The following is a 57091-nucleotide window of genomic DNA, read 5'->3' as shown; positions in this document are numbered from 1 at the left end:
ATCAGCCTTTGACCAGGGGACAGGCCCTTCCAAATGCGCAGCAAGGCATCGGCATCATGTGTCTGGGCCAACAATTCCAAAATGAGGCGAGTCACCAGACTTTCGGCTGCCTCCGGAGAAAAAGCACGGTGCTTGGCCAGCAAACTGGCGGTTTCCAGGGCCTGCGCTGGCTGACCGGCCAATCGGGCCGCCTTGAGCTGCAGCCGCATGGCCGCCATGCGCCGACCCGCAGCGGGGGGCAATGCTCTGAGTTGCTCCAGACTGGCCTTGGCATCACGGTCGTCGAGCGACCACCTGGCAGCGCGCAACTGCACGCCCTCCAGCAAGGTTTGGCGCTCAGCCCCATAGCTCGCTTGCACCTGAGCCAAGGCCTGGTCAAGGTGTTGTTGCCTTTGGGCCTTGTCCTGCAAAGCGTGGCTGGCCTCAGCGGCCATGATATGGGCCAGCGTACGCAAAGACACCGCATGGTCAAGCACGACACCCGAGGCCAGCAACAGGGTTTCTTTGGAAAGTGTCTGCTCGGCGGCCTTGCGTGCCCGCAAGTACCGCCCCGCCATCAAGTGACCCATCGAATCGAGCAAAGCCGCGTGGCTGGCGCGCTCTTTTTGCTGTAGCCGCCAGCGTTGCGCGCGTTTAGGCAAAGCTAAAAAGGCTTCAAGTGCACGCTGTGCCAAGACCACCAAAAGCACCACCGACAAGACGACCAGGAAAGCAAGGTTCAGTGAAAGGTCTATCCGATGCGGAAACAAAAACAAGGTCACCGTACCCTGATTGTTGCCCGCCAACCAGGCCCCTGCAGCCGCCAAGGCGAACAAGGTAATCAGCCACAAGGCAGCTCGCATGGGGTTTACCTTCCTGCCGCAGCGGTGTTCAGCGCCGTCAGCGAAGCTTCGATGCGCGGCAACTCGGCCGTGCGCAGCTGCTCGCTGGTCTGTTCCAGCAACTGAAGCAATTGGCTGGTTCGCCGCGATTGGGGCTCAGCGTAGCGACGCACCAGCACGGCAGCGGCCCCCAAGTCATTGCGCACGCCCTCTTTTTGCCGCGCCAGCAAGCCCAGGCGGGCATTGAGCAATTTGAGTTTGAGGTTCTCACGCAAGAAAAAAGCCTGCTCGGGCGAGAGCAAAGCCGCTTCGGGCGATTCAATACTGCTGACCCGCACCAAACCCTTGATCTGGTCGCCCATGCGGTTCAGGATGGACATCCACCAGGAGGGCGGCGTTTGCGCTCCCGAGACTTCGTCCTGCTGGCGGATCTGGCTTAGCGAGGCACGTGCGGTGTTGGCCAATGTCAAACCCTCCACCAAGGCGACCCCATCGTCGAGTTTGGTCATCAAACCGGGTATGTCAAAGGCGGGCAGGTTTTTCAGGCGCTCCAGGTCATTTTCCAGGGCCCGCGACACTGGCGTCAGGCGCGGCTGGGCAGCACGCTGCACCCGTTTTTGGGCTGACTGCAAGGCCGCCAACAAAGGCTCGGTACTGCCCGTCATCTGGGCTTGCTGTTGCGCGAAGCCCAGGGCAGACTCGATGTCCACCACCAAGGTTTCATCGCGCGAGCGCGACAACCTTTGCATCAAATCTTCCAGTTGGGTGCGCTGCAAGGCCACCTCGGACAGGCGAGCCTCCATAAGCGAAACGCGGGCGGTGCTTTCTTGCACGGTTTCCTGTGCCTGCTTTGCCCAGGTCTTGGCCTCCAGTGCCTGCAAACCCGTATCGGCGCTTTGTCGGGCCAGTTGTTCCTGGATGCGCGAGAGCTTTTCCCACAGCAGCACCGACATGGCCAAGGCGACCACCGCCACTGCCCCCACCACCGCCAAAAGCCAGCGGGAGATATGCGCAGTGGGCACGGCCTGGGTCAACTCAGGCAAAGGCTTGGCCTTGGGTTCGCCGTCGATCACAGCTTCAGTTGGGGTGTTCATGTGAGCGATTTTATCGACTGAGCTTGTGCGTCAACGCCCGCAGGCACCAGATCCACCCGCCCCCAGCCCAACTGCTGCAGCCGATGGGCAACGCGTGGGTGCGTGGCCAAGACCCAGGCCTGTGACAAATGCAGGTCTGGGCAGGCCTGCAAAAGGTGCTGCGCCGCCTCAGAACTGCTGAAGAGCCAAGCACTGCCATCGCCCACGGCCTGCCGCGCCAAGCTTTGCTGCGCAGACGTCAACACGGGGGCCTGACGCACATAGGCCACCGCTTGCAAAACATGCAGACCCGCGCCCTCAAGCTGCAATGCCAGCCAATCGCGCCCGGCCAAGTGGCCCCGAGCATCGGCGCCGCGCACAATCAGCACCGAGGGCCTGGACGGAGCCAATGCACAGGCCACCGCCGCCTGCACCGGCTGCGCCACCAAAGCCCACAGGGCTTCCGAATCGAACTGGGGCGCGTCTTCATCGGGCGAATCGATCAAGACCTCAGGCCAACCCGCTGCCAGTAAAGCGGCACGGGTGCCCGGGCCGGTCGACCATGCGCGGCAGCTGGGCATCGGCAAGCCCACAGGCCGGGCCGCCATGAAAAAACGCACCGCATTGGCGCTGACAAACATCAGCGCCAAATGACTGGGCACCGCCTGCCAGGCTTGCGCCAGCGCCAAGGGCTCGGGCAAGGCGGCAATTTCGATCAAGGGCAAGGTCTCGCAAGGCACACCTCGGGCCTGCAAAGCGTCGGCCCAGGCCTGGGCTTCACGCCCGGGTCGGGTCACGATCACCCGCCAAGGGGGAGCGGTAATAGAAGTGGCTGAAGCCAGCGCCATGTCAGCGCCCTGCCTCAATGCGCTCCGCCGCTGCGCAAAGCTTGCGCCACGCTCAGGCCCAGCGCCTCGGCGGCCTCCAGGCCATCGGTGCTGGCTTGCGCATCGGCCGTGACCAAGGTGGTGCTGCCCTCCGGGTCGCCCCAAGCCGCTTGCAGCTTGAGCAACCCGCCCTCGATGGTGGCGTGCGCGGCCAAAGGCATGGAGCAGCTGCCGCCCATGGCGCGGCTCACCGCCCGCTCGGCCGCCACACGCCGCCACGATGGCGCATCGGCCAGCGGCGCCAGCAGGGCGCGCAAATCGGCCCGGTCACTGCGGATTTCAATGCCCAAAGCGCCCTGCCCTGCGGCTGGCAGCATTTGATCGGTTTCAAAAATGTGGCGGATCCGCTCGCTCATCTCGAGACGCTTAAGGCCTGCAGCCGCCAGCACAATGCCCTCGTACTGGCCTTCGTCGAGTTTGCGCAGGCGCGTGTCCAGGTTGCCGCGCAGAGGCTCGATTTTCAGGTCGGGGCGCAGCGCGCGCAGCAAGACCGTGCGGCGTAGACTGGAGGTACCGACCACCGCACCCTGGGGCAAATCTTCCAGCCGCGCATATTGCGGCGAAACCCAAGCATCACGCGGATCTTCACGCTCCATCACGCAGGCCAGCTCAAACCCCTCGGGCATGTCCATGGGCACATCCTTGAGCGAATGCACCGCGATGTCCGCATGGCCCTCTTGCAGGGCCACTTCGAGTTCTTTGACAAACAGTCCTTTGCCACCGACCTTGGACAGGCTGCGGTCCAGAATTTGGTCGCCCTGTGTGGTCATGCCCAGCAACTTGACTGTGCAGCCAAGCCCCTCCAGCAAAGATTTGACATGTTCGGCTTGCCACAAAGCCAAACGGCTCTCACGGGTGGCGATAACAATGGCGGGCTTATTGGTCTCGGTCACGGCAGGGTTCCTGAAAAAATTTTGACCCCATCAAAATGAAATCAAATGGTCGTCTTGTCTCTCCCGTCGATGCTAGCATGGCGTCAAGAGACATTGACGCCCCCGATTGACCCTAACGTGCACCCGGTGCACCCGCACTTTCACATCCTCCACCCATAGCTCACGATGAAACAGGCCACGCCAGACAACGCCTTGCCTCCCGTCAAATCCGTCAGCAGCATCCGCGAAAAACGCGACAGTGAGAGGCCCCTGGTTGAAGACATCCGCTTGCTGGGCCGCATTTTGGGCGATGTGATTCGAGTGCAAGAAGGCCCCGAGGCCTATGAGTTGGTCGAACAAATCCGCAAGCTCTCGGTGGCCTTCAGACGTGACGCCGATCACGAGGCCGACAAGGCCCTGAAAAAACTGCTCAAAAGCCTGCCGGGCGACCGCGCCGTGAGTGTGATCCGCGCCTTCACCTATTTCAGCCACTTGGCCAACCTGGCCGAAGACCGGCACCACATCCGCCGCCGCGCCATCCACGAGCGGGCGGGCCACACCCAAGAAGGCAGCATCGACGTGGCGCTGCAGCGCCTGCGTTGGGCGGGCATCACGCCCAAAAGCATCTCGGACATGCTGGCCACCAGCTATGTCTCGCCCGTCCTCACGGCCCACCCGACAGAAGTGCAGCGCCAGAGCATTCTGGACGCCGAGCGCGACATCGCCCACCTGCTGACCGAACGCGACGCCATCAAGGCCCGCGCCGCCGTAGTCAATGCCGCCAAGGACGCCCTGACGCCCAAAGAGCTGGCCGCCAACGAGCTGCAAATGCGCGCCCGCGTCATGCAGCTGTGGCAAACCCGTTTGCTGCGCTTTACCAAACTCACCGTGGCCGACGAGATTGAAAACGCGCTGAGTTATTACGAAGCCACTTTCTTGCGCGAGATCCCCAAGCTCTATGCCGAACTGGAACAAGCCCTGCCTGGCCAGCCGATTGCCAGCTTTTTGCGCATGGGCCAGTGGATCGGCGGCGACCGCGACGGCAACCCCAACGTGACCGCGCAAACGCTCGAACACGCCCTGACGCGCCAAAGCGATGTGGCCCTGCGCCACTACCTGACCGAAGTGCATTTTTTGGGCAGCGAACTGTCGCTGTCGGCCATGCTGGTGCCCTTTGGCCCCGAAATGCAGGCCCTGGCCGCGAAGTCCCCCGACACCAACGAACACCGCCAGGACGAGCCCTACCGCCGGGCGCTCACGGGCATGTATGCCCGTCTGGCCGCCACCCTGAAAAAACTGACCGGTGGCGACGCCGCCCGCCACGCCGTGGCCCCGCAAAACCCCTATGCCAGCGCCGAAGCCTTTTTGGCGGACCTGCGCGTGATTGAGGCTTCGCTGTGCAGCCACCATGCCCAAGCGCTGGCCGCCCAGCGCCTGCACCCACTGATCCGCGCAGTCGAGGTGTTTGGCTTCCATCTGGCCACGGTGGACCTGCGCCAAAGCTCGGACAAACACGAAGACGTGGTGGCCGAACTGCTGACCGCAGCTCGCGTGGAAAAGAACTACAGCCAGCTCGACGAACACGCCAAGCAAGCGCTGCTGCTGGGCCTGCTCAACGACGCCCGCCCACTGCGCGTGCCCGGCGCCGACTACAGCGCACACGCTGTGTCGGAGCTGGCCATTTTCGAGATGGCCCGCCGCATGTTGGCCAGTTTCGGCCCACAAGCCATCCGCCACTACATCATCAGCCACACCGAAACCGTGAGCGACTTGCTCGAAGTCCTGCTGCTGCAAAAAGAAACTGGCCTGATGCACGGCACGCTGGACGGCCAAGCGCTCAACGACCTGATCGTGGTGCCCCTGTTCGAGACCATCGAAGACCTGCGCAACGCCGCGCCCATCATGCGCGACTTCTATGCCCTGCCCGGGGTGGCTGCGCTGATCGCACGTTCGGGTGGCGAGCAAGACATCATGCTGGGCTATTCAGACAGCAACAAGGACGGTGGCATCTTCACCAGCAACTGGGAGCTGTACCGCGCCGAAATCGCCCTGGTGGAATTGTTCGACAAACTCAAGGGCAGCCACGGCATCACCTTGCGCATGTTCCACGGACGGGGCGGCACCGTGGGCCGGGGCGGCGGTCCCAGCTACCAGGCCATCCTTGCGCAGCCTCCGGGCACTGTGCGCGGCCAAATCCGCCTGACCGAGCAAGGCGAAGTCATTGGCTCCAAATACGCCAATCCCGAGATCGGCCGCCGCAACCTGGAAACCTTGGTGGCCGCCACACTCGAAGCCACGCTGCTGCAACCCACCAAACCCGCCACACGCGCATTTCTGGATGCGGCGGCAGAGCTGTCTGAAGCCAGCATGGACGCCTACCGCGCCTTGGTGTACGAGACACCAGGTTTCAGCGATTACTTTTTTGGTGCCACACCGCTGAAAGAATTGGCCCAATTGAACATCGGCTCACGCCCTGCCTCGCGCAAAGCGCTTGAAAAAATCGAAGACCTGCGTGCCATCCCCTGGGGCTTCAGCTGGGGCCAGTGCCGCCTGACGCTTCCCGGTTGGCTGGGTTTTGGCTCTGCGGTGGCAGCCTTTTTGGACAAGCCCGACGCGGCCGAGCGCAAAGCCGCCTTGGCTTTGTTGCAAAAAATGTACCGCCAGTGGCCGTTCTTTCGCACCCTGCTGTCCAACATGGACATGGTGTTGGCCAAAAGCGACCTGGCCCTGGCCTCGCGCTACGCCGAGTTGGTGAGCGACGCCCGCCTGCGTAAAAAGATCTTCACCGCCATCGAGGCCGAATGGCACCGCACGGCCGATGCGCTCACGCAAATCACCGGCGAGAAAAACCGCTTGGCCAACAACCCGGCGCTGGACCGCTCCATTCGCCACCGCTTTCCCTACATCGACCCACTGCACCACCTGCAAGTCGAACTCATCCGCCGCTACCGGGCTGGCCTGGCCGACGAGCGGTTGCAGCGCGGCATTCATATCAGCATCAACGGTATCGCGGCGGGGCTGCGCAACACGGGCTGACGCTCTTTCAGATCGCTGCCGAGAGCCTGCGATTCCCGAACAAGTGTGAAGCACTTTAAAAATACGCCTCCAATTGTCCGAGCGGCACCGGTTGCTCAACAACATCAGAGATTGATTCAATTATTGGACGGGGTATCTCGGGCAAGCCCGATTCAAGCGATTGGTTACTGGAGAGCGTTAAATCATTCAAACGTTACACACTCATTCATTGCCAGCGTCTGCGCAAAAACGATTCCGAATTCAAGCTCAAAGAAAAAAGCCTCAATGATTCAACTGCCCCCAAGCCTTCTCCAGCCGTTTGATGCTAACCGGCTGCGGGGTGCGCAGCTCTTGCGCGAAGAAGCTCACGCGCAGCTCTTCCAGTAGCCAGCGGAACTCCAGCATGCGGGCGTCTTGCGCGCCTTTGCGCTCGGCCACCAGGCGCCAGTAGCGTTGTTCTTGCGGTTTCAACTCGGTCTGGCGCTGTGCGTCACGGGCGGGGTCGGCTCGGTATTTATCGAGGCGCAGGGTGATGGCCTTCAAGTAGCGGGCGCAGTGCTGCAGCTGCGGCCATGGGGTGGCGGCCATGAAGTTTTTGGGCATCAGGCGCTGCAGTTGCTGGGTGCAGTCTGCGGTGGCGTCATGGGTATTTTTGGTGTCCTTGATCTTGCGGGTGGCCGCGCCAAACTCCAGCAAGATGCTGCCCGCCAGCCGGGCCACTTCGTTGGCAATCAGCGTCAAGCGACCCCGGCCTTCTTCGGTGCGGCGCTTGAAGGTGAGCTCGTCGTTGGGCAGCGGGTCGAGCAAGAAGGCGCGGTCCAGCGCCACGTCGATGATCTGGCTTTTCAGCTCGTCGGCGGTGCCCAGCGGCATGTAGGCCACGGCCATCTTTTGCAGGTCGGGGATGTTTTTCTCAAGGTACTTGAGCGCGTCTTTGATTTGCAGGGCAAACAGGCGGCGCAGGCCCGCGCGGTTTTTGCTGGCGGCCACGTCGGGCTCGTCAAACACCTCGATGGTCACAGCGTCTTGCACGTCTACCAGCGCGGGGAAGCCGATCAGGGTCTGGCCACCTTTGCTGATTTCCATCAGTTCGGGCAGCTCGCCAAAGGTCCAGGTGGTGTAGCGCTGCGGTGCAATGGGAGTTTGTTTGACGGGGGTAGTTTTGGCGGGTGCTGAGCCTGTGCGCTCATGGATACCCGCATTCGCGGGCATGACAGATGAAGCCACCTTCAACTGCGCCAGCGCCTGGAACGCGCCACGCGCTTTGGCGCCCAGCTCGCCTTTGAGCGCGCCCAGGTTACGGCCCATGCCCAACTGGCGACCGTGTTCGTCGACCACGCACAGGTTCATGAACAGGTGCGGGCTGAGCATCTCGTGTTTGAAATCGGTGCGTTTGATGTCCAGGCTGGTTTCGTCGCGGGCTTTTTTGAGCAAAACGTCGGTCAACGACCCGGCGCCAAACAGCTCAGGGGCCGACAGCTCTGCGGCCAGGCGCGTGGCCGATTCGGGCAGCGGCACAAAGCGGCTGCGCGGGCGCTGCGGCAGGCTTTTGAGCAGGGCTTGAATTTTGTCTTTGAGCAGGCCGGGCACCAGCCATTCGCAGCGGTCTTCGCTCACCTGGTTGAGTACAAACAGTGGAACGCTCACGGTGACGCCGTCGCGGGCGTCGCCGGGCTCGTGCAAATACGTGGCCTGGCAGTCGGTGCCGCCCAAGCGGATGTGTTTGGGAAAGGCCTGGGTGGTGATGCCTGCGGCTTCGTGGCGCATCAGCTCTTCGCGGTTCAGCATCAACAGGCGCGGCTGCTTGGCGCTCTCATGGCGGTACCAGTCTTCCAGCAGGCGACCGCTGCACACGTCGGCGGGCAGTTGCTGGTCATAAAAAGCGTAGATCAGCTCGTCGTCCACCAACACGTCCTGGCGGCGCGATTTGTGTTCCAGCTCTTCGACCTTGGCGATCATCTTGTGGTTAGCGGCTAAAAACGGCAGCTGGGTTTCCCACTGGTCGCCCACCAGCGCTTCGCGGATGAAAATCTCGCGTGCGCCGTGCAGGTCCACCCGGCTGTAGGGCATGCGGCGACCGCTGTAGACCACCAGGCCATACAGCGTGGCCCGCTCCAGCGCCACCACTTCGGCAGATTTCTTTTCCCAATGCGGGTCGAGCTGTTGCTTCTTGAGCAAGTGCGAGCCAACCTGCTCCAGCCACTGCGGCTCAATGGCCGCAATGCCCCGGCCAAACAGGCGCGTAGTTTCCACAAGCTCGGCCACCACAATCCAACGGCCAGGCTTTTTGCTCAGGTGCGCACCGGGGTGTTTGTGGAACTTGATACCGCGTGCACCCAGATAGGCTTCTTCGTCTTCGAGCTTGTAGCCCACGTTGCCCAGCAGGCCTGCCAGCATGGACAGGTGCAGCTGCTCATAGCTCGCGGGCTGCGTGTTGATGCGCCACTTGTGTTCGGCCACCACGGTGAGCAACTGGGTGTGCGTGTCGCGCCATTCGCGCACACGGCGAATGTTGATGAAGTTCTGGCGCAGCAGTTGCTCGTATTGGCGGTTGCTCAGCTTGTGCTGCGGCGCTTCTTGCGCCGCCATCTGACGCCCTTTTATTGGGGTCAGATCCCGATTGTTTTGACCCGGCTGGTCAGCTGGATTTAATTGGGATCTGACCCCGATTGATTTGGTGGGACCGCCTCGGACGTCGTGAATCCATTTCCACAGTTTCAGGTAACCGGTGAACTCGCTTTTGTCGTCGTCAAACTTGGCGTGTTGTTGGTCGGCCTGGGCTTGCGCGTCCATGGGTCGGTCGCGCACGTCTTGCACGCTCATAGCGCTGGCGATCACCAGCACTTCTTCCAACGCTTCGCGGCCACGGGCTTCCAAAATCATGCGGCCCACTCGTGGGTCAAGCGGCAAGCGAGCCAGCTCTTTGCCAATGGGGGTCAGCTCGTTGTCGTCGTCCACCGCGCCCAGCTCGGCCAGCAGTTGGTAGCCATCGGTGATGGCGCGTTTGGACGGTGCTTCGATGAACGGGAAGTCTTCCACCACACCCAGGTGCAGGCTCTTCATGCGCAAGATCACGCCCGCCAAGGATGACCGCAAAATTTCCGGGTCGGTGAAGCGCGGGCGGCCCGCAAAGTCTTTGTCGTCGTACAGGCGAATGCAGATGCCGTTGGCCACGCGACCACAGCGGCCTGCCCGCTGGTTGGCAGCGGCTTGGCTGATGGGCTCGACCAGCAACTGTTCGACCTTGCTGCGCAGGCTGTAGCGCTTGACTCGGGCGGTGCCTGCGTCGATCACATAGCGGATGCCGGGAACGGTGAGCGAGGTTTCGGCCACGTTAGTGGCCAGCACGATGCGACGGCCATTCGACGCCTCAAAAATCTGGTCTTGCTCGGCCTGCGACAGCCGGGCGAACAGCGGCAGCACTTCGGCCCCGCGTGTGAGCGGCTGGTGCGACAGATGTTTGCGCAGGTGGTCGGCGGCTTCGCGAATCTCGCGCTCACCGGGCAAAAATATCAGGATGTCGCCCCCTGCCCCACCCTGCCAGAGTTCGTCCACACCGTCGGCCATGGCTTCGTTCAGGCCATAGTCACGCGTCTCCTCAAAGGGGCGGTAGCGTTGCTCCACCGGGAAGGTGCGGCCAGATACCATGATGACCGGGGCCGGGCCGTTGCGCGAGGCAAAGTGTTTGGCAAAGCGGTCGGCGTCGATGGTGGCCGAAGTGACGACGATTTTCAGGTCCGGCCTGCGCGGCAAGATCTGGCGCAGGTAGCCCAGCAAGAAGTCGATGTTCAGGCTGCGTTCGTGCGCCTCGTCGATGATGATGGTGTCGTAGGCTTGCAGCAGCGGGTCAGTCTGGGTTTCGGCCAGCAAAATGCCGTCGGTCATCAGTTTGACGGACGCGTTTTTGCTCAAACGGTCTTGAAACCGCACCTTGAAACCCACCACCTCGCCCAGCGGCGTCTTCAATTCTTCGGCAATGCGCTTGGCCACTGAGCTGGCCGCAATGCGCCGAGGCTGGGTGTGGCCAATCATGCGGGCGCGCTCGCCCGGCTTGGCATTGAGCTTGCCGCGCCCCAGCGCCAGCGCGATCTTGGGCAACTGCGTGGTCTTGCCCGAGCCGGTTTCACCGCAGACGATGATGACCTGGTGCTGGTCCATGGCGGCCATGATTTCAACGCGGCGGGCAGAGACCGGTAGGCCTTCGGGAAAGTCGATTTGGAGGGGGGTGTCGGACAAGGCGAGAACTTCTGTGAAAATCAATGCAAGAACAGCCTGGGATTATCCCAGCCCCCAGCATTGACCGCACAAAACGCCCAACAGCCCATGTCCACAGTTTTCAATTTCACCTTCGTGCCCTGGTTCCGGTCGGTGGCGCCCTACATCCACTTGCACCGGGGCAAGACGTTTGTGGTGGGCATCGCAGGGGAGGCCATTGCGGCGGGCAAGTTGCAAAACCTGGCGCAAGACCTGGCGCTGATCCAAAGCATGGGCGTCAAGATCGTGCTGGTGCACGGCTTTCGCCCACAGGTGAACGAACAATTGGCCGCCAAAGGCCACACTCCCAAATATTCCCACGGTATCCGCATCACCGACAGCGTCGCTCTGGACTGCGCCCAAGAGGCGGCGGGCCAACTGCGCTACGAGATCGAAGCGGCTTTCAGCCAGGGCTTGCCCAACACCCCCATGGCGGGCTCCACGGTGCGAGTGATTTCGGGCAACTTCATCACGGCGCGGCCCGTGGGCATTGTGGATGGCGTGGACTTCATTCACTCGGGCCTGGTGCGCAAGGTAGACGTGGACGGCATTATGCGCACGCTGGACATGGGCGCGATGGTGCTGCTCTCGCCCTTTGGCTTTTCGCCGACGGGCGAAGCGTTCAACCTCTCCATGGAAGAAGTGGCGACCAGCGTGGCGGCTGAGCTGCAGGCCGACAAGCTGATTTTTGTGACCGAGGTGCCGGGCATCCGCATCGAACCCCATGCCCCGGCCAGTGAGGACAACCCCATTGACACCGAACTGCCGTTGGCCGCGGCCAAACAATTGCTGGCCTCGCTGCCCCCCCCAACCGAGCCCACCGACATTGGCTTTTATTTGCAGCACTGCGTGAAGGCATGCGAAGAGGGTGTGGAGCGCTCGCACATCCTGCCCTTTGCGGTGGACGGCGCATTATTGCTGGAGGTGTATGTGCACGACGGCATTGGCACCATGGTCATCGATGAAAAGCTCGAAGAACTGCGCGAGGCCACGGCCGACGACGTGGGCGGCATCTTGCAATTGATCGAGCCGTTTGAGAAAGACGGCACCTTGGTCAAGCGTGACCGCACCGAGATCGAGCGCGACATCGATCACTACACCATCATCGACCACGACGGCGTGATCTTCGCCTGCGCCGCACTCTACCCCTACCCCGAAAGCAAAACAGCCGAAATGGCAGCGCTCACCGTGTCGCCCCAGTCACAAGGCCAGGGCGATGGCGAAAAGGTGCTCAAGCGCATCGAGCAACGCGCCCGCGCCATGGGCCTGAAGAGCATCTTTGTGCTGACCACCCGCACCATGCACTGGTTCATCAAGCGCGGCTTTGTTCAGCAAGATCCCGACTGGCTTCCCGAAGCGCGAAAGCGCAAATACAACTGGGACCGCAAGAGCCAAGTGCTGGTCAAGAAGCTCTGATCACAGGTCCAGCACGAGCCTTGCCGTCTGGCTGCGCGAACAGCAAATCAGCATCTGCGTGTTCGCCTCTTGCTCCTCTGGGGTGAGGAACATGTCCCAATGGTCGGGTGTGCCCGCGACCACCTGAGTAAGGCAGGTGCCGCACACACCTTGAGAGCAGGAAAAAGGCACCTCGTGGCCCGCATCCTGCAGCGCACTCAGAATGCTTTGCTCTTTGCCCACCCTCAAGGTCTGGCCACTTTTTTGCAAGTGAACTTCGAAGTTGCCATCGGCATCGATGGGGGTCTGTGTCAAGTCTGGGGTGCTCATGCGGTGATCTCTGAGGTGTTTTCCTGGGCCAGTAAACGATCAATGATACGGCGCGACTGCACGCCGCCCGAATCGATGTTGAGCATCAGCAGTTTGCGCTCAGGCCACTTGCTGATGTTGACTTGCTGCAATTGCAGCATCTCCATGTCTTCATTGAAGATGCCACCCTGCCCTGCGCGGATCTTGTCGGTCAACTCGGTGTCATGGGGCTTGAACTGGCGCGCCATGCCCCAGTGGTACCAGTGCGAAGTTTCAGTCTCAGGCGTGATGAAATCGACCACCACGCTGTAGGCCTTGTGCTCGGGTGCCGCGTCAAAACCGCCTTTGCCGGTCAGGGCCACACCCACGTCGATCATCACGTGGCTCGGCGGGCTAAAGCGGCAAATCTGCCAGCGGTCCACCTTGGCCTGCGGGTCTAAGCCGTTGGCGCTCATGGCCATTTGCCAAAAAGGGGGGGCCTGAATGCCTTGCATGTGACGCTGCAAAACGACTTGGTCGCCGTCGACTTTGGTTTCGCTGGGTGTCTCATCGATCTCGGGTTGGCCGATGCTGTTGGCGTGCACATAGGTCTCGTGCGTCAGGTCCATCAGGTTGTCGATCATCAGGCGGTAATCGGCCTTGACGTGGTAAAGCCCGCCACCATAGGCCCAGGCAGGGTTCTCAAAGAACTCAAACACCGGCATCTGCGATTCGTCCACCTTGGACTGGTCGCCGGGCCAGACCCAGACAAAACCATAACGCTCTACCACCGCATAACTCTTGATGGCCGGAAAGCCGCGCACGCGCTGACCGGGCATGTGCACGGTTTTGCCCTCCACGCCCATTTCAAGGCCGTGGTAACCACACTGCAAATGGCCTTTGCAGACCTTGCCCAAGGACAAAGGCGCACCCCGATGGGGGCAAAAGTCTTCAACCGCCGCCACTTTCCCGTCGGGGCCTTTGAAAAAAACCATTTTTTCATTGCAAATGGTGCGTCCCAGGGGCTTGCTGCCCAGCGCTTCGAGTTCGGCCTCGGTGCAGGCCACATACCAAGTGTTTTGGATGAACATGTTTCAACCTTTATGGCAAAAGAGTGAGGTGCCCGGCTGGCCGAGCTTTGAGGATTTTGCTTGTGATTTCAAATGTCTGGGAGCTTGCTGCCAAAACCGATCCGCATGACTGGCGCTCACAAGGACTTGACTTCTTTGTCCACCAAGATCACCAGATCTGCGCCGGTGATCAAAGTGATGCGGTGCTCTGCAGCGTAATCCTCGGCTTTCGTGCTGACTTGCCCCAAGCTGATGCAAACGCTGTTGCTGGCCTCGAGCGCATCGCGGTGGGCCACCAATTCACGCAGCGGCTCAAGGCCCATAGCGGCAGCTTTCCAGCGTTTGGCACTGACCACGGTGCGCACGCCCTTTTTTTCGAGCAGCATGTCGGCCGCACCTGTGAGCGGCGTGACGGTGTAGCCCTGGCGGGTGAAGGCCGTGTCCAGCACCACCGAGAAATCTCGCCAGTTCATGCCGGCGAGGTTTTGCAAACCTTTTTCAACCAGTGCTGGACTGGGCAAGTTGCGCTGTCGCCAAAAGGCCATGCACCCGATCACAAAGAACGGGAAGCCCCCCAACATGCCCACGCCTGCGTACTTCTCAGGCAACAAAGCCCCAGCCGCTAGGGCAACCACAGCCACCAACACAAAACTGATCCACCACGGCGAACGCAACAGCACCGCAAACAATGATTTCTCAGACATCTTGAATTTCACACACGCTCCCTGTCGATCAAAAAAGCGGCCTGCAGGGCCGCAGGGCTCATTATCAAACGGGTGTGTCGCCAGCCAAGGTGATGCGGTGCATCACCCGGCGAAAACCGTGGTAATCGTTGACCGGGTTGTGCTGGGTGCAGCGGTTGTCCCACACCGCTAGCGAGTGGGCCTGCCAGACAAAGCGGCAGGTGAACTCGGGCTTGACCTGGTGCTGGAACAGGAAGTTGAGGATGGGTGCGCTTTCGGCTTCAGTCATGCCCACAATGCCCGAGGTGTGGGCAATGTTCACGTAGAGCGCTTTGCGCCCGGTTTCGGGGTGGGTGCGCACCAGTGGGTGGTGAGCCAAATACGCTTTGGGGGCGCTGTCTTTGCCATCGCTTTTGATGCGGTCTTCGCGGGTTTTGGATACATCGGCTTTGGCCGAACTGCTGATACCGACCAAGCCACCCAGCAGTGACTTCATGGTGTCGGACAAGGTGTCCCAGGCCATGTACTGGTTGGCAAACAGGGTGTCGCCACCATAGGGCGGCACCTCTTTGGCCAAGAGCATCGAGCCCATGGGGGGCTGCTCTAAGTACGTGGTGTCGGAGTGCCAAATGCCACCAAAGTTAACTTTTTCGTGTTCGAGCTTTTTGACTTCGATGACACAGGGAAAGCCGTCAAGGCCTTTGACAAAAGGGTATTCGACAGGCTGACCCAAGGTTTGCGCAAAGCGCATGAATTGATCAGGCACCAGGTTCTGATCACGGAAGAAAATAACCTGGTGCTGCAGCAGGGCGGCGCGAATGGCCTTTTGCAGATCGGCCGTGAGGGGTTGGGTCAGATCGACCCCGTGCAGCTCAGCGCCCAATGCGCCTGCGATTTGTCGAATGATCATGTTTTTCATTGTTGCACAGGCACTTGGGTAAACCCCCATCTGAAATGTCCGCCGCGAGACAAGTGCCGCCGCGGCTTCGTGTCATTCTGTCCCTCTTGTTTTCTGGAGCTGTCATGTTCAATCGTGGTTGGAATTTTTTGGTCCTGTCCTTGGGCTTGTGCATGGTTCAGGGCGCGGCCTTGGCGCAAGATTTTTTGTCAAAACCCGTTCGCATTGTGGTGCCACAGACACCGGGCGGTGCATCCGACGCACTGGCCCGTATCGTGGGTCAAAAGTTAAGCGAAAAATGGGGGCAGGCGGTGGTGATCGAAAACCGCGCTGGCGCGGGTGGCAACGTGGGCATGGAGCATGTTGCACAGGCCACGGCCGATGGCCACACGCTGCTGATGAGCTACGCCGGTTCGCACGCCATCAACGCGGCCTTGTACAAAAAACTGCCTTTCGATCCCGAAAAAGATTTTGAGCCAGTGGCCACATTGGCCACCCTGCCCTTTGTGCTGGTGGTGCGCCCCGACTCGCCCGTCAAAAGCATCAAGGATCTGGTGGACCAAGGCCAGCGTTCGCCTTTGACGTTTGGCTCGGCAGGCAACGGTTCGGTCAACCATTTGCTGGGCGTCATGTTCAATGCCGCAGCCAACACCAAGCTCGAACACATTCCCTACCGGGGCGCAGCGCCCGCTATGCAGGACCTGATGGGCGGCCAAATCAACATGGTGTTCACCAGCTTGCCTTCGGTGTCGGGGGCCATCAAGAGCGGCACCTTGCGTCCGGTGGCGGTGACCAGTGCAGCGCGCTCGGGTAACTTCCCCAACATTCCCACGATTGCCGAAGGGGGCTTCAAAGAGTTTGATGTGTCGCCCTGGTTTGGTTTGTTTGCCCCGGCCAAGACCCCGGCGGCGGTGATTCGCCGCATCAACCAGGATGTGCAAGATGTGCTGAAAAATAAGGACGTGATCGAACGGTTCAATGCACAAGGCGCCGATGTGCTGATCACCCAACCTGCTGAATTTGCGGGCATGCTGAAAAAAGACCTGGCCAAGTGGAGCGTGGTGGTTAAGGCCTCTGGCGCACAGATTGACTGACCCCGACAACAAAGAAACACCCCATGAACTTGAACAAGATTTCTCGCCGCAGCGCTGTGGCTTTGTCCCTGTGCCTAAGCACGGGCGCTTTTGCCCAGAACTGGCCTGACAAGCCGATCCGCATCGTGGTGGGCTTTGCGCCCGGTGGTTTTACTGATGTGTTGGCGCGCACCATTGGCCAAAAGCTGCAAGAACGCTTGGGGCAATCGGTGGTGGTGGACAACAAGGCGGGTGCAGCGGGCACCGTGGGCGCCGACATCGTGGCCAAGGCCAGGCCCGACGGTTACACACTGCTGCTCGGCCACAGCAATTCCAATTCGGTGGCACCGGCTATTTACCCCAAATTGCCTTACGACGTGGTGAAGGATTTCACGCCCATCATCCGCGTCGCGTCCACCCCTTTGCTGTTGACGGTGAACCCGAGCGTGCCCGCCACCGATGTGCGCTCGTTTGTGGCGCTGGCCAAGCAAAAGCCCATGGGCCTGAGCTTTGCATCGTCGGGCAGTGGCAGTGCGCAACACCTGGCGGCGGCCCGCTTCATGCTGGCCACGCAGACGCAGATGAACCACATTCCCTACAAGGGCAGCGGCCAGGCGATTGTGGATTTGCTGTCGGGCCAGGTGAACCTGAACTTTGAAAGCCCACCCAATGTGATGCCGCATTACCAGGCGGGCAAGCTGCGGGTGCTGGCGATTACCAGCGAAAAGCGCTCGCCCCTGATGCCCAATGTGCCCACCTTGGCCGAAGCCGGTGTGCCCAACGCCGAGATGCTGCAGTGGTTTGCCGTGTTGGGCCCGGCCAAGTTGCCAGCCGACATCACCCGGCGCCTGAACACCGAGATCGCGGCCATCTTGAAGCTGCCCGATGTGGCCGAAAAGATCGCCTCACAAGGCGGTGAAATCATTGGCGGCACCCCCGAGTCGTTTGCGGCCTTCATTCCCGAAGACAGCGCGTCGTGGGCCAAGCTGGTCAAAGACGCCAATGTGCGCATGGACTGACACGTGAAAGCCATTCCCAAAACCACTGACCTGTGCGATGCCTGCGAAGACGCGCAGGCCTGCGCTGTGCTGTTTCAAAGCTATGGCCTGCGACGGGCCTTCACCGGGCCGATCCGCACCCTGCGCATCCACGAAGACATTGCCCTGATGCGCGACACCGTGAGCCAGCCGGGTTTGGGCCAGGTGCTGGTAATCGATGGCGAGGGCTCGGTGGCCCGCGCCTTGTTTGGCGATGTGATGGCCGAACTGGCCTCGCGCAATGGCTGGGCGGGCCTGGTCATTCACGGCGTGGTGCGCGATGCCGTCGAGCTGAACACCATCGACATTGGTGTGAAGGCTTTGGGCACGGTGCCCAAGCGCGGCAGCCGCACCGGTGCGGGCGAGCGTGATGTGCCGGTGCACTTTGGCGGCGTGACCTTCACGCCCGGCGACCATGTGGTGGTCGATGCCGATGGTGTGATCGTGCTGCCCACAGGTTTGACAGCAGCCGACATTGCAGTTCAGGATGTGGTGGCGGCCACCGCCGCCTATGCAGCAGGCCCGGCGACAACACGCCAACCATGAGCCCACGCACCCTGTACCAGCGCATCGTGGATGCGCACACGGTGCGGCCGCTGGGCAACAGCGGGCAAATTTTGCTGCACGTGGACCGCCAAGTGCTGAACGAATACACCAGCCCACAGGCCTTTGCCGCCTTGCACGCGCAAGGGCGCAACGTGTGGCGACCCGCATCCACTCTGGCGGTGGTCGACCATGTGAACGCCACCACACCGCTGCGCAACGCACGCACCATGGTGCTGCACGATGCCGACCGCGCCAAACAGGTCAGCACTCTGGCAGAGAACTGTGCACGGCACGGCATTGAGCTTTTTAACATGCTGGACACGCGCCAGGGCATTGAACATGTGGTGGCCAGCGAGCAAGGCTGGGTGCTGCCCGGCATGGTGATGGCGGCGGGCGACAGCCACACCACCACGCACGGAGCCATGGGGGCTTTGGGTTTTGGCATTGGCAGCAGCGAGATCGAGCACCTGCTGGCCACCCAAACGCTGATTTACCGCCCGCAAAAAAACATGCGCGTCACGGTGCACGGCCAGATGCCGCCCGGGGTGACGGCCAAAGACCTGGTGATGGCCTTGATCGCGCAGATCGGGGCCGATGGGGCGTCGGGCCATGTGATCGAGTACGCGGGAGAGGCCATTCTCGCCATGGGCGTGGAAGGCCGCTTGACGCTGTGCAACATGAGCGTGGAAGCTGCCGCTCGGGGGGCCATTGTGGCCCCGGATGACGCTCTGTTTGACTATTTGCATGGTCGCCCGCGTGTGCCGCAAGGCGCACAGTGGGACGCGGCCGTGGCGCAGTGGCGTGCACTGCGCAGCGACGACGACGCGGTGTTTGACCAAGAAGTCATTCTGGACGCTCGAAGCTTGGCCCCGCGCGTGACCTGGGGCACAAGCCCGGACCAGGGCGTGCCCATCGACGGCGTGGTGCCTGACCCGGCCCACGAAAGCGACCCGCAACGCCGGTGCGGTATGCAACGCGCCTTGGCCTACATGGACCTGCAACCCGGCCAGGCCTTGCAAGGCTTGCCCATCAGCCACGCTTTCATTGGCTCGTGCACCAACAGCCGCATCGACGACCTGCGCGATGCAGCGCGTTTTTTGAAAGGCCGACGTGTCGCACCCGGCGTGCGCGCCTTGGTGGTGCCCGGTTCGTCGATGGTGCGTGCGCAGGCTGAGGCGGAAGGCCTGGGACGCATTTTTGAAGAAGCGGGTTTTGAGTGGCGACAGGCGGGTTGCTCGATGTGCGTGGCCATGAACGAAGACCACCTGAACACTGGGGACCGCTGCGCCTCCAGCACCAACCGCAACTTTGAAGGTCGCCAGGGCGTGGGCGCACGCACCCACCTGATGAGCCCCGCCATGGTAGCGGCGGCGGCGGTCACGGGCGCGTTGACCGACTTGCGCCTCCTGCCCTGTCATTGAAGGCGATGTGATGACTTCCGCATTCCAAGCCATCACCACCCTCTCAGGCACCGCCTGTGCCCTGCCCTTGCCGCATGTGGACACCGACCAGATCATGCCCAAGCAGTTTCTCAAGGGCATCGACCGGCAAGGCCTGGCGCAAGGGTTTTTGCACGACATGCGTTTTGACGCAGCGGGCCAAGCACGCAACGATTTTGTGTTGAACCAAGCGCCGTGGACTGAGGCGAAATTTCTGATCACGGGCGCCAACTTTGGCTGTGGCTCGAGCCGCGAACACGCGGTGTGGGGGATGCGCGAGTTGGGCATCCGCTGCGTGCTGGGCACCAGCTTTGGCGGCATTTTCAGCGACAACTGTATGCGCAATGGCGTGCCCGCGCTGGTGCTGCCCGTAGCCGAGGTAGACCGCCTGATGGCTTTGGCAATGGACCCACAGCGCTGCCAGATGGCGCTGGACTTGGCAGCCCAAACGCTGCACACCCCGGCCGATGATCAGACCTTGCGCTTTGACATCGACCCGCTGCACCAAGAAATGCTGCTGCTTGGGCTGGATGCGGTGGGCATGAGCCTGACGCACGCCCAAGACATTCGCGATTTTGAAGCCCGGCATCTGAAAGCCAACCCCTGGGTGGTGCCCCCTGCTGCAACCGAGACCCACCATGGTTCACTACTTTGACGAAGCCCGTGTTCAGCAGCTGCTGAGCGTGCCCGATTTGCTTCAAGGCGTGCGCGAAGCCTTGGTGGCGCTGACGCTGGGCCAGGTGGCGCAGCCGCTGCGCATGGTCATGCCCATTGGAGAGGCATCCAATGATGGCCTGCTGTTTTTGAAACCCGCCCTGCTGGGCGATGCCCTGAGCACCAAGCTCATCACGCTGGTGCCAGGCAACGCGCAAAAGGGTTTACCCACGCTGCTCAGCACCATCGTGTTGATGGACCCAGCCACGGGCCAGACCCTGGCCGTAATGGAGGGCAACACGATCACCGCCATGCGCACTGCAGCGGCGTCGGCAGTGGCGGCCGATGCACTGGTTCCGCGTACGCCCCAGGTGGTGGCCATGCTGGGCAGCGGTGTGCTGGCGCGCAGCCACGCGAAAATGCTGCGGGCCGTGCGCGCCGTGTCCGAGATCCGCGTGTGGAGCCCCACAGCCGCGAACGCGCAGCAGTGCGCACGTGACATTGGCGGCGTGGCCTGCGCCAGCGCCGAAGAAGCGGTGCGCGGCGCCGATATTGTGTGCACAGTGACCAACGCCAGCGAACCGGTGCTGCAAGGCGCCTGGCTCAAGCCGGGTGCCTTTGTGGCCGCTGTGGGAGCACCCCGCCCCAACTGGCGCGAGCTGGACAACGCAGCCATGGCGCATTGGGTGGTGGCAGATCAACGCGAAGCCGCGGAAAAAGAATCGGGCGACGTGCTGCTTTCTGGCGCACAGGTCGCGGCTGAGATAGGCGAAATTTTGTGCGGCCGAATTGCGCCGCCACCAACGGGCACGACCATCATTTTTAAATCGCTGGGCCAAGCGGTCGAGGACACGGTGGCGGCGCGCTTGGTCTACCGGGCTGCCTTGGCCGAACTGGGTGTTTGAAACCCAGACAGTCAGTGTGCAAATGACAGATTCTCACTGTGCCATAGGCTCAAGTTAAGGGGATTACTGACGATTCTTAATGAATCGTTTCATTGCACCCATGTTGACCATCACCAAATCGCCGGAAAAGTTCGACATTCCTGTACGCCACAGGTATGTATTTCATGGCATGGACATCGGAGACAGCTTGTTTTTTGATGACTTCAAGCTGGCCGAAAATGCCCGTGTTGCTGCCATTCAGTACGTCAAGAGGAACAGGCTGAGCTGGAAATTCGGGATTAGGAAGATGCACGATGGTTGGCGCATCTTTCGGATGGTTTAGCGGCCAGAGCAGCTGTTGATGTTGCAAGGACAGTCGTAAATGTCACCCACAATGGTGGTCAGGTACCGGGCACTGCCCATGTCTGTGGCTTCACGCAAAAAGATTTCATGGTTACCCACGTAGGCGTTTTCAACATTGTCCAACTCGGAGTGGTGCACTATCGTGACCCATTTACCCCCCATCATGTGGGCCCGGTTTTTGAACAAGTTCAAAGCCGATGTGAAATCAGTGTTGGTGCGGATGCGATAGCGTTGGATGAGCGAACAGCTGTTGACTGTGGCGTACAGCTGTGAGCCCACAATGATTGATTTTGATTGCGGCGTTTCTTGATACAGGATGTCAGGCTGAATCAGGGTCGCGTCCCGGTAAGAGGGCCCTGCGCCCGCCACACGCATGTCGACGGTTGCACAACCAGAAAGCAGCACAGCACAAACCATGCCGATGAGAGAATTTTTTGTCATGATGTCCAAGCAAGAGGATTGAACGAACCCGTTGCAAATCTGCCGAGTTAGTTATTTCATTATCACTTTCAGACTTTGCAGCTGTCCATGCACTCCCATGTAACATCCGTAACTTGTTTACTTTGGAATCCAGATGAGCCCCGGTGGGCTGGGCGGATGATCGCCCATTCGGCATTGCAAAAAGCAGTGCGATCACGACTGCTCTTTTGATCACCCTACCTTTCCTGAAAAATCAACGCATGAGCAGTCACCCAAAATTGGCCGATGTGGTCATCGTTGGCAGCGGTGTCATGGGCGCGGCCACTGCATGGTGGCTCACGCGCTTGCAGCCGGGCTTGAAAGTAACGCTGGTCGAGTCGGACACGCGTTACGAAAAAGCCTCGTCATCGCTTTCGGCCAGCTCGATTCGCCAGCAGTTCACCTGCCCCGTCAACATCCGCCTGAGCCAGTATGGCATCGCGTTTTTGCGCGAGGCCCAGCAGCACCTGGGCTTGCCCGGTCACCCGGTGGCGCTGGGTTTGCAAGAACCCGGCTATTTGTATCTGGCCCAAGCCGAACAAGCGGCGGTTCTGCAAACCGCACACCAGATCCAAAAGCAAGCCGGAGCGGATGTCAGCTTGCTGGGCCCCGAGGCCCTGCGCCAGCGCTATCCCTGGCTGAATGTCGACGATGTCACGCTCGGCAACCTGGGCCTGAGCGGCGAGGGTTGGTTTGACGGCCCGGCCCTGCACCAGGCGTTCTTGAAAAAAGCCATGGCGCAAGGCGTGCAACGCCTGCACGACCGGGTGGTGAGCCTGGACCACACGGCAAGCCAAGTGACCTCTGTGCGGCTGGCCAGTGGCGACAGCTTGCCTTGCGGCCAAGTCGTCAACGCGGCGGGGCCTTGGGCCGGCGAGGTGGCTGCCATGGCTGGGGTGCACTTGCCGGTCGAAGCAGCGCGGCGCACGGTGTTTGTGCTGTCGTGTCCGGAGCCGCTGCCGCAGTGCCCCTTGCTGATCGACCCGAGTGGCTGGTGGCTGCGGCCCGAAGGCCGGTTTTTGATCAGTGGCGCAGAGCCTTTGCACACCGAGCCTAACCTGCCACTGGAGCCCGACTGGGCCGAATGGAACGACGAACAATGGGCCTCGCTGGCGCACCGCATCCCTGCACTCGCGGCCTTGCGGGTGGAGCGGGCCTGGGCAGGTTACTACGAGATGAACACCTTCGATCACAACGCCGTGATCGGCCCGCACCCGAAGCTACGCAACTTGTATTTCATCAACGGTTTTTCAGGTCATGGCATGCAACATGCTGCGGGCGCCGGTTTGGCGCTGGCCGAGTGGATGCTGCTTGGGCAAGCGCACACCATCGACGTTCAAGAGCTGGGTTTTGAGCGCTTGGTGCAAAACCGCCCGCTGCGCGAGTTGGCGGTAATCGGCTGACCCTAAAGGTCTTCCCGGGCTTCGATCTGCAGTCGCTGCACAACCGCGCCCCGTGTGCCAGCCACAGCGCGGATGCGCAGTGCTGGACCCGCTTCAAGCACCAAGCGGCAGTGGTAATCAAGCCCATCGGTTTGACCCGGGCAGTTGCTGGCGATGCGGCGGTGCCATTGCCGCTTGCCGTCGATCTCAAGCGTCAACGCATGCCAGGCTTCGGCGTTGTCTTCGGGCACGCGAACCAGCAAACTCACATCGATGTCGAACGTGCGTGAACGTTTGAGTGCGCCGGGAATACTGAGCACGGCCACCGCATCACCCACCTCGGTGCGCCACAACTCGGGTTTTGCGGTGGCCGCCATTGGCTTCAGGCTTGCAGCAAGGTCTTAAGTTCACCGTTGTCGATCAGGCGGCGCAGGTCATCGGCTCCACCGACCAAGGTGCCGCGCACAAAGATCATCGGGAAAGTGGGCCAACCGGTCCACATCTTCAAGGCATTGCGCAAGCGCCACTGCGAGAAATAGCTGCCGAATTCGATGTACTCATGCGCCACGCCAGCCACGGTCAAGGCCTTGCGAGCCTTGGCCACAAAAGGATTGCCTGACAAACCCACGACCACCACTGGGTGCTGGGCGATGGCCGTTTGCACTTGAGCAACGACAGCCCCATGCCATTGCGCGATGAACGGGCGAATGCCGGGATGGATGGCGGACTCGGCGAGTACAGGTCTGATCATGGGTTCAAATGAAAGTTAGAGATGAAGACTTGGCCACATCAAGAGGGGAGTACAAAAAGAAAAACGGGTTACAACTTTTTGAGATGTAACCCGTTGATTTTATGGATAAAATGGTCGGCGTGGCGGGATTCGAACTCGCGACCCCTTGCACCCCATGCAAGTGCGCTACCAGGCTGCGCTACACGCCGACAAGCTGAGAATTATAGCTTGAATCCAAGTCTATTCAGACCGTGAGCATGGCGCGAATTTGCAAAAGCTCTTGGTGTACCGACAAGGCCGATTCAAAACCAGGTCGGTACGACAGATGGGTTGTCATTTCATGGGCCAGTTCATCTGGCGGCATGCCCTCTGCAGCCTCAATTTCAGCGCTGTTATCTTCCAGCCCGTCATCCAAGAATGCGCCGGAGCGCATGAGTTGACGCTCACTCAGTGTCAGTTCCAGCAGTTTGTTTCGAGCGCCGCTGATGGTAAAGCCTTGGTCGTACAAGAGCCCGCGTATTCTGCGGATCATCATCACTTCATGACGCTGGTAATACCGGCGATTTCCCCTTCGTTTGACCGGACGAAGTTGCGTGAACTCCTGCTCCCAATAACGTAAAACATGAGGCTTGACACCACACAACTCGCCCACCTCACCAATGGTGAAGTAGCGTTTGGCTGGAATGGCGGGAAGCAAACTGTCCATGACTGACAACAAGTTACCTAGAAAACCTTGAAGCTTACTGCAAGTGTGTTCACCTCGTCCAGCCCTGATTTTGATGTAAGTCACAGGACATACGTCAAGTGCTATGTTGGCAAAGTTTTTACCAACCAAAAGTTCCAGAACTGGATCTGAAAATTGGTTGAGTGTTGACGCCGACCGGAAACAAACCGTTGGGGGCGTGTGGACAATAACTTGGAATTCAGACCTGCCCCCCATAAGAGGCAACCATTAGCTGCTCTGAACTGCCACCCCACAATTGACAACCTTTGGGACTTGACCGCAGAGAACACAACACTAAGTGCAGAACCTCTTCAAAAACCGGGGCGATTCAGTCCGACTTTCAGATCAGTTGGCCACTAACACCTTGACCGAAGCGGCGGCTAGGGCTGCTGCAAGTGCTCGTGGAGGAGGTGAGTCTGTGATGAGCACATCAATCTCATCCAGTGCGCAGGCCCGCACAAGCGATCGCTTGCCAAACTTACTGGAATCGCACAGAAGAATCACTTGGTCGGCATGCTTGATGTAGGCGTGCTTGACCAGTGTGTCCTCAGGTGAGGAATCGAACCCGCCGTCCTCGGTCAGACCTGACAAGCCGATAAAAGCCTTGCTGAACCAGCGCTGGGCGGTATCTTTCACTGCCTGCTCACCACAAATGGAGAGTTCTTGGGCCCGGACGATTCCCCCTGGCATCAGCACAACACAGCGTGATCCGGCCAGCAGGCTCGCGACGCGCAGATGGTTCGTGAATACATGCATACCGGCGTGCTTGCTCAGTTCACGGGCAAGAGTCAACACCGAACTACCGACATCCAGTGCAATATTGTCATCAGATGATAAAAGCACCGCAGCAGAGCGTGCAATCGATTGCTTGGCAGCAATCTGCCTGCGCCGTCGCGTCTCGTACTGTAACTCCCGCATGTCCGCATCGCTCAGGCCACCGTGTCCGTTGGACGCCGCCTCTGCTGACAATGCTACTGCGGCCCCTTGAGATCGCTGGATCAACCCTTGTCTGCTCAGCGAGTCCAGGTCTCGTCGAGCGCTCATCTGCGAAATACCAAAATGCTTCGCCAACTCGGAGACTCGCACGTACCCGTCCTGTCGTACGAGTTCGAAGATTCGCTGTTGCCGAACCGCAGCTGGCAGAGTCGTCTGCTTGGTTCGCTGAGGCTCCTGGGTTGCGGCCAATATGGGCGCTGAATTAGAAATCACCATATGACCGATTGTGCCCCTAAGTTCAGCGCAAGGTCTGATCGCCGTCTCCTCGAGGATCAGTGGCGCTTTCAAAATGCCCATCCGGGAATCGGCGTACGAATTGAACATGCCCTGCCCGATCGTCGCGCTCGGCACCAAACACCAGCGGTAACCCTACTTGGGAAAGCGCTTGACGGCCAGCATCGCCCAACGCAGATTCAGCCAACACTACATTTTCATTGCCTTGCCCGAACGTACCCACAACCCAGCGGGGCGCAGCTAGCGCATCGGCGGGTGCAGTTCCTGCCAGCAGGCGCATGAGTACCTGTGCGAGGATTTGTGGTTGACTCTTGCCCCCCATGCAGCCCAAGGCGGCCTCAATCGCTCCATTTCGGCGCAGTAAAGTTGCCGTCAAAGAACTCGGCGGTCTGCTCCCACCAGTTAACACCGCAGGACCTTCGTGCAGTGTGAAAGCGGCACCGCGGTTCTGGCACACGATGCCGGTTGACGACTCCAACATACCGGCCCCGAATGCGTGAAAAATACTTTGGATCACAGTCACTGAATGACCCAGCGCATCCTGTGCCACTATTGCTACGGTGTCGCCACTGGGCCGAGGGAGAGGCGGTGTTGCCGGTATTGGCAGTGATAGATCGCTGGCTCTGCGAACCAAGTCTCCAATCACGCGGTCGGAAAGTAAGTAGTCGATGTCGACCCGAGCATGCTCAGGATCCCCAAGGTGGCGGTCTCGAAGGTCTGCTGTGATGGCGCACAGGCGCGCCAGCGTTGTCGCAGCTTTTTCGCTCGGATCAGCCGACTCGAGGTCCATTTGGCGCATCGCGGCCAGCAACTGCATAAGCACAAAGCCTTGGGATACGGGCGGCGTTGTCAGTATTTCATAGGGCCCGAAACTCGTCGACAGCGGCTCAAGCCAAAGTGAACGATGGCTAGCCAAGTCGGCGCGGGTCAGCAGGCTACCTTGAGCCCGCACCCCGTTCACAAAATTGGCACCAACTTCGCCCTTATAGAACGCATCAGGGCCGTCTTTGGCGATCAGCGCCAGGCTAGCGGCAAGGGCTGGTTGCTTGAGGATTTCGCCCGTGCGCAATACGCGCCCGTCGGGTCGAAAAAAAACGCCAAATAACCCTGCATCTAAGCGTAAACGTTCCTGCAATGCGTCAAGGTCTCTCCCAAGAGCCGCCGCTACTGGCACCCCGCCTTGCGCTAACGCAATGGCATCCTCCAAAAGTCGTGCCCACGGCAGGCGTCCGCCTTGAGCGTGCAGTTCCCCCCATGCGGCAATCACGCCTGGTACGGTGATCGGATGAACACCGTGGATCGGCATGGATGCATGATGACCGCGCAAGGCCTGCGCACTTAAGGCCGCTGCAGCTGCCCCACTGCCGCCGAGCGCCCTAGTGCGGCCGTCTGGAAGGGCTAACAACGCCTGGATGTCGCCGCCAATTGAGTTCATGTGCGGGTAGACGACAGTCAGCACTGCGCAGGTTGCAATAGCCGCGTCAACTGCAGTGCCTCCATCGTGGAGCACCCGCTGACCCGATTGTGTGGCCAGTGCATGTGGTGAGGCAATGGCGCCAAGTGTGGTCATAACTATTCTTTAGTGAATGGTGGAGAGAAACGCTTTCAGGCGCGCTGGCGCTTGATTGCCAAAAAATTGATCGGGTGGGGCCTCGTGCCGGATCTGGCCTTCTTCCATGAGCACTACGCGGTTAGCGACCTGCCGTGCGAACCCCATTTCGTGTGTCACGATAATCATGGTCATGCCAGTGGAGGCCAACTCAGAGATCACCGAAAGCACTTCTCCTGTTGTTTCCGGATCCAGTGCGCTGGTGGGTTCGTCAAACAGCATCAGTTCAGGATTCATGGCCAATGCTCGCGCGATTGCGGCACGTTGCTGTTGGCCACCAGACAACTTCATCGGGTAGGCATCAGCCTTGGCCGCAAGACCGACCCGCTCGAGCAGTCGCATGGCGTTCTCGCTGGCCTTTGCTACCGATTGACCTAGCACGCGGACAGGGGCCTCAATGATGTTTTCCATGACAGTCATGTGCCAAAAAAGGTTGAACTGCTGGAACACCATACCGATTCGGCGGCGTTGCAGTACGACCTGTCGGTTACCAATTGGGAGCAACCGGCCTCCCGCTTCCTTGTAACCAATCAACTCATCGTTGACAAAAATTTTTCCCCCTTGATAGATCTCGAGTTGATTGATGCACCTCAGGAAGGTACTCTTTCCGGATCCAGAAGGGCCGATGATGCAAAGAACTTCCCCACGATTTACAACTAGATTAACACCGCATAGCACTTCCGTATCACCGAAGCGCTTGCGCACATCGATCGCCCGTACAAGCGGCTGGAAATTCTCTGCTCTCATGATCGACGCTCCGAGCTATTCGTGCTTGGCGTTAAGTACACGACAAAGCTCTGCCACCAACTTCGCACGGGCCGGTCTATTTCGTGGGCACGTAAGCGAGTTTCAATAACGCCCTGGATCGTGTTCCAGATCGCGGTGAGGACAAGATAGTTGAGGGCCACCACCGTCAGCAATTCAAAGGTCTTGAATGTTGTAGCCGACATGGCTTCGGTAAGCTGGAAGATCTCCGGTACACCGATCACGCTGGCAAGCGAAGTGGTCTTCAACATGTGGTTGAAATCATTGCCGAAAGGGGGCATGACGACGCGGGTCGCCTGGGGGATCACAATTCTCCAAGTCACAAGCCAAGGACTCATCCCGAGTGACCGTGCGGCCTCAATTTGGCCGCGTGCCACGGATTGGATGCCGTTGCGCACAATCTCGGCCATGTAGGCGCCTTCATGAATGGCCAGCCCAATGACCGCAGCTTGGAAGGAAGCTGTCAACTTGATCCCTGCAAACTCGAGATCTGTGAACCGAAATAGCCCTGCAGCAGCCATACCGGAAAACAGCATCACCAAAAGTACCAGAACAGGAATGCCCCGGATCAACCACACATAAAAGCCGCAGGCAGACCGAATAACGCCGTAGCGTGAAAGTCGGCCGAAACCCACCACCAATCCGATAAGAAGCCCCAGGAACATGGCCAGCACGGCCATGGATACCGTGCGGCCTAACGCGTTGAGGTAGGGAGCCCCTGGATTGACGATGCGTTCGACGAAGAATGCCCAGTCGAAATCCATCAGAGTTCCATGCCCTGCATGTTCCACTTATCGATCATTTTTTTATATGTACCGTCCGCCACTATGCTGTCAAAAGATTTCTTGATGGCATTCGTCAAGTCGGTATTTCCCTTGCGAATCCCGATGCCGGTACCAATCAGTCCAAATGGGTTGCCCTTGGCTTTAAAGTCATTCGGGCGGAGCCGCACGTAGTAAGCGCCTGCGGTCGAGGTGGTTCCCACCGCGTCAACTTGACTGGTAGCCAACTGCTGGAAGGTGTCGGTCGTGGTGGGCAAGACGACGAGGTTGATCTCAGGTTTGCCTGATTCTTTGAGCTTTTTGTTCGCTTCGATTGCAAGGTTGTGTATCGTCGTGCCGTTGGGCACGGCGATTTTCTTGCCCCCAAAGTCCTCCAGCCCGGCCCCGGGGCTGTTGTCGTTTCGACGCACAACAATCTGCTGGCCGGTACGCGAGAACGGCACCATATCTATGATTTCCAGGCGCTCTGGCCTTATGAAAAGCTCTTGCATGAGCGCATCGCACTGCTGTGCCTGAAGAGCCGGGACCAAACCGGGAAACTTGAGTTGTATCCAGCTGACCTTCAGGCCCATTCGGGCTGCGATCTCCACGCCCAGTTCTACCTCGAAGCCGATCGGTTGTTGTTTTTCGTCGAAGTAGGCCCGTGGCGGGTTGTCGATGGTGGCGCAGTAGTTGATCGTACCTTTGGCGGCCAGGGCCGCGGGTGCAGGGACCCGCGGGGTCTGCGCCTGCGCGGGCGTCGCGGCCCACAAAGCGCATGCGGCCATTCCGACGGCAGCAACATAACGACGCAGGAACAGGGGTGTTCTTGAGGTGCTCATGACTGGATACTCCTTAAAAAGGTGGAACAGAGGGGACGGGAATCAAAAGAAAATCAATCCATGAAGGCGCCACCGTTGACGGCGATCGACTCACCGGTCACAAAACCGGCATCGTTGGACAAAAGAAAAGCAACGACCCGCGCCACATCCTGTGGCTGCTCAAGGCGACCCATGGGTGTGTCGGCGATCCACTGGCGCTTTACGCTTTCGGGGTCCGTGCCGCGAAGGCTCGACTCCCATTCAAGCTCGCGCACCTGCATAGAGGTGGCTACAAAACCGGGACATACCGCGTTCACCCTAATGCCTAACGGCGCAAGCTCGAAAGCCATCGCTTGAGTGAGCCCGATTGCGCCAAACTTGCTGGCGACATAGTCTGCAAGGAAGGGTGCTCGCCCCTGTTTTCCAGCCATTGAGGCAATGTTTACGATACAGCCCGATTGACGCTTGGCCATAACGCGTGCAGCTGCCTGCCCTGAGAAGAACAGTCCTTTTAGGTTGACGTCCAAAGTGAAGTCATACTGTTTTTCATCGATGTCTAGGAACCGTGCCATTCTGGAAACACCAGCATTCGAGACCCATGCTTCAATCGGTCCGATATCCGATTCGATAGACGAGACCACCTCTTGGCAGGTCGATGCCCGTGTCACATCCAGCTTGCGTGCATGCGCACCAGGCAATCCTGACGCGACAGTCTCGGCGCCAGCTTCGTCCATGTCAGTCACCACGACCGTATAGCCCCGACTCGCCAGTTCGGTGCAGATGGCAGCACCAATTCCTGAGGCACCGCCTGTTACCACCACGATAGATGTCATTCGTTTTCTCCAGTAGTGGCCAGCTGTGTTGACTCATGCTGGGCCGGGCGGCTTTGCGAACCTGTTGTTGTCCACCATTGCTGAAAGTCCCGCAGATCGTTAAGGCGCTGATCACCTTGAGCCATTTCATCCTCTCCAACGATCAGCACCCGTAAGCCTGCTGCGCGCGCTGATCGCGCACCGCTGACGCTGTCTTCCACGGCCCATGCCTCCCGAGCTGGAACCGCCATTGCGGCCAGCGCCCGCAAATAGGGTTCTGCCGCTGGTTTTGGTTGCCCCACATCGTCTAGTGAGACAACGACCTGGAACAAGTCGAGGACACCGATAGTCTTTAAGTTTGCCAGCACGATCGGCCGCTCTGAGTTAGAAACGGCGGCCAACGAGACTCCCAAGCTTGACAGATGTTCGAGGGCCTGACGTGCGCCGGGCAATACACGTACCTCACCTGAATGCTCTAGGTAATACCGGGTAACGGCGCGCCTGAACTCGCCCTCGACGTTACCTGATTGCTGTACGAACTTGCTTTCGAAACGGGTGGCAAGTAAGCGCCAGACATCGCCGATCGCCACCCCGACAAAAGGTGTGTCGCCATATTCCGTGATGTCAACGCCGTGTGCATCGCAGACCGACTGGAGCGCACGCAGGTGCAGAGGCTCGCTGTCGACCAAGGTGCCGTCGACGTCCCAAGCCATGGCGCGCGTGCGGTTCATTGCCTGGCTCCCATCAGTTGGAACAAGGGTTTGAGTACGCTATAAAGTTGATGGTAATCACCATACGCTTGGTCATAAACGCTTCGATTTCTGGGGTCTGGCTCAACGGGTGTGCCCAAAGAAACAAAAGCCTGCGCACCCTGCCAGTTTGTGCTTAGGCCACAGCCAAGCGCCGCCATCCATGCAGCCCCAAGGCAGGAACCAGGGTGGCCAGACAAGGGTTGGACAGGGCGGTCTAGGACGTCGGCAATGATCTGTAGCCACACTGCACTGGCAGAGCCGCCGTCTGAGGCCATGACGCGTGTTGCGGGCATACCTATGTCTGCAAAGACCTCCATGTGGTGGCGAATACCGAAGGCAACCCCTTCAAGCATGCTACGCCACATGTGCCCAGGGCTGTGGTGGAGGCCGAGACCGGTAAATGTGCCCCGCGCCAGCGGGTCGTGAATGGGCGTTTTTTCGCCCAAGAAAAACGGTAGCGTGCGCACACCTTCGCTGCCAGCAGGGATCGAGGCGGCCCAATGATCCAGTTTTTGATGAATAGATGCGCCAGGATGGTCCTGCGCTGCACCACCAAACTGTGAAGCAAACCAATTCAGCAAGGATCCGCTACAGGCCATGCAGCCATTGGGCATGTAAAGTCCCTGCACGGGATGGTAGTCAAGAAACAAGCGCGGATCGGGTCGTGCCTCCTTCGATGCCAGAAGGATATCGCAAGCGCCACCGAGCTTGATCAGCATGTCGCCTGGGCCTTGCACGCCAGCGGCCCATGCTGATCCAACGTGGTCCGCAAGACCTGCCACTACCGGAGTGCCGGCCTGAAGTCCGGTCGCCCTCGCCGCCTCTGGGGTAACCTCGCCGACGACGGCACTGCTGCGCGCAAACGGCGGGACTTGGTCTGATGAAATGTTGCCTGCAGCCACCAGATCCTTGGCAATATGACCTGTTGCAAGATCGACAAACCCCGCCTCAAGCGCCCAGTTTTGCTCTACGTTGCGCGTCCCTGTGAGACGGAAGTTGATGTAATCGTAACTTCCAAACACCGTGCCAATTCGTTCGAAAATCTGAGGTTCGTGGTGTGCGATCCAGCGCAACTTGGCTGCTACCAACTGCTGGTTGATACCATTCCCCGTTCGCCGGGTAAAAGCCGCTTCGTCGAATTCGCGGCGCAGCGAATCTACCTCCTGTGCACAGCGGCCATCGCTTTGCTGGATGCTCGGTCGCAGCAGTTCACCATCTGCATCCAGCAACACGACGGCTGGCACCATGCCTGAAACTCCAACGGCTTTGACCTCGTCAGGTTTGATGCCGGACTTCTCCAGTAGCTCTGCAATGATGGCGCATACGTTGTCCCACCATTGATTGGGATCTTCCTCTGCCCAGCCCGCGTGACGGTGTGAAAGCGAAACGGGTCTGCTGGCCAACGCCAGATGTTCAGACGGCATGCGGATCAAAATGCCGATCGTTGAGGTCGTCCCAATATCAAGGCCGATTACGCATGTCATGGGTAATCACCGCGTCGTCACAGACTGTTGACCCGGTCCATGAACCGCTTGACGCGGTCACCATCTACCGGGTTCCACGTCACGCCATCAACCTTGAAGTGCGTGCCAACGATACAACCATCTGCAAGTGACAGGATGTCCTTGACTGTTTCCAACGTGACGCCGGTATTGGCAAAAACAGGAACCTTGCCTTCTAGCGCTTCTGCTACCCGCTGCAAGTCGGACGTATTTACGCCTTGCCCAGTCAATGCGCCAGAGACTAGGATTCCGTCTGCCAGTGACGAAAAAACTGCACTGCGGGCGCGCAGTTCAATGGGTCGGCGGTCGAGCGAGTCGGCAAATTCGGCATTGATATTGAACAACAGCTTTAGATCGTCGCGACCCACGTTGCGCCTTAGTCTCAGAGCGGTGGCGGCATCAGGCTTCCAGAGGCCCATGTCCGAAGCGAAGACACCCGTGAAGATCTCTCGCACGAATGATGCACCAGTGGCCGCGGCGATCGCCACACTGGCCGTAGGATCCCAAAGCCAGTTCACACCAAAAGGAACGGTCAGCATCGGTTTGACAGCCGTTATCACCGCTGTCATCGCGGCCACGCCTTCGGCGGGTGCCTGCAGTTGGTAGGGCCGGTCGTTCTCGTTGCCAAACATGATTGCGTCAACGCCCCCAGCCTGCAGGCGCTCGACGTCTGCAATAACGCCATCGATCAAACCGTTCATGCCGCGTTTAAAGTCGTACAAAGGGGTTCCAGGCAGAGCACCTATGTGCGCCATGCCTATCACGGCTTTCTTGCGAGAACCAAAAAAATCAAACAGCATTGAAACGTCCTTACTCGCTTAACTTCGAACACATTCGAACACTGTATCACTCTTTTTATGGTTGTACCAGTCGAATGCTGTCGCAGAGAAATTCAGACAAAATGTTTGAGATTGGTGGGCTCAATATGCTTCGAATAGGTCAGTGTTCAAAAGGGATTGAATCATTTGACTGACTAAAAAAGTGGTTTTGCTTGGCCACGGGCTTCACTGCTTTTGCCAGAAAGCCTTTGTATTTGGATTCCATTGCCAGTCAAAACGCTCCAGCATCAGGGCATCCCGACCATCTACCTTCACTCTTGGTAAATCTTCTGAATGATCGTAAGCAGACAACTCTTTTGGAGCTTTCAATCGCAGTCCTTCATATCAGCGCTGAAAATTTCTGCTTTGCCGCCTCTAGCTCTGGCAATAATTTTTCCAAAATGGCGGGGATGTCCATTCGACTGGTGGCTACGGACAAACTGATGGCAGCAATCGTTTGTTCCTTACGGTTCTTGATCGGGACAGCGATCGAACGCAGACCAAGTTCAAGCTCTTGGTCGCACAAGGCGTAACCCTGATGTTTCACCAGTTCGATCTGCCGCATCACATCCGTCACTTGGGTCAAAGTTTTTGCCGTCAGCGCAGGCCGTCGCATTCGATTGAGAATAAAGAGCGCCCAGTCTTTGGGGTGCCCTGCCAGCAGCACACGCCCAGTAGCGCTTGCATAGGCTGGCAAACGGGCGCCAGCACTCAAGCCCACTGAGAGGCTTCTGCGGTGGGTAGCTCTGGCAACGAACACCACGTCTTGTGCAACCAAGACCGCCATGGACGCTGACTCTTTCGTTCGCTCAGCTGTCATCTCCAAAATGGGTTGAGCCAATCGCGTCAACTCATCGCTGACTACAAATGCAGAACCCAGGCGCAAGGTGCGAGCAGCAAGTTGAAATTGACGTCCTTCTTGGTGGGCATAACCCAATTTGCAAAGCGTGTGCAAGGAGCGGCGAACAGATGCCTTGGTGTTGCCCGTTACCTCTGCAATCTTCGTGAGTGTCGCGGATCCTCGCAGTTGGCCAAAGGCTTCAATGATCGCCAGCCCTTTTTCCAATGCAATGACGTAGTCCCTGTCGACGGGTGAGTCAGCGGGCTCGGAGCCTGATTCATTGATTAAGGTCAAAACGCACCCCACATAGTTCGCACAGCGAACATTATGTTCGTATTCATTGATTAAAGTTAATGCGCTGCATAAACTCGATCAGCATTGATCTATACCGTGTTGTGCCCAAGAACCTAAAGAGAAGAGGAAGACATGAACAAGCCATTGAATTTTCCGCGTCGTCACGCATTGGCTGCGTCGTTAGCGCTTTGCCTGAGTGCATTACTGCCCTCCTACACTTTTGCCCAAGCCGACAGCGCCTCTAAGCCCTTGCGCATGGTTGTTCCATTTCCCGCAGGCGGAACTGCTGACGTCCTGCCGCGCATCCTGGCAGACAAAATGCGTGAAGCTTTCCCAGCGGGAATCGTGATTGAAAACCGCACCGGCGCAGGCGGCAATGTGGGTGGTGAATTCGTGGCGCGGGCAGAACCAGACGGCAACACCTTGCTCGCCTCCCCACCTGGTCCCGTGGCGATCAATCACAACCTTTATAAGACCATGTCGTTTGATCCCACCAAGTGGGTGCCCATCACAGTGATTGCCACTGTACCGAACGTGTTGGCAATCTCCAACAAAGTCCCTGTCAACAACCTCACCGAATTCATCGCCTACCTCAAAGCCAATCCAGACAAAGTGTCCTATGCCTCGCAAGGCAACGGGTCTACTTCTCACCTGACAGCCAACTTGTTCATGCAGTTGACGGGCACGCGCATGGTCCACATTCCATACCGCGGCACGGCACCGGCCTTGAATGATCTGGTCAGTGGGCAGGTTGACGTTTTCTTCGACAACATTGCCTCATCAGCTCAATTTCATACCGCTAAGCGCATCAAGGTTCTGGCTGTGGCCGATACCCGGCGCTCGCGAGCCTTACCGGACATCTCCACGTTCAGTGAAATGCGTTTACCTGCCATGCAGGCGGTCACCTTCTTCAGCGTTGTCGCACCGCCCGGTACACCCAGCAGCGTCGCGCGAAGAATTCAAGGCCACCTTGCTGCGGCCATGGCGCTGCCCGATGTTCGCGAAAAGTTCGCAGCCCAAGGCGCTGAGCCTGGCGGACAGACACCTGAGGAGACTGGCGCGTTCATTCAAGCCGAGTCAGCCAAATGGAAAAACGTGATCAGTACGGCCAACGTGACTTTAGATTGACAGCCACCATGCAAGAAAACAAGCCCATCCGATGGCCTGAAAATCTAAGCCGTGTGCCCTATTCGGTTTATGCCGACAAGCAAGTACGGGCGACTGAAGAGAGCCACATTTTTCAAGGTGATACGTGGAACTACCTGTGCCTGGATGTCGAACTGGATGAGCCTGGGAAGTACCGCACCACATTCATCGGTGAGACGCCCGTGGTTGTGGTGCGTGATAACGATGGCGAGGTCTATGCTTTTGAAAACCGCTGCGCCCACCGAGGTGCTCTGATTGCCTTGGAAAAATCAGGCCAAGTTGAAAACTTCCAGTGCGTCTACCACGCTTGGACTTACAACCGGCAAGGCGACTTGACAGGTATTGCCTTTGAAAAAGGGGTTCGGGGCCAGGGCGGGATGCCGGAGCATTTTTGCAAATCCGATCACGGCCCGCGCAAATTACGTGTTGCCGTGTTTTGTGGTTTGGTTTTCGGCAGTTTCAGTGATGATGTGCAGCCGATTGAAGAGTATCTCGGCCCTGAAATTTGTGAAAGGATCGAGCGGGTTTTGCACAAACCCGTTAAGGTCATCGGTCGCTTTACTCAGGCGCTGCCCAACGACTGGAAGCTCTACTGCGAAAACGTGAGGGACAGTTATCACGCCAGCTTGTTGCACATGTTCTTCACCACCTTCGAGATCAACCGCTTGTCCCAAAAAGGCGGAGTCATTGTGGATGAATCAGGCGGCAACCATGTGAGTTTTTCCATGATTGACCCTGCAGCCAAGGATGCCTCTTACAAAGAGCAAGGGCTTCGCTCGGACCACGATCGGTATCGGCTTAAAGACACCAGCTTGTTGGCTGGCTTTGACGAATGGCACGATGGCATCAGCCTGCAAATTTTATCGGTGTTCCCGGGGTTTGTTTTGCAGCAAATTCAAAACTGCCTTGCCGTGAGGCAATTGCTGCCCAAAGGGCATGACCGCAGTGAGCTCAACTGGGTCTATCTAGGCTTTGAAGACGATACGCCCGAGCAGCTCAAAGTGCGACTGAAACAAAGCAATTTGGTGGGGCCTGCCGGCTTTATTTCCATGGAGGATGGTGCCGTTGGCGGTTTTGTGCAAAGAGGCATTGCCGGCGCGCAAGACATGCAGGCGATCGTGGAGATGGGAGGCGATATGGTCGCCACTGGTGAAGGACGCGCAACCGAGACCTCTGTTCGCGGTTTTTGGAAAGCCTACCGGCAGCATATGGGTGTGACCGAATGATCGATTTACTGAGCATCATGGCCTTTCATGCAGCCTATGCGCAAAGCATTGACAGTGACCAATTGGAGTCGTGGCCTGACTTTTTTACGGCGGACGCTTTGTACCGTATCACTCACATTGAAAACGAGCAAGAAAACCTTCCCGCTGGCATTGTGTGGGCAGACTCCCGAGCCATGCTACAAGACCGTGTGGCGGCACTGCGTGAAGCCAACATCTATGAACGCCAGCGGTATCGTCACCTGATCGGTATTCCGCAGCTGCTGTCGGCGAGCGCTGAATCAGCTGAAGCCTCGACGCCCTTCATGGTTGCGCGCATCATGGCCACAGGCGAGACCCAACTGTTTGCCACTGGTGTTTATCGTGACCGTTTCGTGAAAGTCAATGAGCGACTGCTTCTGGCTGAAAGGGTGGCTGTCTGCGACAGCACGGTGACCGATACTTTGATGGCTTTGCCCCTGTGATGACTGGGCTTGACGCACACCATTCATGTGTCGCTTTGACGGCTGGCGACCCCAATGGCGTTGGACCTGAAATAGCACTCAAGGCCTTGGCGGCTCTGACACCTGAGCAGCGCAACAGAGTGACGCTGTTTGGGCCTGTTGAGGTTTTACAGAAAACTGCCAACGTTTTGCATTTGCAAGATGTACTGCACTCCATCACGCTCGTCTCAGCGGGTGAAATGTCTACACAATTTCACGTTCCCGGCAAGGTGGATCCAGTCGCTGGGCGCAGTGCCATCGACAGCGCAACGGCTGCCATCCAGGCTTGCCGCCGTGGTGAATTTGACAGTGTCGTTGCAGGACCCCACCATGAAACAGCCATCGCTCAAGCCGGCATTGCCTTCAGCGGATACCCCAGCCTGGTTGCCAGCGTGTGCGAGCAGGCCAGTGACAGCGTCTTTTTGATGCTGGTTGGAGGCGGCTTGCGCATCGTGCACGTCACTTTGCATGAAAGTGTTGAAATTTCCTTGGGAAGAATGCGAACCGAACTCGTGATCGCTGCCACCCAAGCGGGTGTAATGGCCTGTCAACGCCTGGGTGTCAGCACGCCTCGGGTGGCGCTGTTTGGCATCAACCCCCATGCTTCCGAAGGAACCCTCTTTGGGGAGCATGATGTCAACTGCACGGTCCCTGCTGCGCTCGCGCTGAACCAAACAGGGCTTAGCGTAACTGGCCCCATGGGCGCCGATGTTCTGTTGGCCAACCATGCAACGCAGCCCCATGATCTTTACGTGGCGATGTTTCATGACCAGGGCCACATTCCCATCAAATTGCTCGCACCCCAAGGGGCCAGCGCTTTTTCTATCGGGGCTGATGTCTTGCTGGCGAGTACCGGGCACGGCAGTGCCATGGACATTGCAGGCAAAGGCCAGGCCAAACCCGATGCTTTACTGCGCAGTCTGCGCATGCTGCTGGGCATTGCCTCTGTTTCGCCGAGTACTGCGGCAGTGTCATGAGCCACCTCATTCGAATCGCTGACTCCGAGGTCAGTTTTCCTTGTGAGTCTGACCAATCCATTTTGGATGCAGCGTTGAAAACGGGCGTCCAGATCCCCTACTCCTGCAAAAAAGGTGTTTGTGGCAACTGCGCCGCGAACATTGAAAAGGGAGAATTTCAACGCACACTGATTTGGCCTGATGCCAAGTTGACTGGGCAAGAACTGCTGTGCCAATGCCGCCCACAAAGCGACATGGTGGTCAAACCACCGCAATGGCACCAATCGATCCCAGCAGAGACCAAAAGGGTGCAGGTCAAGGTCTACAGGAATGTGGCAGCAGCCCCCGATGTGAGCTTGTTGCACTTGAGACTTCCGGCAGGCCAGCGGATCAAGTTTCGTGCGGGGCAGTACTTGAACATCGTCTTGCCAGGTGAGCAACGTCGCAGCTACTCGATGGCCAACCCGCCACACGAAAGTGATTCCATTCAACTGCATGTGAGGCATGTGGAGGGGGGGCTTTTCAGCGGGATTGCACACCAATTGAAGCCGGGAGATTTCTTGGATGTGGAGTTGCCATTTGGTCAAGTGCAGCTCTCACAAGATGACCAAAGCCACTTACTCTGCGTCTGTGGTGGAACCGGTTTTGCCCCAGTTAAGTCATTACTTGATGATCTTGCCAAATACAAGTCACAAAGACAGATCACCCTCCTTTGGGGCGCAAAGGACGCTGCTGGTCTTTATATGCTCGACCCAATTGCAAGGTGGAAAAAAAGCTTGCCACACTTCAAATTTCAAGCCGTCGTTGAAACTGAAAGCGATGCGCTGACCCTGGGTGCATTTCACGGACGCGTAGATGTTGCCCTGTTCGCCATGGGGTCAGAGTCAACGGTCAAAGAGGTCTACTGCTGCGGGAGCCCGAATATGGTTGCGGCTGTGAAAAAGGTTTGCCTGAATGATTTGAGCATTCAGGCGGATAAATTGCATGCGGATGTTTTTGTCACGCGCCACGTCACAAGCACTTAGTGACAATCCATCAAGGCTCAATTCTTTTAGGTGCTACTCATCTTTTTTGAGTTCAGCAAACATTAGCGGCATGGTTGGTTTGCCACGCTTCAATTTCTTGATGGTCACGCCCTGCGCTTTGACATTGGCCCGCCGCAAGTTTCTGTCGGTAACGATTAATCAACTGTAATTTTTTCATCCTTGACGATTTTGGCCATGGCAGGAATTTCAGCTTTCAGCCAGCTGCTAAATTGATCAGGCGACATATTGTTTGGCTCAGCCCCCAAAACGACCAAGCGCTCCTTGATGTCTGGCAGTGCCACAATTCGCGCCACTTCAGCATTGAGCTTATCAACAATGGCCTTGGGTGTACCAGCAGGCGCCAACAAACCTTGCCAGCTACCGGTCAGGAAGCCGGGCAGAGTTTCACCAACCGTGGGTGTGTCTCCCAACTGCGCGTTGCGCTTGGCACTGGAGACCGCCAGTAGCTTTATCTTGCCTGATTTGACATGCGGGTAGCTGGCCACCATGCCATTGAAGGTTACATCAATTTGCCCTCCAATCAAGTCGGTCATGGCTTGCGCCCCACCTTTGTAAGGTACATAACCCCATTGAATGCCGCTGCGCTGAGCAAAAATAACCCCTGCTAGGTGGGCCGCACTTCCCATGCCAGCGGCCGCGGCAAAATTAACTTTGCCGTTTTGAGCTTTGGCATAAGCCACCAATTCACTGGTGCTGTTTGCAGGAATTTTGGTGCTGACCAGCAACAGGTGGGGGGAGTAGCCAACCATGGCCACAGGAGCAAAATCGGTCAATACGTTAAAGGGAAGTTTGTAAAGTGCAGGACTGATCACCAGGTTGCCTACATCCATCAAAACCAATGTATAGCCATCTGGAGCAGACTTTGCACCTGCATCGGCACCCAAATTACCGCTGGCGCCGGGACGGTTCTCAACCACCACCGACTGACCCCATCCTTCGGTCATTTTTTGACCTAACAACCTGGCAAGAACGTCCGAAGTTCCACCCGCAGGAAAAGGAACTATGATTTTTATAGGCTTGCTGGGGTAGGCGCCCGCGCTGCTTTGGGCCATAGCAGGCATGGCCAAAGCGAAACAAAGGGCGGTCATGCCGCAAGTGATGAGTTTGAACATAAGACGTCCTAGTTAAGTGGCTTGGCGGATTAGATGGTAGATTTTGTATCAACAGGCAAACAATGACAAAGGGGCAAACCCTCAGACAACAACTCCCAGAAGGCTGGGGTGTGAACTGAATTTGGCAGCGCCCATGCAACGCTAACAATTTTTTGAATGTTGCACCAACAATCTTTTTTAAAACGATCCCAAGGGGAACTTAAACCTGCGGGCCGAGCCGCTCAATGAGGGTTGCCAGTTCGGCATACTCGAATGGCGTTACGTCAGACAGCGGCGGGCGCACTCGGCCTGCGCTGCGTCCGACGATGTCCGCCCCTGCCTTGATCATGCTGACAGCGTAGCCAGGCTGACGCGAGCGAAGTAGTCCGTAAGGCACTAGGAAATCGCGAGTGAACTGTTGTACTGCGGCGTGGTCATCGGCCAAGATTGCCCGATTGAAGGCCATTGCACTTCGGGGGATGAAATTGAAAATCGCCGACGAATAAACTGAAATACCCATTCCAAGGTAGGCTCCTGCAAAGATTTCAGCAGTGGGCATCCCGTTGATATAGGCCAACCTGTCACCAAGCAATGCCTTGATCTTGAGAATTTCTTCGATGTCTCCAACGCCGTCCTTAAATCCGATCAGGTTCGGGCAGTCGTCGGCGATTTGCTGCAGCGTTTCCGCTTTGATGCGCATATTGGCACGGTTATAGACGACCACGCCAAGTCGAGTCGAGCGGCAAACCGCAGTGATGTGGTCCTTCAGGCCTTGCTGGGAGGACTCCGTCAGATAAGGCGGAAGCAGCAGAAGACCGTCAGCGCCAAGTAGCTGCGCCTCACTGGCGAGGGCGATGGCCATCTTGGTGCCGTAACCGGTTGCGGCAATGATCGGCACAGCGTTGCGGGAACTAGCCACGGCCTGAGCCACCACTGCGCAGTATTCGGGGGCTGTCAGCGAGAAGAATTCACCCGCGCCGCCGGCGGCGAAAAGTGCCTGAGCGCCATAGCCGCCGAGCCACTCAATGCGATTGGCAAATGAAGTGGCGTCGAACTCTCCAGCGGCGTCGAAGTCGGTTAAAGGAAACGAGAGCAGCCCTGAGGCCAAACAGCTCTTGAGTGCATCGGGGTTAAGGGTAGTTTTCATTTGGTCTTATTTCTGATCAATATTCAGTCGTGTTGTAGCTTTAGCGTTTGTCTCATGCGATACCTTGTGAGGCAGGTAGAAAGCGGGAAATCACCTAAGAACAGATAAACATTCCGATCACACCAAGGCCAGTATGAACCTTTGATAAAACGACAGCCTGCGTACAAACCCTCGCAAAAAAACTTGCCATTTTTGCTGGAGCCCACTTCATCTGATTTGACATTCAGTGCCGTACAAGTTTATTCAACACACGCCAAGGCGTCCAGATTCTGGATGACCCCTAGCAAAAAACACTGTATTTGAACCATTTGAACCATCAAATTCCACTAGACGCTCAAATACCTAAAAGAAACCCCAGACCCACGACTTCGCTGAGTTTCAATGTCCAAGTGCGTTTTGCAGAGCTTGCATTGTTGCAGAGGGAATTAAATTTTGCTTGTGCGTAACCAGGTACAAGTCGGGGAGATTAATCTTTGGTTGAATTTTGACAATCACTAAATTATTGGCACGCTCTTCTTCTTTGGCTTGGTGCTCACGCATGATGCCAAGCAAGTTGTCATCAAATTGAATCAAACCTTTCATCGTGATGGCAGACATTGACTCAATAACAGGAATGATGTCTGGGCAATCCATTTTTTTGAGTGCATACATTAACTCTTTGGTCATGAGAGCGTCCTTTGGAGGCAAAGCCCATCGGTGCTTAACAGCCTCCGTCCATTTGATGTTTCTTCGCTTTGAGAATGGGTGTTTTATGGAGGCAACGATACAAAGACTGTCGGTGGAAATAGGCTGAAGTTTCAGTGATTTAGTTCGTTCGTCACCCATCATTTCTCTTGAAAAGCTGGTAACCACGCAATCCAATTCATGGTTGATGAGGGCATTGATCAGTTCTTGAGGAGGACTTTCTTGAATCTGAATTCTAAGCAAGGGTTGCTGTTGGATGACGTCAATTACCAGCTTTGGAAAGATACTGGTTGTAGAAAACGAGCCCAACCGCAAAAGACCGCTCGCGCCCTCTCCAATTGAGTTGATTTCTGAGAAACAGCGATCAAGGCTTTGCACCATGTCGCAGGCCTGTTGTATCAAAAGAGCGCCTTTGTCGTTAGGTTGAATGCCAGTTCTGCCTCTTGTAAACAAGGTGGCTTTACTAATGGACTCAATTTCAGAAATCATTTTGCTCACAGCAGGCTGGGTGAGGTTGAGCTTACCTGCAGCTGCGCTCACTGTGGACGCTTCACTGAGATGGCACAGCAACTCTAAATGGCGCATGCGAAGCCTGCGCAACGCTGAAAGCGTATTGGGAGTCATTGGCTTGAATTTGAATTGATCCATCTTGTCACCTGTCCATTCCAAATAGTAATGGATTGATTAAAAATAATCACTATTTATTTGCATGGAGACGCAATAGCATGAGATTTTTCATGTGCCGAGAATCCGATGAGTCCAAAGCAACCTCACATCATTTTCATCATCACTGACCAGCAACGCTATGACACCATCGCTGGCTTGGGATTTCCGCACATGGAGACACCCAACCTGGACAGGCTGATCAAAGAAGGCACTCACTTTACCCAGTGCCATGTTGCTGGGGCATCTTGCGTACCTGCTCGCTCGAGCTTGTTCACTGGTTATTACGCTCATACAACTGGTATCTTAAAAAATGCAGATACATGGCGTCACACTTGGGTGGAAAATCTCGCACAAGTTGGCTACACATGCATCAACGTCGGCAAGATGCACACATGGCCTTTAGACACACCTGCCGGGTACCACCAACGCTATGTTGTAGAAAATAAAGACCGATTTTTGGAAGGTCGATTTTTCTTTGATGACTGGGATCGGTCACTGGCTGCGCGAGGCTTGGTCAAGCAACAAAGAGTTCAGTACCGAGAATTTCCAGACTACCGCGAAAGACTCGGCGCATTTGAATGGCGCTTACCACCTGACTCGCATTCAGATAATTTTGTTGCCGATAGAGCGTGCTGGTGGATTGACACAGCACCCAAAGCAGAGCCCTTGTTTTTACAAATTGGTTTTCCGGGACCTCATCCACCTTACGACCCAACGCCTGACTACTTCAAAAGATACATCGACAAAGATTTACCTATCGCCAAGGTCACGCAAGCAGATTTGGCCGGACAGCCAAAACCGTTTCATGTTCTTCGCGAACACAACGTTGAAATAGACCACGATTCAGTCGTGCACCAACTAGAGCCCAGCGATGATCATCGCCATCGGCAGCGCGCCCATTATTTGGCCAACGTCACCATGATTGACGATGCTGTTGGGATGATCATTGATTCTCTTGATAAGAAGGGCTATCTGGACAATTGCATCATCGTTTTCACGTCGGACCATGGAGACTGTTTAGGAGATCACGGGCACAGTCAAAAGTGGACCATGTACGAGCAAGTGACAAAGGTTCCTATGATTTTGTGGGCACCCGGAAAGATACCAGAGGCCCAAAAATCTGATGCCCTGATTCAAGCGATGGACATCGTTCCATGGTTACTCACTCAGGCACAAGCCAAACACCCCGAAGGCATGGAGGCCGTTTCTGTAGAGCCTTCTTTCAGTGATCCGCATTGGTCTGGACGTGAGGCCGTCTATTGCGAACAAGGTCGTGACAACATTTTGACCGACGTTGAGTTTATGACCATGGTCAGAACCCAACGGTGGAAGCTGGTGCATTTTCTGAATGAAAGTTTTGGTCAACTTTTTGATCTTGAAAATGACCCCGAGGAAACCAACAACCTTTGGTCGTCACCCACTCACACGGCAATTCGTCAAAGCTTGATGGACATGCTGTTGCATTGGCGCATGTCGAGTCAGATCAGGACTCAGAATGTTTTTCGTGACCATCGTTGATCTAAACAGGAGACAAACATGAAACTCAAACAAATGGGTGTTTTATTGGCCCTCTTAGGAGGTGCAATTTTCAGTCAGCCTCTTCTAGCCCAAGACTTCCCCAACAAACCCATACGAATGGTGATTGGTTTTCCACCGGGAGGTGGCATTGATCAGCTTGCACGATTGTTGGCACAAGACATGTCAAGCCAATTAGGGCAGAACGTCATTGTGGACAACAAACCTGGTGCAGGCACAGCGATAGCTTCCACAGAAATCATGCGCGCACCTAGCGACGGCTACACCATTGGCTTGGGAAATGTGGGGCAATTTTCTGTTTTGGAACATATTTCAAAGCAACCAATTGTTGATCTGCCCAGCAAATTAGCGCCCATTGGACAGGTGGGCTATGCCCCTTTAGCGCTTTTTGTGCCAGCCACATTGAATGTCAATTCAACGGCCGAATATTTGAGTTTACTCAAGTCTCAGCCAGATGCCTTTAGCTACGCTTCGGGCGGCAATGGACAAATAACGCATCTTGCTTTTGAAATGTTGAAGTCTGAAGCTCAAGTCAAGATTCAGCACATCCCCTACAAAGGCAGCGGACCTGCACTGATCGATTTGATGGCCGGTAGGGTTGTGGGAATGATTGATGCCCTTGGTGCTGGTATGCCGCATGTCAGAAGCGGCAAATTAAAAGTATTGGCTCTCACTGCTGCAGAACGTGCGCCAGAATTTCAATCCATCCCAACCTTCAGAGAATCTGGTTTGAAAAACTACGTTGTCACGGGCTGGCAGGGCATGGTTGCGCCATTGGGTACGCCGCCAGCCATTGTTCAAAGACTGAACCGCGCTTTGAATGAATCATTGAACAAGAGAGAGGTTCGGGAAAAGATGATAGGTCTGGGCTACTACCCCACACCGTCCACTGCTGATCAGTTTGGTATTTTTATGAAAGCCGAATCAGTGCGGTGGGGTGCACTTTCCAAAGAACTCAAGATTGAAGCAGATTGAGGCTCTGATCAATACTCACTGAGCAACATGATCACCCAGTGCTCACCGTCCCAGCAGGCGTACAGCCTTTGCTCGGCTAGGGGAGAGATCGGAAAATAGAATCCCTTGACGGACATGTTCACGCCAGTTGCCGTCCTGATAGACCAGCAAGTGCCTGCGGCTGATCCCTGATGGCCACCTCAAACTCCCCCATTTGAATTAATCAGGGACAGTGTATCAACGCCTACACCGTTGGCGCCTCTGGGCATAAAGCATGCTACGGCCTTCCTCGTAGGAGGGCCAAGGAGTGAGTGTTTTGAAACCCAACAACGCGCCACCATCATCTGATTGCTTAAGCGCAACACCCCACCGCAGCACGAGATTGCCGTATCGACCGAAAACCATTCGCAGCTGCCACCAGCGCTGGCTCGCAGATAGCTCAAATTCCCCCGGGGTGTCCACCGGCTCAAAAAAACAGGTCAAAAAAGTGACACGTTTAAAGAAATTTCTGTCATCAAGACAGTTGGCGCATGTGCCCAATTGATACCTGAGCAGATATCCGACTTGATGCCAAATCCAGCAGGTCCTTGATCCAAGGGCATTTGTCAATTGAATTTAATCGAAATTTCAATAGACTTCTGAGAATGTCTTATCAAAGCTGAGGTCATCATGTGCAGATGGGTTGCTTATGCGGGTCCAGAGATTTACCTTGAAGACTTGATCTTTCATCAAGAGCATTCCATTGTGCGCCAGAGCCTTGCTGCGAATCAATCTGCGTGGGTCACAAATGGCGATGGTTTCGGCGTTGCTTGGTACAACAACCGCACTACACCAGGTCTGTTCAAAGACATCATGCCGGCCTGGAACGACAGTAACCTGCGCTCCCTTGCGGCACATATACAGACCAAATTATTTTTTGCCCATGTTCGCGCTACGACTGGCACAGCGGTCAACAGAAGCAACTGCCATCCATTTACGTGGCAAAACTGGTCTTTCATGCACAACGGGAAAATTGGCAACTGGCATGACTGTCGAAAGGATGTTGAAGACCTCATCGATCATGTGCACTATCCGCACAGAGAAGGCACCACAGACAGTGAAGCCTTATTTCTAGTGGCGCTGAGCAAGGGTTTGATTCACGATCCAATCAACGCAATGTTAGCTACTTTGCGTGATGTCTCCAAAATCATGGACCAGCACCATGCGGACGAACCCATGCGAATTTCCTGCGCTTTTACCAATGGGAAAGATATTTGGGCCTTTAGGTACTCAAGCGACGACCACTCCCCCAGCATGTACTATGGCGCGCCACATACGCGTGCAAGCGAAAACGGCTTGCACTCCATTACAACCATTGCCTCAGAGCCGTCTGACTCAGATGCAGCTCACTGGTTCAAGGTCGAAGAGCGCAACGGTGTGCATTGGACCCAGGGTGGGTTAGCGCATTTCAAAATTTCAATTTAATGAATTAATAAGTACCAAATAAATTTGGACTGAATTATGCTGAGTACCGAAACAATAAATGGACACTTGTATGGGAAAAGCCGCAGGTGCAATCGGTAAATCATTGGCCGCCTATCTCAGCAAAGAGCTCGAAATCAATGGTACGCAGTGTATGCGGTGATATTGCTCGCTGGCATTTCAGGCGGCGAAGTGATTACCCGCGCCTATCGTCGCTACAAACTCTCACTCGGTGGCGGTTTGTCCAAAGTCGCAGGCAAACTGTTTCGCATCGCACACCTCGGCGATATGAATGAGATGCATTTGATGGCGGCTATCAATGGCGCTGAAATGGCTATGCTTGACTGCGGCGTTGCGCTGCAGCCAGGCAGCGGCTCTGCAGCCGCAGGCAACTACTGGCGACAGCACACCGCCCCCTCTGGCTTGGGTGAGCAGGTCAACCTAAAGGACCAGCATCCAAAAATAGTATTCCAGGACAGAAACTCCCCAGGGGCTGAACTGCGCATACCGGCATTCAACCGCATGGCCCACACCTTCAGCCACATCTTTGCAGGCGGATACGCCACCGGTTATTACTGCTACAAATGGGCCGAGGTGCTGAGCGCCGATGCCTACGCCGCCTTTTAAGAAACCGCCGAAGCCGACGGCACGCCCAGCGTGAAAACCGGACGCCTTTACTGCTGGGCCATTCTGGAAGCGGGCGGCAGCCGCCCGGCGCTGTAATCGTTCAAAGCCTTACGGGTCCGAGAACCGAGCCTGGAAGCCTTGCTGCGGCACCAAGGCATGGTGGCCGTTTGATGGCGGGCAAACGCAGTGTGATGCTGCGATGAAGACTCAAGAAAGTTCTTTGCATTACGAAATTGTCATAAATTAATCAAGAAAGATTTGATAAATTAGGGTTTTGATTTTTATCAGAAATCATGAGTGTTCCAATTTTTCAAAAAAGATAGAGCTTTTGAGACTCAAATTCTGGATGTTTGTCAGGCACGGTTGCTGTAAGTAGTTGATTTATTGAGATAGTTTCAAACATGGTCAAGCTCAAGATTTGTAGGATTTCATGAAGACTGTTGGGCAGATGCATGTGATACATCCGCTTGGCTTGAGCACGCAAATTGACCTCGATGTCGCACAAAGACTCGCGGCGGGTCAACTGAGCAAAGGCCATGGTCAAGAACTGGTCCATGCAGGTGAAGTCTTGAACCTTGTAATCGCCGCGGTGAGTGGCCACGTATCGACGGAAAGTGCTCAGGGGCAGAAACGCCATGAGTTGAGAGAAAACAAGCTTGCCTTGGTTCATTGCGGTCCTTTGCGTGCGAACGCAAAAGACCATAAGTCATGGAATCGAAGTTCAAATCGAGACCAGACTGAAATGCCAAAAAACCAAAGTAAATCATTAACTTACGAAGCCCTGCTGTGAAAACGTTGGGACACTACTGATTAACCATGTCAATCAAAATCATCTGTAATTTCCACTCCTTCAGTGGATTTTTATCATGAGTGCGCAAGCCCAAAGCTCACTCTTTCGCATCCCGTACGACATGCTGTGTGCTGATGTGCAGTCCGCGCTCGAATCACAAGGTGTGAACAAGACGATCGCGCAAGTCGAGGCGCAGATCATGGCCGAGGCGGATTTGCATGGTGTACCGTCGCATGGTGTGCGCATGTTGCCGCCGATGTTGCGTGCTCTTGCAGAGGGCCGAGCAAAGGCGAATGCGAACATTCTGATCACGCGCGAGTTCGGCGCGATCTGTGTGCTGGACGGCGACAACGGCCCTGGCCGTTACGTTGCTGCGATCGCGATGCAAGCCGCTGTCGACAGGTCTAAGCAATTTGGCGTGGGTGTTTGTCTCGCGAAGAACACCACGCACTGGGGTCGCGCGCATGCTTATGCTTTACGCGCGGCGCAGGCAAATTGCATTGGGCTGTGCACGACCAATGCGATGCAAACAATGACAGCTTGGGGTGCGACTACAAAGATCATCGGCAACAACCCGCTGGCTATAGGTATTCCGCGCGCAGCGGGCGAAAATCCGATGGTGCTGGATATGGCGATGAGCCAGGCTGCTGTGGGTAAGGTGGCCACATGGTTGCGCGAAGGAAAGCAGATTCCTGAAGGTTGGGGTGTAGATGCGCAGGGCAAACCCACGAATGATGCCAAAGCCATTTTGAGCGGTGCCGTGTCGCCGATGGCGGGCCACAAAGGTGCGGGGCTCGCTTTGATGTTGGAATTCATGACGGCCGCGCTGGGCGGTGGATTGTTCTGCCGTGACCTCGCGATTCCTTCTGGCGGGCTTGAAACCGACACCAGCAAGTTATTCATTGCGCTCAATATCGAAGCATTCTCTGAAAACGGCATAGCGGCATTCCATGCACAAGTTGAGGACTATCTGAATTACCTTCGCGCTGAGGCGAGTACGAGTGAGCCGTTTCTCTATCCCGGTGAGCGTGGCTGGCAGGACTGCGCGGACAACCTGCGTGATGGTGTGCCCTTGCATGCTGAGATTGTTGCGCAGCTTTTGGCTGCGGGCGTAACATTAACTTGTTAATGCGACACCGTCATATTTGAAATTTGTACTTTTTTTAACCGTTCGGCCAGCGACCAACGCCACCTTGTTTTCTCTGGGCTGAGCGAAGCTTGCCTTATTGAAAACGACCTGCAGCCAAGTCACAATGGTGATACAGCATGAGGTTTGCTAGGTTGCATTTATCGTTAAGTTCTCCAATTTAATTGCCAGAGCGCTCTTGTCGAGTCCACCGACCCGAACCGCAAATGCGAACACGTATACCCAAAGCCCATCACCTATAACGGCCATAAAAATGATCACGTTGTTTTTGCAAGTTTTACATTCATTTCGGGGGGAATCGATCCATATAATGAGCTTTAGCAATTTGAATTGCAATTGACAATTTAACCGAGCCAACCTCATGCGTTCATTTGCACATCACACCCACCTCACTGGCGACCTTTGGGGTGGTTTTTCCGGGATGCTGGTGGCCTTGCCATCGGCAATTGCCTTTGGCGTGTTGATTTTTTTACCCTTGGGCAGCGGCTTTGGCGCGCAAGGCGCGATGGCCGGCATGATGGGGGCGGCGGCCTTGGGCCTGGTGGCCGCCATCTTTGGTGGCACGCCCCGTTTGATATCGGCGCCCAGTGCCCCTGCGGCGGCCGTGCTGACCGCCTTGACCCTGCAAATGGTGCAGCTTGGTAACGATGCAACCACTGTGATTTTGAGTTTGTTTTTGGTCTCCTTGCTCAGCAGCCTGATTCAGCTCTCCTTTGGGGTCTTGCGCCTGGGTGAGTTGATCAAATACATGCCCTACCCCGTGGTAAGCGGCTACCTCATTGGGGTAAATGTGATCATTGTTTTGGGCCAGTTGCCCAAATGGCTTGCAATCCCCACAGAGATGAATGTCTGGCAATGGCTCAGTGGACCCGAGTTGTGGCAATGGCCCTCTTTGCTGATTGGCTTGGCAACGGTGATGGGCATGCTGTTCGCACCCCGCCTGTCCAAACGCATCCCCGGGGTGATTCAGGGCTTGGTGGCTGGCATAGTCGTTTACTGGGCCATGGCCTTGAGCGCTTGGCCTGCCTTGCTGAACCTGAATGACAACCCACTGATCATCGGCCCCTTGAACGTCAATCTCGCCGCTTTTACGGACGGCGTGACCCAGCCTTGGGACCAGTTGATGGCCTCGGGCTTGCCGCCTTGGCAGCAAATTGTGTTTCCTGCGATGACTTTGGCCGTGCTCTTGTCGATTGACACTCTGAACAAATGTCTGGCGCTGGATGCCGTCACCGGCTCAAGGCACGATTCCAACAAAGAACTTCGGGGGCAGGGCTTGGGGAATTTGGTGTCCAGCCTGCTTGGCGGGACCACAGGTTCGGGCTCCAGTGGGGGCAGTTTTATCAGCAACGCCAGCGGAGCCACCACGCATTGGTCGGGGATTTTTTGTGGGCTTGGGTCTTTGTTGGTGATTTTGTTGCTCACATCTTTGTTCGCTTGGATTCCGGTGCCCGCATTGGCAGCCATGTTGGTGGTGAACGGGATCAGGATGATCGACTGGGCCTCCTTGAAAATGATTCGATCGCCCCAAACCCGGCTTGACTTCGGTGTGATTATTTTGGTGGTGATCGTGGCCAACACGGTCAGCTTGATTGCCGCCTCGGCCGTGGGCATTGGCTTGGCTATTTTTCTGTTTTTGACCGAGCAAATCCACACCACCACCATCCGTCGCAAAAACTGGGGCAACAAGGTGTTTTCTTCGCGAGTGCGCAGTCTGCAGGAGCGCGAAATTTTATCGCAAAAAGGCCACCAAACCCTTATTTTTGAGTTGCAAGGCAGCCTGTTTTTTGGCACCACCCATCAACTCTACAGTGCCATTGAACCCGAGATCAAAAAAGCCAAATTTGTGGTGCTTGACTTCATGCGGGTGCAGTCAATGGACATGACCGCGAGCCAAATGATTGAGCGCATCCGCAGCAACCTGGCTGACCACCAAGCACGCCTGATCATCGCCCGGGTACCAGACCGATTGCCCAATGGCAAAGATTTGCGCACCTACATCGATCACATGGGGCTTTTATCGGACAACAACGCCAAAGTTTTTATAGAGCTTGATGAAGCCTTGGAATGGATCGAAGAAGAGACTTTGCTGCAAGAAGGCTATGTCCACCCCAAAGGTCAAGGTCTTCACGTGGCCAAGTTTGAACTGTTCCATGGCATGGGTAAATCTGAGTTGGAGGGATTGGACCAGTGCAAAGAAGTTCGCGTTTACCAAGCCGGCGATTTGGTGCTTGACCCCAACACCCTGGGGCATGAATTGATGCTGATCAGCCGTGGCGAAGTGAAAGTCAGCTTGAAAACCAGCACGGGCAGTGCCATACACTTGGCCACTTTGGGTCGCGGCCAATTTTTTGGCGAAATGTCTTTTTTAGATGGTCGGGCGCCCTCGGCCTATGTGTACGCCTCGGGGGAGACTGAAATCTTTGCCATCGATCGACAAGCTTTTGCCAAGGTGGCCGCAGGCGACCATGCGATGAGCGTCAGTGTGATGCGGTCATTGGCTTTGGTGTTGGCCGACCGACTCAGGCGCACCAACATGGAGTTGCGCGAAGTCAGGGAAAACTAGGTCAGGCGTTCATTCAATGTGCCTGATCCCAGTTGGCTCCCACCCCCACCTCGGCCAGCAACGGACAGTAAATCCAATCGCACGTGCATGTGCATGTGCATGTGCATGTGCATGTGCATGATCATGGTCCTGGTTTTGGGCATCACAGGCCTGCCAGCCGGCGTTGAGTGAGCGTTTGTTCAGGTCCAGTCGCCCGAAATTCACCGCCCCCCGCATGGGCCTCATCCCACTGCGGCGGCCCGCGTGCTGGCGCGATGCGCGGTGGCTCGGTCTCTGCAACAAGTTGCGCGAACATACGCCGGATACCGGCGCTTTAGGTGATGCAAGCGATCACGCGCATCTGGCCTGCGCAAATCGAGCACAACAGAAGCAACGCCTAGTAGGTGCGGGCGATCAGCGCCTCCCACAGACAGTGAGCCGGGCTTTTGGGCTGCACGTCAGTTGGTTATCAGGTAACACCTTAGCCACCTCGCCCATGGCATTCCCTGTTGCGCGCGGTGGATACTGGCGAAGTCGGTGGGGTTGATGGGCTGCGGCTGATCCAGCCCCATCACCTCGGCACCGACAGTGGCTGACAGACTGCGCATCTCAAAATCCTGCGAGGGGGCGTCGTCACGCAGCGCCACCCAGCCAGCACCAACCACCCCATCGGGGGGAAAAAATTAACACCGCATCTGGCACTACTACCGTGGAAGCCGCTTCTGGCGAAATGCCAGCCAGCCCAAGCTCAGGGCCATCAGTGCGAGAAGTGCGTTCGATATGGAGGGCACTGGCACGGCAAGGCGGTCGATGAGTTCGAGCGCCGTGAGGTGGAGCTCGTCCGTGAGGTGCAGCTCGTCGACCCGAACACCTCACATCAAGTCAAAGCGCTTACAGCAATCAAAGTTACACGCCTTCAATAATTCGAATGTCTCGAACCACCGCATTGCTGCCTAAAGCAACAAGAGCCTCTTGGTACCCTGGGCTGTTGTAAGCTGCAAGCGCGGCCGCAACATTTTCAAACTCAATAAGTACAGTACGTTCCTGCTGTCCATTTTCTTTGACTGCAGCAGGTATGCCACGCGCTAAAAATTTACCGCCTGCAGCCGTCAAACTAGGGCCTGCCAATTTGGCATAAGCAGCCAAAGCATCGTTGTCGCTGATACTGCGATACGCACTAATCCAATAAGCTTTTGTCATTTTTGATCCATTGATTACATTTTAAAAATTCATGAACTCGCAGCAATAAGTTGACTGAATGCCTTGATGTTATTCGCTTTTACAACCTTGCCCCTTTTAACGGATTGGAAATCCAACTTCGCTCATCCAACCGCACCCGCATTTGCTACCCCCTTGGGTGGGCTTCATGAACAGCTGGCTGCCGCAAACCAGCGCCAACACCCGACCGTCCAAGTCAAGCGCTTACTCGCCAAACATCTTGAGCCAAGACAAGTCCCGGCCCAGACCGGCCTGGTCGGCCACATGCTCAATAAATCCTTGCTCAGACGCCATCAGGCACTGGTGGCAAGGCAGCCGCAGCCTCCAGCGCGCGAACGGCAAGCACCACCGCCGAGTTGTACGGTACGGCCAGACCCAGGCCGGCGGCACGCGCCACAAGGGCCTCGTTCAGGGCACCAATCTCTGTAGGTTTGCCGCCCTGTAGGTGCTGCAACATCGAGGGTCGGTTCATGCGCTCGCGGCAATGCTGCAGGATCTCGCTGCGGGCGTCATGCTCGGGCAATACGATACCCAGGGCATCAACCACCTGCAAAATTTCATCCATCACGTGCTCCATCAGCGCCTGCGCCGGTGGTGTTTGCATGATCTGCGCTGGCCTCAAGCCGGTCAGGGCGCTGATGGGGTTGATGGCGCAGTTGTGCACAAACTTGCTCCAGATCGCCGCCTCCACCTTGTCGGTGAGTTCCACCGCCATGCCCTGGGCGCGAAACCTTTCTGCCATGGCCTCCAGCCTTGGGGACATCGTGCCCGTAGCCTCTCCCATGGTGGTCAGTCCCAGGTGGGTGTGCCAGGAGCGTGCGGGCCCCTCCCCCGAGCCGCTGTTGTAGGTAATGCCTGCCATCACCCGCTGCGGACCCAGCGCATCAACCAGAGCCTCCAGATTGCCAATGCCATTTTGCAGCGACAGGGCAAAACCGTCCGGCTTGAGGCAGCCCTTGGCAATCGCTGCGGCAGCCGACGTGGCCGCCGCGTCCACCAGCACCAAGGCCATGTCGGCCAGGCCAAGTTGCGCTGGGTCGGTGGTGGCGCGAACCGGCACGGTCTGCTCACCCAACACGCCGCGCACCAAGATGCCGTGCTGCTGAAGGGCCGTCACCACATCGGCACTGCGGTCCAGACACACCAGCTCGGCTCCACCACGCGCCAATGCCGCGCCAAAAATACAACCCATGGCGCCAGTGCCAATCAGGGCAACTTTCATGGCTTGGATGCCGCCGGTGCTGTGTCCACCGTTAGAAAAGACGGCAGCCTGGCGCCCTCACGCACCGCCGTATCGGCCAGGGCCTCTGCCGCCCGGATCTGTGGCAACCGGGCTAACACCTGAGCGATACGTGCCTGCGGCACCACTACCAAGCCGTCCAAGTCAGCCACCACAATGTCGCCCGAGGCCACCGGGTGCCCGGCCAGTGCAATGGCAAAACCAATGGTACCGGGCCGGTGGCGCTGTGGCGAGTTAGGCGTGACACCGACCGCCCAAGCCGGCAGACCCACGGTACGCAAGCCCACCAGATCCCGCACACAGCCGTCGGTCACAAAACCCACGGCACCGCAGTTTTTAGCCATACCCAGCACCAGGTCTCCGGTGATGGCGCAGCCGGTAAAGCCGCCCGTGGTGGCCACCAGCACGTCACCGGGCTGCACATCCTGCAAGGCATGCACCAATGCCAGGTTGTCGCCCGGCCCAGCGTCCACCGTCAAGGCCACACCGCAAAACGCGTATTGCTCTGCGATCGCGGGCCGCAGCCGATAGTCCAGCGCACCACTGCCGCCCATAGCGTCCACGATAAACCCGGTGGGTGTGCCGCGCAAGGCTTCTACTTGGTCGGGCGTGGGGCGGGTGAAGGTTTGGCGCTGAATCAGTGGGGGGACGTCAATCATGTCGAGCCTTTTCAAGATGGTTATTTGGCGGGGCTTCAGCACTCTGCGGCTGTGGACATCGTCCCCTGTCGGCATTGTGATCGACGCAGGATCAACTTGCAAACGCCAATCGAGGCAGCGCTGTGACTTGTTTGGGTGCGGCAAAAAGGATGGGAAATCTAACCGCATGTGCACGATGATGGCCCAAATTTTGGGCATTACAGGCCCACCAACCGGCGTTAAATAAGCGTTTATAAATAGCCTTTGTCAAGATGTGTCGACTCTCCCGTTCTTGGGCAATGACAGGCGCAGCCTGACGCGAAGCGACGGCCATCTCGCTGTTTTCCCCTTACCCTCTGATGCGGTGATCACTCCCTGGGCCGTTTCTTGGTCTCAGTAAATCAACGCTCAGGCGGTCACGCCCCTCGCGTTCTCCACGTCCTCTTCAATCTGCTTGAAGTTCAGGTTCTTGTAGATCACTGCGTTGTCATTGTTCACGAAACCCATGTGAGCATTGCCGGTGTGTACCTGGATGAAGGTTGCGTCAATAATCTCTAAAACAGCTAGCCCTGAATTTTCATTCGCAAATATTTTGCGACTCACAGCTTTCGTGGTGCTGGCCCAGTGCTTTGGCGCACCCGAAGGTGGGTAGGCAGCCTGATCGTCGGGGCGGGGGCTTCACGGCGCAAGACAGCAAGCATGACGCGAGCCACTTCCTGGGCGTGCACATCGACCGGGGTGTCGACGGATGTGATGGCGGGTTCGAAGGCGCGTGCCAAGCCTGAGTCGTTGTAGCCTGTGACCGATACATCTGCTGGCACCTGCAAGCCACAAGCTTGACAGGCCAAAATGACACCCGCAGCAATGAGGTCGTTGCTGCAAATCACTGCGGTGGCTTGGACGCCGCGTGCCTGCAGGGTTTGATAGGCCAGCCGCCCGGCTTCGGCATCCAGTCCGCCGTCGTCGACGATGGCGTCATTGGCAATGGCCAGACCATGCTTGGCCAGCGTTTCGCGAATGGCGGTCAGGCGACCGCGAAAGCGGTCACCCAAGGCCACAAATGGCATGACCATGGCGAATTGGCGGTGCCCCAAAGCCACCAGGTGCTCGACCACATCGGCCATGGCCGCGCTGTGGTCAAAAGCCACAGAGGCTTCGTTGGGCAAGGCGGCCCAACAACGGATATGCGGTACACCGCGCTGCGCCAGCAGGGGGGCGCTCTCATCGTTCAAGGGGCGTCCGAACAAGATGACCCCATCAACGCCCTGCGACATCAGGGCTCGAACCCCTTCCAATTCGATTTGCGGGTCGTGATTGGAAGAACTCAGCAGCAAGGTATAGCCCTCGCGGGCCAACAAACTTTGCAACAGCTCCAGCGTGCCAGAGTAGTACGCATAGCGGAGTGAAGGCATGACGATACCCACCACCATGGAGCGACGACTGCGCAATGAGCGCGCCAGCCCATAAGGCTGATAACCCAATTGCTTGGCGGCACGTTGGACCCTCTCCAGTGTGGGCGCGCCCAAAAGACCGGGGTTGTTGAAGGCGCGCGACACCGTGGCGGGTGAGACCTCGGCAAGTCGGGCCACATCGGACACCGAAACGGGCGCAGCAGGCTTGGTGGGGACCTTGGGCATGAAAGGTTCCAATATGAAATCGTTTCATTGTAATTTGAATGGATTTTTTCTATGATTTTCGTTGACTTAAATTTTTTATTGTCTAAAGTTATGAAATCAATTTCA

General features: G+C 57.1%; 51 protein-coding genes, 1 tRNA gene and 2 pseudogenes (1 of these 54 only partly in view). 21 read left to right on the top strand and 33 right to left on the bottom strand.

The features are described from left to right. The 4 genes in view from B9Z49_RS08255 to hemC are tightly spaced (at most 14 nt apart) and all read right to left on the bottom strand, a layout consistent with a single transcriptional unit that may run on beyond the window. A protein-coding gene (locus B9Z49_RS08255) for a heme biosynthesis HemY N-terminal domain-containing protein (RefSeq protein ID WP_108352962.1) crosses the window boundary here: on the bottom strand, positions 1-842 show its 5' portion. 454 nt of this gene lie to the left of the window's left edge; only the first 842 of its 1296 coding nucleotides appear in the window; the start codon lies at positions 840-842; the stop codon falls past the left edge of the window. Between the two features lie 5 nt (positions 843-847). After that, entirely contained in the window at positions 848-1915 is a 1068-nt protein-coding gene (locus B9Z49_RS08250; protein ID WP_108352961.1) for a uroporphyrinogen-III C-methyltransferase, read from the bottom strand. Further along, the gene (locus B9Z49_RS08245) at positions 1912-2742 is read right to left on the bottom strand and encodes a uroporphyrinogen-III synthase (protein ID WP_108352960.1); all 831 of its coding nucleotides are present in this window, start codon (positions 2740-2742) and stop codon (positions 1912-1914) included. The genes B9Z49_RS08250 and B9Z49_RS08245 overlap by 4 nt, the downstream gene beginning before the upstream one ends. Positions 2743-2756: 14 nt before the next feature. Continuing rightward, entirely contained in the window at positions 2757-3674 is a 918-nt protein-coding gene (hemC, locus tag B9Z49_RS08240) for a hydroxymethylbilane synthase (RefSeq protein WP_108352959.1), read from the bottom strand. Between the two features lie 165 nt (positions 3675-3839). Here hemC and ppc point away from each other — a divergent pair, with 165 nt between their 5' ends. Then, a complete protein-coding gene (gene ppc, locus B9Z49_RS08235) occupies positions 3840-6689 on the top strand; it encodes a phosphoenolpyruvate carboxylase (RefSeq protein ID WP_108352958.1) in 2850 nt (949 codons plus the stop codon). Between the two features lie 261 nt (positions 6690-6950). Here the strand turns inward: ppc and hrpA are convergent, their stop codons facing one another. Then, positions 6951-10835, bottom strand: coding sequence for an ATP-dependent RNA helicase HrpA (hrpA, locus tag B9Z49_RS08230; protein ID WP_233254564.1), 3885 nt, complete (start codon positions 10833-10835; stop codon positions 6951-6953). Positions 10836-10991: 156 nt separating this feature from the next. On the opposite strand from hrpA, the gene argA reads away from it, so the two are divergent. Further along, positions 10992-12338, top strand: coding sequence for an amino-acid N-acetyltransferase (argA, locus tag B9Z49_RS08225; RefSeq protein WP_108352957.1), 1347 nt, complete (start codon positions 10992-10994; stop codon positions 12336-12338). On the opposite strand, the gene B9Z49_RS08220 is transcribed toward argA, so the two are convergent. From B9Z49_RS08220 to B9Z49_RS08205, 4 genes are all read right to left on the bottom strand, one after another. Further along, positions 12339-12647 carry a 2Fe-2S iron-sulfur cluster binding domain-containing protein gene (locus B9Z49_RS08220; RefSeq protein WP_108352956.1) on the bottom strand — a complete coding sequence of 103 codons (309 nt, stop codon included), beginning with the start codon at positions 12645-12647 and terminating at the stop codon, positions 12339-12341. Next, positions 12644-13696, bottom strand: a complete 1053-nt coding sequence (locus tag B9Z49_RS08215) for an aromatic ring-hydroxylating dioxygenase subunit alpha (RefSeq protein WP_108352955.1) — start codon at positions 13694-13696, stop codon at positions 12644-12646. The genes B9Z49_RS08220 and B9Z49_RS08215 overlap by 4 nt, the downstream gene beginning before the upstream one ends. A gap of 116 nt (positions 13697-13812) precedes the next feature. After that, positions 13813-14379, bottom strand: coding sequence for a restriction endonuclease (locus B9Z49_RS08210; protein WP_233254560.1), 567 nt, complete (start codon positions 14377-14379; stop codon positions 13813-13815). 64 nt (positions 14380-14443) lie between these two features. Continuing rightward, a complete protein-coding gene (locus B9Z49_RS08205; protein ID WP_108353043.1) occupies positions 14444-15268 on the bottom strand; it encodes a TauD/TfdA family dioxygenase in 825 nt (274 codons plus the stop codon). Between the two features lie 113 nt (positions 15269-15381). Between B9Z49_RS08205 and B9Z49_RS08200 the strand changes: the two genes are divergently transcribed. The 7 genes from B9Z49_RS08200 (at position 15382) to B9Z49_RS08170 (ending at position 21232) form a co-directional block, all read left to right on the top strand. Then, positions 15382-16350, top strand: a complete 969-nt coding sequence (locus B9Z49_RS08200; RefSeq protein WP_108352953.1) for a tripartite tricarboxylate transporter substrate binding protein — start codon at positions 15382-15384, stop codon at positions 16348-16350. Positions 16351-16373: 23 nt separating this feature from the next. Then, the gene (locus tag B9Z49_RS08195) at positions 16374-17348 is read left to right on the top strand and encodes a tripartite tricarboxylate transporter substrate binding protein (protein WP_108352952.1); all 975 of its coding nucleotides are present in this window, start codon (positions 16374-16376) and stop codon (positions 17346-17348) included. A gap of 3 nt (positions 17349-17351) precedes the next feature. Continuing rightward, on the top strand, positions 17352-17912 hold the full coding sequence (rraA, locus tag B9Z49_RS08190) for a ribonuclease E activity regulator RraA (RefSeq protein WP_108352951.1): 561 nt from the start codon (positions 17352-17354) through the stop codon (positions 17910-17912). Further along, positions 17909-19333, top strand: coding sequence for a 3-isopropylmalate dehydratase large subunit (gene leuC, locus B9Z49_RS08185; RefSeq protein WP_108352950.1), 1425 nt, complete (start codon positions 17909-17911; stop codon positions 19331-19333). Before rraA ends, leuC begins: the two co-directional genes overlap by 4 nt. Before the next feature lie 10 nt (positions 19334-19343). After that, positions 19344-20006 carry a 3-isopropylmalate dehydratase small subunit gene (leuD, locus tag B9Z49_RS08180; RefSeq protein ID WP_108352949.1) on the top strand — a complete coding sequence of 221 codons (663 nt, stop codon included), beginning with the start codon at positions 19344-19346 and terminating at the stop codon, positions 20004-20006. Continuing rightward, positions 19990-20910: an ornithine cyclodeaminase family protein gene (locus B9Z49_RS08175; protein ID WP_108352948.1), complete on the top strand. Its 921-nt coding sequence runs from the start codon at positions 19990-19992 to the stop codon at positions 20908-20910. Before leuD ends, B9Z49_RS08175 begins: the two co-directional genes overlap by 17 nt. Positions 20911-21010: 100 nt before the next feature. After that, on the top strand, positions 21011-21232 hold the full coding sequence (locus B9Z49_RS08170; protein ID WP_108352947.1) for a hypothetical protein: 222 nt from the start codon (positions 21011-21013) through the stop codon (positions 21230-21232). On the opposite strand, the gene B9Z49_RS08165 is transcribed toward B9Z49_RS08170, so the two are convergent. After that, a complete protein-coding gene (locus tag B9Z49_RS08165) occupies positions 21229-21693 on the bottom strand; it encodes a hypothetical protein (protein WP_146188504.1) in 465 nt (154 codons plus the stop codon). The two genes, B9Z49_RS08170 and B9Z49_RS08165, sit on opposite strands and share 4 nt — an antisense overlap. A gap of 239 nt (positions 21694-21932) precedes the next feature. On the opposite strand from B9Z49_RS08165, the gene B9Z49_RS08160 reads away from it, so the two are divergent. After that, positions 21933-23114 carry an FAD-binding oxidoreductase gene (locus B9Z49_RS08160; protein WP_108353042.1) on the top strand — a complete coding sequence of 394 codons (1182 nt, stop codon included), beginning with the start codon at positions 21933-21935 and terminating at the stop codon, positions 23112-23114. Between the two features lie 2 nt (positions 23115-23116). Here the strand turns inward: B9Z49_RS08160 and B9Z49_RS08155 are convergent, their stop codons facing one another. The 15 genes from B9Z49_RS08155 to B9Z49_RS08090 all read right to left on the bottom strand — a co-directional run bounded on the left by B9Z49_RS08155 (position 23117) and on the right by B9Z49_RS08090 (position 34752). Beyond that, positions 23117-23470, bottom strand: a complete 354-nt coding sequence (locus B9Z49_RS08155) for a hypothetical protein (RefSeq protein WP_108352945.1) — start codon at positions 23468-23470, stop codon at positions 23117-23119. A gap of 5 nt (positions 23471-23475) precedes the next feature. Then, positions 23476-23844 (bottom strand): glutaredoxin domain-containing protein, encoded by a 369-nt coding sequence (locus tag B9Z49_RS08150; protein WP_108352944.1) that lies wholly within the window; start codon positions 23842-23844, stop codon positions 23476-23478. A gap of 111 nt (positions 23845-23955) precedes the next feature. Continuing rightward, positions 23956-24032, bottom strand: a tRNA-Pro gene (locus B9Z49_RS08145). Positions 24033-24067: 35 nt separating this feature from the next. Then, the gene (locus B9Z49_RS08140) at positions 24068-24529 is read right to left on the bottom strand and encodes a MerR family transcriptional regulator (protein WP_108352943.1); all 462 of its coding nucleotides are present in this window, start codon (positions 24527-24529) and stop codon (positions 24068-24070) included. 363 nt (positions 24530-24892) lie between these two features. After that, positions 24893-25759, bottom strand: coding sequence for a DeoR/GlpR family DNA-binding transcription regulator (locus tag B9Z49_RS08135; protein ID WP_158273455.1), 867 nt, complete (start codon positions 25757-25759; stop codon positions 24893-24895). 22 nt (positions 25760-25781) lie between these two features. Continuing rightward, on the bottom strand, positions 25782-27347 hold the full coding sequence (locus B9Z49_RS08130; RefSeq protein ID WP_108352941.1) for a gamma-glutamyltransferase family protein: 1566 nt from the start codon (positions 27345-27347) through the stop codon (positions 25782-25784). 9 nt (positions 27348-27356) lie between these two features. After that, entirely contained in the window at positions 27357-28133 is a 777-nt protein-coding gene (locus B9Z49_RS08125; protein ID WP_108352940.1) for an amino acid ABC transporter ATP-binding protein, read from the bottom strand. Beyond that, entirely contained in the window at positions 28130-28915 is a 786-nt protein-coding gene (locus tag B9Z49_RS08120) for an amino acid ABC transporter permease (protein ID WP_108352939.1), read from the bottom strand. Before B9Z49_RS08120 ends, B9Z49_RS08125 begins: the two co-directional genes overlap by 4 nt. Next, the gene (locus B9Z49_RS08115) at positions 28915-29754 is read right to left on the bottom strand and encodes an ABC transporter substrate-binding protein (RefSeq protein WP_108352938.1); all 840 of its coding nucleotides are present in this window, start codon (positions 29752-29754) and stop codon (positions 28915-28917) included. The genes B9Z49_RS08120 and B9Z49_RS08115 overlap by 1 nt, the downstream gene beginning before the upstream one ends. Positions 29755-29807: 53 nt before the next feature. Beyond that, the gene (locus tag B9Z49_RS08110; RefSeq protein WP_108352937.1) at positions 29808-30566 is read right to left on the bottom strand and encodes an SDR family NAD(P)-dependent oxidoreductase; all 759 of its coding nucleotides are present in this window, start codon (positions 30564-30566) and stop codon (positions 29808-29810) included. After that, positions 30563-31276, bottom strand: a complete 714-nt coding sequence (locus B9Z49_RS08105) for an HAD family phosphatase (RefSeq protein WP_108352936.1) — start codon at positions 31274-31276, stop codon at positions 30563-30565. The genes B9Z49_RS08110 and B9Z49_RS08105 overlap by 4 nt, the downstream gene beginning before the upstream one ends. Next, positions 31273-32781, bottom strand: a complete 1509-nt coding sequence (locus B9Z49_RS08100) for an FGGY-family carbohydrate kinase (RefSeq protein ID WP_108352935.1) — start codon at positions 32779-32781, stop codon at positions 31273-31275. Before B9Z49_RS08100 ends, B9Z49_RS08105 begins: the two co-directional genes overlap by 4 nt. A 17-nt stretch (positions 32782-32798) precedes the next feature. Beyond that, positions 32799-33599 (bottom strand): BtpA/SgcQ family protein, encoded by an 801-nt coding sequence (locus B9Z49_RS08095; RefSeq protein ID WP_108352934.1) that lies wholly within the window; start codon positions 33597-33599, stop codon positions 32799-32801. Positions 33600-33803: 204 nt separating this feature from the next. Continuing rightward, the gene (locus tag B9Z49_RS21775; RefSeq protein WP_158273454.1) at positions 33804-33947 is read right to left on the bottom strand and encodes a hypothetical protein; all 144 of its coding nucleotides are present in this window, start codon (positions 33945-33947) and stop codon (positions 33804-33806) included. 10 nt (positions 33948-33957) lie between these two features. Then, entirely contained in the window at positions 33958-34752 is a 795-nt protein-coding gene (locus B9Z49_RS08090) for an IclR family transcriptional regulator C-terminal domain-containing protein (protein ID WP_233254558.1), read from the bottom strand. A 132-nt stretch (positions 34753-34884) separates the two neighbouring features. Here B9Z49_RS08090 and B9Z49_RS08085 point away from each other — a divergent pair, with 132 nt between their 5' ends. From B9Z49_RS08085 to B9Z49_RS08065, 5 genes are read left to right on the top strand one after another with little or no spacing between them, the layout of a single operon-like run. Further along, entirely contained in the window at positions 34885-35880 is a 996-nt protein-coding gene (locus tag B9Z49_RS08085; RefSeq protein WP_108352933.1) for a tripartite tricarboxylate transporter substrate binding protein, read from the top strand. 8 nt (positions 35881-35888) lie between these two features. Beyond that, a complete protein-coding gene (locus B9Z49_RS08080) occupies positions 35889-37124 on the top strand; it encodes an aromatic ring-hydroxylating dioxygenase subunit alpha (RefSeq protein ID WP_108352932.1) in 1236 nt (411 codons plus the stop codon). Further along, positions 37121-37585, top strand: a complete 465-nt coding sequence (locus B9Z49_RS08075; RefSeq protein ID WP_108352931.1) for a nuclear transport factor 2 family protein — start codon at positions 37121-37123, stop codon at positions 37583-37585. The genes B9Z49_RS08080 and B9Z49_RS08075 overlap by 4 nt, the downstream gene beginning before the upstream one ends. Next, positions 37585-38580 carry a PdxA family protein gene (locus tag B9Z49_RS08070; RefSeq protein ID WP_108352930.1) on the top strand — a complete coding sequence of 332 codons (996 nt, stop codon included), beginning with the start codon at positions 37585-37587 and terminating at the stop codon, positions 38578-38580. The genes B9Z49_RS08075 and B9Z49_RS08070 overlap by 1 nt, the downstream gene beginning before the upstream one ends. Beyond that, a complete protein-coding gene (locus B9Z49_RS08065; protein ID WP_108352929.1) occupies positions 38577-39584 on the top strand; it encodes a 2Fe-2S iron-sulfur cluster-binding protein in 1008 nt (335 codons plus the stop codon). Before B9Z49_RS08070 ends, B9Z49_RS08065 begins: the two co-directional genes overlap by 4 nt. A gap of 155 nt (positions 39585-39739) precedes the next feature. Here the strand turns inward: B9Z49_RS08065 and B9Z49_RS08060 are convergent, their stop codons facing one another. The 3 genes from B9Z49_RS08060 to B9Z49_RS08050 all read right to left on the bottom strand — a co-directional run bounded on the left by B9Z49_RS08060 (position 39740) and on the right by B9Z49_RS08050 (position 43175). Further along, positions 39740-40717, bottom strand: coding sequence for a tripartite tricarboxylate transporter substrate binding protein (locus tag B9Z49_RS08060; RefSeq protein ID WP_108352928.1), 978 nt, complete (start codon positions 40715-40717; stop codon positions 39740-39742). A 199-nt stretch (positions 40718-40916) separates the two neighbouring features. Beyond that, on the bottom strand, positions 40917-41843 hold the full coding sequence (gene kdgD / locus B9Z49_RS08055) for a 5-dehydro-4-deoxyglucarate dehydratase (protein ID WP_108352927.1): 927 nt from the start codon (positions 41841-41843) through the stop codon (positions 40917-40919). Between the two features lie 378 nt (positions 41844-42221). Next, positions 42222-43175 carry a LysR family transcriptional regulator gene (locus tag B9Z49_RS08050; protein ID WP_146188503.1) on the bottom strand — a complete coding sequence of 318 codons (954 nt, stop codon included), beginning with the start codon at positions 43173-43175 and terminating at the stop codon, positions 42222-42224. Between the two features lie 105 nt (positions 43176-43280). Here B9Z49_RS08050 and B9Z49_RS08045 point away from each other — a divergent pair, with 105 nt between their 5' ends. The 4 genes and pseudogenes from B9Z49_RS08045 to B9Z49_RS08030 all read left to right on the top strand — a co-directional run. Continuing rightward, positions 43281-44711 carry a sulfatase gene (locus B9Z49_RS08045; RefSeq protein WP_108352925.1) on the top strand — a complete coding sequence of 477 codons (1431 nt, stop codon included), beginning with the start codon at positions 43281-43283 and terminating at the stop codon, positions 44709-44711. Between the two features lie 18 nt (positions 44712-44729). Next, positions 44730-45704, top strand: coding sequence for a tripartite tricarboxylate transporter substrate binding protein (locus tag B9Z49_RS08040; protein ID WP_108352924.1), 975 nt, complete (start codon positions 44730-44732; stop codon positions 45702-45704). Positions 45705-46352: 648 nt separating this feature from the next. Beyond that, complete coding sequence (locus tag B9Z49_RS08035; protein ID WP_108352923.1) at positions 46353-47147, top strand: class II glutamine amidotransferase; 795 nt, start codon at positions 46353-46355, stop codon at positions 47145-47147. A gap of 489 nt (positions 47148-47636) precedes the next feature. Continuing rightward, positions 47637-47942: pseudogene (locus B9Z49_RS08030) on the top strand (M3 family metallopeptidase); the annotation flags it as partial. A 280-nt stretch (positions 47943-48222) separates the two neighbouring features. On the opposite strand, the pseudogene B9Z49_RS08025 reads toward B9Z49_RS08030, so the two are convergent. Further along, a pseudogene (locus B9Z49_RS08025) lies at positions 48223-48441 on the bottom strand (DUF4372 domain-containing protein); the annotation flags it as partial. 196 nt (positions 48442-48637) lie between these two features. On the opposite strand from B9Z49_RS08025, the gene B9Z49_RS08020 reads away from it, so the two are divergent. Then, positions 48638-49690, top strand: coding sequence for an Ldh family oxidoreductase (locus tag B9Z49_RS08020; protein WP_108352922.1), 1053 nt, complete (start codon positions 48638-48640; stop codon positions 49688-49690). A gap of 379 nt (positions 49691-50069) precedes the next feature. Further along, a complete protein-coding gene (locus tag B9Z49_RS08010; protein ID WP_108352920.1) occupies positions 50070-52274 on the top strand; it encodes an SLC26A/SulP transporter family protein in 2205 nt (734 codons plus the stop codon). 885 nt (positions 52275-53159) lie between these two features. Here the strand turns inward: B9Z49_RS08010 and B9Z49_RS08000 are convergent. From B9Z49_RS08000 to B9Z49_RS07985, 4 genes are all read right to left on the bottom strand, one after another. Beyond that, the gene (locus B9Z49_RS08000; protein WP_108352918.1) at positions 53160-53453 is read right to left on the bottom strand and encodes a DUF1330 domain-containing protein; all 294 of its coding nucleotides are present in this window, start codon (positions 53451-53453) and stop codon (positions 53160-53162) included. 301 nt (positions 53454-53754) lie between these two features. Further along, a complete protein-coding gene (locus B9Z49_RS07995) occupies positions 53755-54693 on the bottom strand; it encodes a ketopantoate reductase family protein (RefSeq protein WP_108352917.1) in 939 nt (312 codons plus the stop codon). After that, positions 54690-55370, bottom strand: coding sequence for an RraA family protein (locus tag B9Z49_RS07990; protein WP_158273453.1), 681 nt, complete (start codon positions 55368-55370; stop codon positions 54690-54692). Before B9Z49_RS07990 ends, B9Z49_RS07995 begins: the two co-directional genes overlap by 4 nt. Before the next feature lie 578 nt (positions 55371-55948). Then, positions 55949-56986, bottom strand: coding sequence for a LacI family DNA-binding transcriptional regulator (locus B9Z49_RS07985; RefSeq protein ID WP_108352915.1), 1038 nt, complete (start codon positions 56984-56986; stop codon positions 55949-55951). Positions 56987-57091: the final 105 nt, after the last annotated feature.

The sequence above is a fragment of the Limnohabitans sp. 2KL-51 genome (assembly GCF_003063645.1).
Classification (GTDB): Bacteria; Pseudomonadota; Gammaproteobacteria; order Burkholderiales; family Burkholderiaceae_C; genus Limnohabitans_A.
This window is presented reverse-complemented; position numbering and strand designations above follow the sequence as displayed.

What these genes read in the sequence shown, in the direction of transcription:
- B9Z49_RS08250 (WP_108352961.1), bottom strand. Translation starts at nt 1,915, where the DNA reads ATGAACACCCCAACTGAAGCTGTGATCGACGGCGAACCCAAGGCCAAG.
- B9Z49_RS08245 (WP_108352960.1), bottom strand. Translation starts at nt 2,742, where the DNA reads ATGGCGCTGGCTTCAGCCACTTCTATTACCGCTCCCCCTTGGCGGGTG.
- ppc (WP_108352958.1), top strand. Translation starts at nt 3,840, where the DNA reads ATGAAACAGGCCACGCCAGACAACGCCTTGCCTCCCGTCAAATCCGTC.
- hrpA (WP_233254564.1), bottom strand. Translation starts at nt 10,835, where the DNA reads ATGGCCGCCATGGACCAGCACCAGGTCATCATCGTCTGCGGTGAAACC.
- argA (WP_108352957.1), top strand. Translation starts at nt 10,992, where the DNA reads ATGTCCACAGTTTTCAATTTCACCTTCGTGCCCTGGTTCCGGTCGGTG.
- B9Z49_RS08220 (WP_108352956.1), bottom strand. Translation starts at nt 12,647, where the DNA reads ATGAGCACCCCAGACTTGACACAGACCCCCATCGATGCCGATGGCAAC.
- B9Z49_RS08215 (WP_108352955.1), bottom strand. Translation starts at nt 13,696, where the DNA reads ATGTTCATCCAAAACACTTGGTATGTGGCCTGCACCGAGGCCGAACTC.
- B9Z49_RS08210 (WP_233254560.1), bottom strand. Translation starts at nt 14,379, where the DNA reads ATGTCTGAGAAATCATTGTTTGCGGTGCTGTTGCGTTCGCCGTGGTGG.
- B9Z49_RS08205 (WP_108353043.1), bottom strand. Translation starts at nt 15,268, where the DNA reads ATGATCATTCGACAAATCGCAGGCGCATTGGGCGCTGAGCTGCACGGG.
- B9Z49_RS08200 (WP_108352953.1), top strand. Translation starts at nt 15,382, where the DNA reads ATGTTCAATCGTGGTTGGAATTTTTTGGTCCTGTCCTTGGGCTTGTGC.
- B9Z49_RS08195 (WP_108352952.1), top strand. Translation starts at nt 16,374, where the DNA reads ATGAACTTGAACAAGATTTCTCGCCGCAGCGCTGTGGCTTTGTCCCTG.
- leuC (WP_108352950.1), top strand. Translation starts at nt 17,909, where the DNA reads ATGAGCCCACGCACCCTGTACCAGCGCATCGTGGATGCGCACACGGTG.
- leuD (WP_108352949.1), top strand. Translation starts at nt 19,344, where the DNA reads ATGACTTCCGCATTCCAAGCCATCACCACCCTCTCAGGCACCGCCTGT.
- B9Z49_RS08175 (WP_108352948.1), top strand. Translation starts at nt 19,990, where the DNA reads ATGGTTCACTACTTTGACGAAGCCCGTGTTCAGCAGCTGCTGAGCGTG.
- B9Z49_RS08170 (WP_108352947.1), top strand. Translation starts at nt 21,011, where the DNA reads ATGTTGACCATCACCAAATCGCCGGAAAAGTTCGACATTCCTGTACGC.
- B9Z49_RS08165 (WP_146188504.1), bottom strand. Translation starts at nt 21,693, where the DNA reads ATGACAAAAAATTCTCTCATCGGCATGGTTTGTGCTGTGCTGCTTTCT.
- B9Z49_RS08160 (WP_108353042.1), top strand. Translation starts at nt 21,933, where the DNA reads ATGAGCAGTCACCCAAAATTGGCCGATGTGGTCATCGTTGGCAGCGGT.
- B9Z49_RS08155 (WP_108352945.1), bottom strand. Translation starts at nt 23,470, where the DNA reads ATGGCGGCCACCGCAAAACCCGAGTTGTGGCGCACCGAGGTGGGTGAT.
- B9Z49_RS08150 (WP_108352944.1), bottom strand. Translation starts at nt 23,844, where the DNA reads ATGATCAGACCTGTACTCGCCGAGTCCGCCATCCATCCCGGCATTCGC.
- B9Z49_RS08140 (WP_108352943.1), bottom strand. Translation starts at nt 24,529, where the DNA reads ATGGACAGTTTGCTTCCCGCCATTCCAGCCAAACGCTACTTCACCATT.
- B9Z49_RS08135 (WP_158273455.1), bottom strand. Translation starts at nt 25,759, where the DNA reads ATGGTGATTTCTAATTCAGCGCCCATATTGGCCGCAACCCAGGAGCCT.
- B9Z49_RS08130 (WP_108352941.1), bottom strand. Translation starts at nt 27,347, where the DNA reads ATGACCACACTTGGCGCCATTGCCTCACCACATGCACTGGCCACACAA.
- B9Z49_RS08125 (WP_108352940.1), bottom strand. Translation starts at nt 28,133, where the DNA reads ATGAGAGCAGAGAATTTCCAGCCGCTTGTACGGGCGATCGATGTGCGC.
- B9Z49_RS08120 (WP_108352939.1), bottom strand. Translation starts at nt 28,915, where the DNA reads ATGGATTTCGACTGGGCATTCTTCGTCGAACGCATCGTCAATCCAGGG.
- B9Z49_RS08115 (WP_108352938.1), bottom strand. Translation starts at nt 29,754, where the DNA reads ATGAGCACCTCAAGAACACCCCTGTTCCTGCGTCGTTATGTTGCTGCC.
- B9Z49_RS08110 (WP_108352937.1), bottom strand. Translation starts at nt 30,566, where the DNA reads ATGACATCTATCGTGGTGGTAACAGGCGGTGCCTCAGGAATTGGTGCT.
- B9Z49_RS08105 (WP_108352936.1), bottom strand. Translation starts at nt 31,276, where the DNA reads ATGAACCGCACGCGCGCCATGGCTTGGGACGTCGACGGCACCTTGGTC.
- B9Z49_RS08100 (WP_108352935.1), bottom strand. Translation starts at nt 32,781, where the DNA reads ATGACATGCGTAATCGGCCTTGATATTGGGACGACCTCAACGATCGGC.
- B9Z49_RS08095 (WP_108352934.1), bottom strand. Translation starts at nt 33,599, where the DNA reads ATGCTGTTTGATTTTTTTGGTTCTCGCAAGAAAGCCGTGATAGGCATG.
- B9Z49_RS08085 (WP_108352933.1), top strand. Translation starts at nt 34,885, where the DNA reads ATGAACAAGCCATTGAATTTTCCGCGTCGTCACGCATTGGCTGCGTCG.
- B9Z49_RS08080 (WP_108352932.1), top strand. Translation starts at nt 35,889, where the DNA reads ATGCAAGAAAACAAGCCCATCCGATGGCCTGAAAATCTAAGCCGTGTG.
- B9Z49_RS08075 (WP_108352931.1), top strand. Translation starts at nt 37,121, where the DNA reads ATGATCGATTTACTGAGCATCATGGCCTTTCATGCAGCCTATGCGCAA.
- B9Z49_RS08070 (WP_108352930.1), top strand. Translation starts at nt 37,585, where the DNA reads ATGACTGGGCTTGACGCACACCATTCATGTGTCGCTTTGACGGCTGGC.
- B9Z49_RS08065 (WP_108352929.1), top strand. Translation starts at nt 38,577, where the DNA reads ATGAGCCACCTCATTCGAATCGCTGACTCCGAGGTCAGTTTTCCTTGT.
- B9Z49_RS08060 (WP_108352928.1), bottom strand. Translation starts at nt 40,717, where the DNA reads ATGTTCAAACTCATCACTTGCGGCATGACCGCCCTTTGTTTCGCTTTG.
- kdgD (WP_108352927.1), bottom strand. Translation starts at nt 41,843, where the DNA reads ATGAAAACTACCCTTAACCCCGATGCACTCAAGAGCTGTTTGGCCTCA.
- B9Z49_RS08050 (WP_146188503.1), bottom strand. Translation starts at nt 43,175, where the DNA reads ATGGATCAATTCAAATTCAAGCCAATGACTCCCAATACGCTTTCAGCG.
- B9Z49_RS08045 (WP_108352925.1), top strand. Translation starts at nt 43,281, where the DNA reads ATGAGTCCAAAGCAACCTCACATCATTTTCATCATCACTGACCAGCAA.
- B9Z49_RS08040 (WP_108352924.1), top strand. Translation starts at nt 44,730, where the DNA reads ATGAAACTCAAACAAATGGGTGTTTTATTGGCCCTCTTAGGAGGTGCA.
- B9Z49_RS08035 (WP_108352923.1), top strand. Translation starts at nt 46,353, where the DNA reads ATGTGCAGATGGGTTGCTTATGCGGGTCCAGAGATTTACCTTGAAGAC.
- B9Z49_RS08020 (WP_108352922.1), top strand. Translation starts at nt 48,638, where the DNA reads ATGAGTGCGCAAGCCCAAAGCTCACTCTTTCGCATCCCGTACGACATG.
- B9Z49_RS08010 (WP_108352920.1), top strand. Translation starts at nt 50,070, where the DNA reads ATGCGTTCATTTGCACATCACACCCACCTCACTGGCGACCTTTGGGGT.
- B9Z49_RS08000 (WP_108352918.1), bottom strand. Translation starts at nt 53,453, where the DNA reads ATGACAAAAGCTTATTGGATTAGTGCGTATCGCAGTATCAGCGACAAC.
- B9Z49_RS07995 (WP_108352917.1), bottom strand. Translation starts at nt 54,693, where the DNA reads ATGAAAGTTGCCCTGATTGGCACTGGCGCCATGGGTTGTATTTTTGGC.
- B9Z49_RS07990 (WP_158273453.1), bottom strand. Translation starts at nt 55,370, where the DNA reads ATGATTGACGTCCCCCCACTGATTCAGCGCCAAACCTTCACCCGCCCC.
- B9Z49_RS07985 (WP_108352915.1), bottom strand. Translation starts at nt 56,986, where the DNA reads ATGCCCAAGGTCCCCACCAAGCCTGCTGCGCCCGTTTCGGTGTCCGAT.